52 protein-coding genes are annotated in these 57,093 nt (G+C 70.1%); 11 read left to right on the forward strand and 41 right to left on the reverse strand.

Annotated features, from left to right (window positions below; genetic code table 11):
* Positions 1-59: 59 nt before the first annotated feature.
* The 18 genes from AB3M90_RS09820 to solA (AB3M90_RS09905) form a co-directional block, all read right to left on the reverse strand.
* On the reverse strand, positions 60-902 hold the full coding sequence (locus AB3M90_RS09820) for a sugar phosphate isomerase/epimerase family protein (RefSeq protein WP_412951772.1): 843 nt from the start codon (positions 900-902) through the stop codon (positions 60-62).
* A 29-nt stretch (positions 903-931) separates the two neighbouring features.
* Entirely contained in the window at positions 932-2,137 is a 1,206-nt protein-coding gene (locus AB3M90_RS09825; protein WP_412951773.1) for an ABC transporter ATP-binding protein, read from the reverse strand.
* Positions 2,134-2,919, reverse strand: coding sequence for an ABC transporter permease (locus tag AB3M90_RS09830; RefSeq protein ID WP_412951774.1), 786 nt, complete (start codon positions 2,917-2,919; stop codon positions 2,134-2,136). Before AB3M90_RS09830 ends, AB3M90_RS09825 begins: the two co-directional genes overlap by 4 nt.
* Entirely contained in the window at positions 2,916-3,836 is a 921-nt protein-coding gene (locus AB3M90_RS09835; protein WP_412951775.1) for an ABC transporter permease, read from the reverse strand. The genes AB3M90_RS09830 and AB3M90_RS09835 overlap by 4 nt, the downstream gene beginning before the upstream one ends.
* Before the next feature lie 5 nt (positions 3,837-3,841).
* Positions 3,842-4,957, reverse strand: a complete 1,116-nt coding sequence (locus tag AB3M90_RS09840; protein WP_412951776.1) for an extracellular solute-binding protein — start codon at positions 4,955-4,957, stop codon at positions 3,842-3,844.
* Positions 4,958-5,078: 121 nt separating this feature from the next.
* Positions 5,079-5,927 (reverse strand): PfkB family carbohydrate kinase, encoded by an 849-nt coding sequence (locus tag AB3M90_RS09845; protein WP_412951777.1) that lies wholly within the window; start codon positions 5,925-5,927, stop codon positions 5,079-5,081.
* 3 nt (positions 5,928-5,930) lie between these two features.
* Positions 5,931-6,962 carry an SIS domain-containing protein gene (locus AB3M90_RS09850; RefSeq protein WP_412951778.1) on the reverse strand — a complete coding sequence of 344 codons (1,032 nt, stop codon included), beginning with the start codon at positions 6,960-6,962 and terminating at the stop codon, positions 5,931-5,933.
* A gap of 140 nt (positions 6,963-7,102) precedes the next feature.
* On the reverse strand, positions 7,103-8,188 hold the full coding sequence (locus AB3M90_RS09855; protein WP_412951779.1) for a LacI family DNA-binding transcriptional regulator: 1,086 nt from the start codon (positions 8,186-8,188) through the stop codon (positions 7,103-7,105).
* A gap of 53 nt (positions 8,189-8,241) precedes the next feature.
* Positions 8,242-9,474 (reverse strand): flavin monoamine oxidase family protein, encoded by a 1,233-nt coding sequence (locus tag AB3M90_RS09860; RefSeq protein WP_412951780.1) that lies wholly within the window; start codon positions 9,472-9,474, stop codon positions 8,242-8,244.
* 10 nt (positions 9,475-9,484) lie between these two features.
* A complete protein-coding gene (gene solA / locus AB3M90_RS09865) occupies positions 9,485-10,648 on the reverse strand; it encodes an N-methyl-L-tryptophan oxidase (RefSeq protein WP_412951781.1) in 1,164 nt (387 codons plus the stop codon).
* An 82-nt stretch (positions 10,649-10,730) separates the two neighbouring features.
* Positions 10,731-11,747: an aldo/keto reductase gene (locus AB3M90_RS09870; protein ID WP_412951782.1), complete on the reverse strand. Its 1,017-nt coding sequence runs from the start codon at positions 11,745-11,747 to the stop codon at positions 10,731-10,733.
* 20 nt (positions 11,748-11,767) lie between these two features.
* Complete coding sequence (locus tag AB3M90_RS09875) at positions 11,768-12,610, reverse strand: class II fructose-bisphosphate aldolase (RefSeq protein ID WP_412951783.1); 843 nt, start codon at positions 12,608-12,610, stop codon at positions 11,768-11,770.
* Complete coding sequence (locus AB3M90_RS09880; RefSeq protein ID WP_412951784.1) at positions 12,607-13,806, reverse strand: FGGY family carbohydrate kinase; 1,200 nt, start codon at positions 13,804-13,806, stop codon at positions 12,607-12,609. Before AB3M90_RS09880 ends, AB3M90_RS09875 begins: the two co-directional genes overlap by 4 nt.
* A complete protein-coding gene (locus tag AB3M90_RS09885; RefSeq protein WP_412951785.1) occupies positions 13,803-14,843 on the reverse strand; it encodes a 1-phosphofructokinase family hexose kinase in 1,041 nt (346 codons plus the stop codon). The genes AB3M90_RS09880 and AB3M90_RS09885 overlap by 4 nt, the downstream gene beginning before the upstream one ends.
* Positions 14,843-15,574: an amino acid ABC transporter ATP-binding protein gene (locus tag AB3M90_RS09890; RefSeq protein WP_412951786.1), complete on the reverse strand. Its 732-nt coding sequence runs from the start codon at positions 15,572-15,574 to the stop codon at positions 14,843-14,845. The genes AB3M90_RS09885 and AB3M90_RS09890 overlap by 1 nt, the downstream gene beginning before the upstream one ends.
* Entirely contained in the window at positions 15,571-16,329 is a 759-nt protein-coding gene (locus tag AB3M90_RS09895) for an amino acid ABC transporter permease (RefSeq protein ID WP_412951787.1), read from the reverse strand. The genes AB3M90_RS09890 and AB3M90_RS09895 overlap by 4 nt, the downstream gene beginning before the upstream one ends.
* Before the next feature lie 60 nt (positions 16,330-16,389).
* Positions 16,390-17,271 (reverse strand): substrate-binding periplasmic protein, encoded by an 882-nt coding sequence (locus tag AB3M90_RS09900; protein ID WP_412951788.1) that lies wholly within the window; start codon positions 17,269-17,271, stop codon positions 16,390-16,392.
* Positions 17,268-18,425, reverse strand: a complete 1,158-nt coding sequence (gene solA / locus AB3M90_RS09905) for an N-methyl-L-tryptophan oxidase (protein ID WP_412951789.1) — start codon at positions 18,423-18,425, stop codon at positions 17,268-17,270. Before solA (AB3M90_RS09905) ends, AB3M90_RS09900 begins: the two co-directional genes overlap by 4 nt.
* A gap of 116 nt (positions 18,426-18,541) precedes the next feature.
* Here solA (AB3M90_RS09905) and AB3M90_RS09910 point away from each other — a divergent pair, with 116 nt between their 5' ends.
* Positions 18,542-19,327 (forward strand): DeoR/GlpR family DNA-binding transcription regulator, encoded by a 786-nt coding sequence (locus tag AB3M90_RS09910; protein WP_412951790.1) that lies wholly within the window; start codon positions 18,542-18,544, stop codon positions 19,325-19,327.
* Positions 19,328-19,634: 307 nt separating this feature from the next.
* Here AB3M90_RS09910 and AB3M90_RS09915 read toward each other — a convergent pair whose 3' ends face one another.
* From AB3M90_RS09915 to AB3M90_RS09960, 10 genes are all read right to left on the reverse strand, one after another.
* The gene (locus AB3M90_RS09915; protein WP_412951791.1) at positions 19,635-20,633 is read right to left on the reverse strand and encodes an aldo/keto reductase; all 999 of its coding nucleotides are present in this window, start codon (positions 20,631-20,633) and stop codon (positions 19,635-19,637) included.
* Positions 20,634-20,657: 24 nt separating this feature from the next.
* Positions 20,658-21,824: a MalY/PatB family protein gene (locus AB3M90_RS09920; RefSeq protein ID WP_412951792.1), complete on the reverse strand. Its 1,167-nt coding sequence runs from the start codon at positions 21,822-21,824 to the stop codon at positions 20,658-20,660.
* A 55-nt stretch (positions 21,825-21,879) separates the two neighbouring features.
* A complete protein-coding gene (locus AB3M90_RS09925; RefSeq protein WP_412951793.1) occupies positions 21,880-22,701 on the reverse strand; it encodes a sugar nucleotide-binding protein in 822 nt (273 codons plus the stop codon).
* A gap of 105 nt (positions 22,702-22,806) precedes the next feature.
* On the reverse strand, positions 22,807-25,059 hold the full coding sequence (locus AB3M90_RS09930) for a heavy metal translocating P-type ATPase (RefSeq protein ID WP_412951794.1): 2,253 nt from the start codon (positions 25,057-25,059) through the stop codon (positions 22,807-22,809).
* Positions 25,056-25,268 (reverse strand): heavy-metal-associated domain-containing protein, encoded by a 213-nt coding sequence (locus AB3M90_RS09935; RefSeq protein WP_412951795.1) that lies wholly within the window; start codon positions 25,266-25,268, stop codon positions 25,056-25,058. Before AB3M90_RS09935 ends, AB3M90_RS09930 begins: the two co-directional genes overlap by 4 nt.
* 105 nt (positions 25,269-25,373) lie before the next feature.
* Positions 25,374-25,859 carry a hypothetical protein gene (locus tag AB3M90_RS09940; RefSeq protein WP_412951796.1) on the reverse strand — a complete coding sequence of 162 codons (486 nt, stop codon included), beginning with the start codon at positions 25,857-25,859 and terminating at the stop codon, positions 25,374-25,376.
* Positions 25,847-27,223, reverse strand: a complete 1,377-nt coding sequence (locus tag AB3M90_RS09945) for an aldehyde dehydrogenase family protein (RefSeq protein ID WP_412951797.1) — start codon at positions 27,221-27,223, stop codon at positions 25,847-25,849. Before AB3M90_RS09945 ends, AB3M90_RS09940 begins: the two co-directional genes overlap by 13 nt.
* Before the next feature lie 32 nt (positions 27,224-27,255).
* The gene (locus tag AB3M90_RS09950; protein ID WP_412951798.1) at positions 27,256-28,167 is read right to left on the reverse strand and encodes a carbohydrate ABC transporter permease; all 912 of its coding nucleotides are present in this window, start codon (positions 28,165-28,167) and stop codon (positions 27,256-27,258) included.
* An 8-nt stretch (positions 28,168-28,175) separates the two neighbouring features.
* Positions 28,176-29,060 carry a carbohydrate ABC transporter permease gene (locus AB3M90_RS09955; RefSeq protein WP_412951799.1) on the reverse strand — a complete coding sequence of 295 codons (885 nt, stop codon included), beginning with the start codon at positions 29,058-29,060 and terminating at the stop codon, positions 28,176-28,178.
* Positions 29,061-29,123: 63 nt separating this feature from the next.
* Positions 29,124-30,398, reverse strand: a complete 1,275-nt coding sequence (locus tag AB3M90_RS09960; protein ID WP_412951800.1) for an ABC transporter substrate-binding protein — start codon at positions 30,396-30,398, stop codon at positions 29,124-29,126.
* A 173-nt stretch (positions 30,399-30,571) separates the two neighbouring features.
* On the opposite strand from AB3M90_RS09960, the gene AB3M90_RS09965 reads away from it, so the two are divergent.
* From AB3M90_RS09965 to AB3M90_RS09980, 4 genes are read left to right on the forward strand one after another with little or no spacing between them, the layout of a single operon-like run.
* The gene (locus AB3M90_RS09965; protein WP_412951801.1) at positions 30,572-31,609 is read left to right on the forward strand and encodes a Gfo/Idh/MocA family protein; all 1,038 of its coding nucleotides are present in this window, start codon (positions 30,572-30,574) and stop codon (positions 31,607-31,609) included.
* Positions 31,610-31,643: 34 nt separating this feature from the next.
* The gene (locus tag AB3M90_RS09970) at positions 31,644-33,587 is read left to right on the forward strand and encodes a primary-amine oxidase (RefSeq protein ID WP_412951802.1); all 1,944 of its coding nucleotides are present in this window, start codon (positions 31,644-31,646) and stop codon (positions 33,585-33,587) included.
* Between the two features lie 22 nt (positions 33,588-33,609).
* A complete protein-coding gene (locus tag AB3M90_RS09975) occupies positions 33,610-34,638 on the forward strand; it encodes an SIS domain-containing protein (protein WP_412951803.1) in 1,029 nt (342 codons plus the stop codon).
* Positions 34,639-34,664: 26 nt separating this feature from the next.
* Positions 34,665-35,555, forward strand: coding sequence for an N-acetylglucosamine kinase (locus tag AB3M90_RS09980; protein ID WP_412951804.1), 891 nt, complete (start codon positions 34,665-34,667; stop codon positions 35,553-35,555).
* Positions 35,556-35,561: 6 nt separating this feature from the next.
* Here the strand turns inward: AB3M90_RS09980 and AB3M90_RS09985 are convergent, their stop codons facing one another.
* From AB3M90_RS09985 to AB3M90_RS10035, 11 genes are all read right to left on the reverse strand, one after another.
* Positions 35,562-36,326: a GntR family transcriptional regulator gene (locus AB3M90_RS09985; RefSeq protein ID WP_412951805.1), complete on the reverse strand. Its 765-nt coding sequence runs from the start codon at positions 36,324-36,326 to the stop codon at positions 35,562-35,564.
* 130 nt (positions 36,327-36,456) lie between these two features.
* Positions 36,457-37,575 (reverse strand): Gfo/Idh/MocA family protein, encoded by a 1,119-nt coding sequence (locus AB3M90_RS09990; RefSeq protein ID WP_412951806.1) that lies wholly within the window; start codon positions 37,573-37,575, stop codon positions 36,457-36,459.
* Entirely contained in the window at positions 37,572-38,306 is a 735-nt protein-coding gene (locus tag AB3M90_RS09995; RefSeq protein WP_412951807.1) for a TIM barrel protein, read from the reverse strand. The genes AB3M90_RS09990 and AB3M90_RS09995 overlap by 4 nt, the downstream gene beginning before the upstream one ends.
* A gap of 1 nt (position 38,307) precedes the next feature.
* Complete coding sequence (locus tag AB3M90_RS10000; RefSeq protein WP_412951808.1) at positions 38,308-39,291, reverse strand: NAD-dependent epimerase/dehydratase family protein; 984 nt, start codon at positions 39,289-39,291, stop codon at positions 38,308-38,310.
* The gene (locus tag AB3M90_RS10005; RefSeq protein WP_412951809.1) at positions 39,288-40,058 is read right to left on the reverse strand and encodes a sugar phosphate isomerase/epimerase family protein; all 771 of its coding nucleotides are present in this window, start codon (positions 40,056-40,058) and stop codon (positions 39,288-39,290) included. The genes AB3M90_RS10000 and AB3M90_RS10005 overlap by 4 nt, the downstream gene beginning before the upstream one ends.
* Positions 40,055-40,702, reverse strand: a complete 648-nt coding sequence (locus tag AB3M90_RS10010; protein ID WP_412951810.1) for a ThuA domain-containing protein — start codon at positions 40,700-40,702, stop codon at positions 40,055-40,057. The genes AB3M90_RS10005 and AB3M90_RS10010 overlap by 4 nt, the downstream gene beginning before the upstream one ends.
* Before the next feature lie 218 nt (positions 40,703-40,920).
* Positions 40,921-42,564 (reverse strand): ABC transporter substrate-binding protein, encoded by a 1,644-nt coding sequence (locus tag AB3M90_RS10015; RefSeq protein ID WP_412951811.1) that lies wholly within the window; start codon positions 42,562-42,564, stop codon positions 40,921-40,923.
* Between the two features lie 56 nt (positions 42,565-42,620).
* A complete protein-coding gene (locus AB3M90_RS10020; protein ID WP_412951812.1) occupies positions 42,621-43,604 on the reverse strand; it encodes an ABC transporter ATP-binding protein in 984 nt (327 codons plus the stop codon).
* On the reverse strand, positions 43,601-45,484 hold the full coding sequence (locus AB3M90_RS10025) for a dipeptide/oligopeptide/nickel ABC transporter permease/ATP-binding protein (RefSeq protein ID WP_412951813.1): 1,884 nt from the start codon (positions 45,482-45,484) through the stop codon (positions 43,601-43,603). Before AB3M90_RS10025 ends, AB3M90_RS10020 begins: the two co-directional genes overlap by 4 nt.
* The gene (locus AB3M90_RS10030) at positions 45,481-46,464 is read right to left on the reverse strand and encodes an ABC transporter permease (RefSeq protein WP_412951814.1); all 984 of its coding nucleotides are present in this window, start codon (positions 46,462-46,464) and stop codon (positions 45,481-45,483) included. Before AB3M90_RS10030 ends, AB3M90_RS10025 begins: the two co-directional genes overlap by 4 nt.
* 34 nt (positions 46,465-46,498) lie before the next feature.
* Positions 46,499-47,572 carry a Gfo/Idh/MocA family protein gene (locus AB3M90_RS10035; RefSeq protein WP_412951815.1) on the reverse strand — a complete coding sequence of 358 codons (1,074 nt, stop codon included), beginning with the start codon at positions 47,570-47,572 and terminating at the stop codon, positions 46,499-46,501.
* 176 nt (positions 47,573-47,748) lie between these two features.
* Between AB3M90_RS10035 and AB3M90_RS10040 the strand changes: the two genes are divergently transcribed.
* The 5 genes from AB3M90_RS10040 to AB3M90_RS10060 are packed head-to-tail and all read left to right on the forward strand — an operon-like array spanning position 47,749 to position 53,744.
* Positions 47,749-48,723, forward strand: coding sequence for a zinc-binding dehydrogenase (locus tag AB3M90_RS10040; protein WP_412951816.1), 975 nt, complete (start codon positions 47,749-47,751; stop codon positions 48,721-48,723).
* A 48-nt stretch (positions 48,724-48,771) separates the two neighbouring features.
* Complete coding sequence (locus AB3M90_RS10045; RefSeq protein ID WP_412952684.1) at positions 48,772-50,100, forward strand: ABC transporter substrate-binding protein; 1,329 nt, start codon at positions 48,772-48,774, stop codon at positions 50,098-50,100.
* 57 nt (positions 50,101-50,157) lie between these two features.
* Positions 50,158-51,072, forward strand: a complete 915-nt coding sequence (locus AB3M90_RS10050; protein ID WP_412951817.1) for a carbohydrate ABC transporter permease — start codon at positions 50,158-50,160, stop codon at positions 51,070-51,072.
* A 10-nt stretch (positions 51,073-51,082) separates the two neighbouring features.
* Positions 51,083-52,003: a carbohydrate ABC transporter permease gene (locus AB3M90_RS10055; RefSeq protein ID WP_412951818.1), complete on the forward strand. Its 921-nt coding sequence runs from the start codon at positions 51,083-51,085 to the stop codon at positions 52,001-52,003.
* 4 nt (positions 52,004-52,007) lie between these two features.
* Positions 52,008-53,744 (forward strand): glycoside hydrolase family 9 protein, encoded by a 1,737-nt coding sequence (locus AB3M90_RS10060; RefSeq protein ID WP_412951819.1) that lies wholly within the window; start codon positions 52,008-52,010, stop codon positions 53,742-53,744.
* A gap of 450 nt (positions 53,745-54,194) precedes the next feature.
* On the opposite strand, the gene AB3M90_RS10065 is transcribed toward AB3M90_RS10060, so the two are convergent.
* Positions 54,195-55,391 carry an MFS transporter gene (locus AB3M90_RS10065; RefSeq protein WP_412951820.1) on the reverse strand — a complete coding sequence of 399 codons (1,197 nt, stop codon included), beginning with the start codon at positions 55,389-55,391 and terminating at the stop codon, positions 54,195-54,197.
* Between the two features lie 111 nt (positions 55,392-55,502).
* Between AB3M90_RS10065 and AB3M90_RS10070 the strand changes: the two genes are divergently transcribed.
* Positions 55,503-55,961, forward strand: coding sequence for a MarR family winged helix-turn-helix transcriptional regulator (locus tag AB3M90_RS10070; protein ID WP_412951821.1), 459 nt, complete (start codon positions 55,503-55,505; stop codon positions 55,959-55,961).
* Positions 55,962-56,086: 125 nt separating this feature from the next.
* On the opposite strand, the gene AB3M90_RS10075 is transcribed toward AB3M90_RS10070, so the two are convergent.
* A complete protein-coding gene (locus tag AB3M90_RS10075; RefSeq protein ID WP_412951822.1) occupies positions 56,087-56,926 on the reverse strand; it encodes an endonuclease domain-containing protein in 840 nt (279 codons plus the stop codon).
* Between the last annotated feature and the right edge of the window lie 167 nt (positions 56,927-57,093).

Raw genomic sequence — 57,093 nt, forward strand, 5'->3', positions numbered from 1 at the left:
CCGCGCCCGGCGTGTTCCTCCCTTGAGCGGTGGCGGCCGCCGCCCCCGCCGCGGGCCGGTCAGGCGCGGAGGGAGGCGAGCGCGTCGATCACGGCATCCTGGCACTGGCGATGGGCCCGCAGCGGGTCGCGCGCATAGGCGGCGCCGAAGATCTCGAACGTCATCATGCCGGAGAACGCGTGCTCGTCGAGAACCCGCAGGTAGTCGGCCAGCGGCAGTTCACCGTCGCCCCATGCGCGATGCCCCGAGGGCGCCCCGTCGACCAGGTGCACGTGCGTGATGCGGTCGCCGAACGCCTCGTAGTAGTCGTCGACCGTGTCGCCCGCGGTGGCCATCGCCACGGTGTCGAGCGCGATCGTCAGATTCGGGTGGGCGACGTCGCGGTCGAGGCGCGCGAGCGAGTCGAGATCGAACACGAGGTTGGACTCGCTGCGCTGCAGCGCCTCGACCACGCACCGCACCCCCTGCGTCGACGCGTACTCGGCGACCTGCTGGAGGCCATCGACCGCCCGCTTCCACGCCTCGCTCGTGTCTTCGTCCTCACGTCCGCGGCCCGGGGTGAGGAAGAGCACCTCTCCCCCGAGCTCTGCGGTGACGTCGGCCGCGCGACGGAACATCGCCAGGCTCGACTCGCGCAGCCACTCGATGTCGGAACCCAGGTTCACCGGGTACATCACCTGCTCGGGCGTGAGGCAGTAGAGGCTCTGCCCGCGCGCGGCGAGCTGCGCCCCGAGGCGGCGCACGTCGTCGTCGGTCGCGATCGGCACGTGGAAGTGCTGCGCGATGCCCCACAGCTCGATCCGCTGCCGGCCGAGCTCGACCATGTCGTCGAGGAACCGCTCGAAAGAGAAGTTCTGGTAGACGAAGTTGGTGCCGGTGATCTGGCTGGCCTCGAGGCCCATGGCGTGGTCTCCTTCTGATCGATCGGATGTCAGTCGACGGGCAGCAGCACGGCGTTCGCCGTGTCCCATTCGAGCCAGGCGGCGTCGCCGACCTCGAGCGCCTCGCTCGCGCGCGGGCCGCGCACGAGACCCGTGGTGCCGTCGGGCAGGCGCACCGTGTGCCGCCACGCCGACCCCAGGTACGTCGCCGACAGCACGGTGACGGCGACGCCGTCTCCGGTCGCCGCGGCGTCTCCGGTCGCAGCGGCGGCACGGTCGGGTGCAGCCGGGAGCAGCCGCAGATTCTCGGGCCGGACGAGGATCGCCGCCTCGTCTCCGGCGACCGCTCCGTGGGCGCGAAGGCGCGCTCCGCCCGACTCGATGTCGACCCGGTCGCCCTCGCGGGAGACGACCGTGCCGCGGAACACCGTCGACTCGCCCAGGAAGGTGCCCACGAACAGGGTCTGCGGGCGCTCGTACAGCTCCTCGCCGGTGCCGACCTGCTCGATCATGCCGTTGTTGAACACCGCGATGCGGTCGGACAGCGACAGCGCCTCCTCCTGATCATGGGTGACGTACACGAAGGTCGAGCCCACCTCCTGGTGGATGCGCTTGATCTCGGACTGCAGCCAGTCGCGCAGCTTCTTGTCGAGCGCGCCGAGCGGCTCGTCCATCAGCAGCACCTGCGGCTGGTACACGAGCGCGCGGGCGAGGGCGATGCGCTGCTGCTGACCGCCCGACAGCTCCGACGGGAGCCGATCGGCGTACTCCGTCATCCGCACCATCTCGAGGGCGTCGTGCACCATCGACGCCCTCTTCGCCTTGGCGATGCGCCGACGACGCAGCGGGAACTCGATGTTCGCCGACACGCTCATGTGCGGGAAGAGCGCGTAGCTCTGGAACACCATGCCGATGTCGCGCTTGTGCGGCGGCACGTTCGCCACCGACCGTCCGTCGATCTCGAGCCGGCCGCTCGTCGACGACGTGAAGCCCGCGATCATGTTGAGCGTGGTCGTCTTGCCCGAGCCGCTCGGACCGAGGAAGGTCATGAACTCGCCGGGGCGGATGTCGAGGTCGATCGCCTTGACGACCGCCGTCGAGCCGTACTTCTTCTCCAGCCCGAGCAGCGTGATGCCCTTGCTGACGCCGGAGACGCCGGTGACGCCCGTGACGCCCGAGACAGGAGCGGCGCCCGAGACGGGAGCGGCGCCGTCGCCGCCGTCGGCAGCGGATGCGGTGACCGAGGTGTTGCTCATGAGCGAGCCTTTCTCTTGCGTGCGGTCAGAGACTGCGCGACGCCGATGATGACGACGGAGAGCACCGTGACGAGCACGGCGACCGCCGCCACGGTCGGATCGGTGTCCTGCGTGACGCTGCGGTAGATCTTCACGGGGAGCGTCTGCAGGCCCGGAGACTGGATGAACAGGGAGACGATGACCTCGTCGAACGAGGTCACGAACGCGAAGATCGCACCGGCGACGACGCCGGGGGCGATGAGCGGGAGGGTCACGCGGAAGAAGGTGGTGACCCGGTTCGCCCCCAGGCTGGCGGCGGCGAGCTCGAGTCGCGAGTCGAGACCCTGGATGCTGGTGCCCACGTTGAGGATCACGAGCGGGAGCGCCAGGGCGGTGTGCGCGAAGACGAAGCCGGCGAAGGTGCCCAGGAGTCCGTACTGGAGGAACACCGAGTAGAGGCCGATCGCGAGCACGACGCCCGGCACCATCATCGGCGTCAGCAGGTAGTTCTCGACGAGTGAGCGGCCGCGGAACCGCAGCTTCGACAGACCGAACGCCGCGAGCGTGCCCGCCACGACCGAGATGGCGGTGACGGTGAGGCCGATCTGCAGCGAGAGCACCGTCGAGCGCACCCAGGAGCGGTCGGCGAAGAAGTTCTCGTACCACTGCAGCGAGAAGCCCTGCGAGGGGAAGTTGAACGACGCCTTCTCGCTGAACGAGATCGGCACGAGCACCAGGGTCGGCAGGATCAGCCAGGCCACCAGGATGACGGCGAAGACGGAGAGGACGATCTTGAGCTTCATCGGTTCTGCGCTCCCGGGATCGTGAAGCCGCTCTTGGTCAGCTTCGTCACGAGGAACAGCGCGAGCAGCGCTGCCGCCAGCAGGCACACGCCGAGGGCGGTGCCGCGGCCCCACTGCAGGAATCCACTGACCTGCAGCTGGATGAGCGAGGGGAACATCGGGTCCTTCGGCGATCCGAGCAGCGACGGGATGATGTAGAACCCGAGCGCCAGGATGAAGACGGTGATCGAGCCCGAGAAGATTCCGGGCTTCGACAGCGGCAGGAACACCTTGAAGAAGGCGACGACCGGCTTCGCACCGAGGCTCTGCGCTGCCGGGACCAGCCGGGGCTCGATCCGCGAGAGCGAGGAGTACAGGGGCATCACCATGAAGGGCATGAGCACCTGGGCCATGCCGATGGCGACGCCGAGCGGGGTGCGGATCAGCTGCACGTGCCCGATCCCGACCGACTCGAAGAACGCGTTGATCGGGCCGGAGTCCTGCAGGAGCACCACCCACGCGAGGGTGCGGACGAGGATGCTGGTCCACAGCGGCACCATCACCAGCATCGTCATCACGCCGCGCGTGCGGTCGGAGACGATCGTCATCAGATAGGCGTAGGGGTAGGCCAGCAGCAGGCAGATGAGCGTGACGCTCAGGGAGATGACGAGCGTCGTCACGGCCGAGCTCAGAGCGAGGGGCGAGGTGAACACCCAGGCGTAGTTCTGGAACCCGACCTCGGGGTCGGTCACGCTCACGACCATCACCACGATGATCGGGAAGATGAAGAACAGCGTGATCAGCAGGAACGCCGGCGCGGTCAGGAGGAGGTGGCGCGCCCCATCGCGCCACCCCTCCCGCGCCCGCGGCGCGCTGGAACCCGCGTGAGATCCGAGCTGGATGCGCTCGGTCTCGGTCTGGCTCGCCGTGACGTTCACGTGTGTCAGCTCCCGGCGACCCAGTCGGTCCACTCGGCGGAGAACTCGTCCCAGTTCTCGACCCAGTAGTCGATCGAGACGGTGTGTCCCGTGTCGAGGTGGTCGGAGACCAGCCAGTCCGTCAGCGGCTCGGAGACGGCGGGCTTCGCGTCGACGTTCACGGGAGCGTACGACGTCAGCTCGCTGGAGGCCGCCTGCTGGTCGGCGCCGAGCATGTAGTTGATGGCGGCGAACGACGCGTCGAGGTTCGCCGAGCCCTTCGGGATGGCGATGCCGTCGACCGCGACGACCCAGTCGCCCCACATCGGCACGATCGGCGCGCCGGCGTTGGCGGCGCCGTAGCCCCGGCCGCTCCAGACGAGGGCCATGTCGACCTCGCCGCTCTCGAGCTGCTGCTGCGACTGCGCCCCCGTGGTCCACGGCACCAGGTCGGAGCCGAGCGAACTGTACGCCTCGAGCCCGGCGGTGAAGTCCTCCGGGGTGAGGGCGTCGAAGTCGGCGCCGTTCGCGACCATCGCGAATTCGACCGCGGGCGACTCCATCCACGGCGTCACGGGAACGCCGCGCTTGCCGGGGAACTTCTCGGTGTCGAAGAAGTCGGCAGCGGTCTGCGGGGCGTTGTCGCCGTAGACGTCGGCGTTGTAGGCGACGACGTAGCCGTAGAAGATGTTCGGCACCATGCAGTCGCCGGCGAGGGTGCCGTCCGGCACCTTCGACAGGTCGACCTTCTCGGTGTCGATCTCCTCGTAGAGCTCGCCGCAGTAGCGCTCGACCTCGATCGAGGAGGAGACGACCATGTTCCAGTCGACGTTGCCCGAGTCGACCATGGCGCGCAGCTTGGTCAGCTCGAACGCGTCCTGTTCGACGATGGCGCCCGACTCCTCGGAGAACGGCTGCCAGATGGCCTCGTCCTGACCCTCTTGCGTGATGCCGCCGTTGCCGGCGTAGACGAGCGTGATGCCGTCGAGCGCCCCCGCCTCGATCTCTCCGGCGACCGCCGGAGCGAGGTCGAGCTCCTGGTCCCCCGCGGCGTCGCCGCCCGCCGAGCATCCGGCGACGGCCACGGCGGTGACCAGCGTCAGGGCGGTGGCCGCGAGTGCCTTGTTCATTCGTGATCTCATCGTCTTTCCTCACTGCTCGTCGCGCGGCCGGCGGGTTCCGGCTTCGCGGGTTCATGGTCGGCGCCTCTCTGCGCCAGTCAAACAAAGCTAAACAAAGCTATGCACAGGTAAACATGCGTTCTCACTGCATGTCAACCACCGCCTCCTCCATGGTCGTCTCGAAGTCGGCGAGGGAGCGCTGATGACCGAAGGAGCCGCGATATCCGCAGGTCGCGGCCGCGAACGCGCTCGCCGCTGCGAGGGCGTCCTCGAGGCTCCGCCCTCGTGCGAGCTCGGTCATCAGGCAGGTCTGGAACGCATCGCCGGCCCCGATCGTGTCGATCACGGTCGCGGCCTGCGCCGGCTGCTCGAGGACTCGGCCGTCCGACAGCGCGACGGCGCCCGCCGCCCCGCGCGTGACCAGAGCCTGTCGGGCGCCGAGGGCGACGGCCGCGTGCAGCAGCTCCACGCTCTCATCGATCGTCAGCTCGTCCCGCGAGAAGGTGGCGACCGCGACCGAGGGCAGCAGCGGCGCCGCGTAATCGAGATCGCGCTTCGAGAAGTCGAAGGAGATCGGCGCCGCGCGCGCCATCCGGTCGAGCTCGTGCTCGACGTAGCTGCTGTGCCCGGTGTGTATCCAGTCGACGCCGTCGAGGAACGCGAGGTCGTCGTCGCTCAGCCGCAGCGTCATCTCGGGCGGCGTGTGGGCGGTGAATCGACGATTGCCGTCGGGATCGACCACCACGTCCGTGCTCGGATTGGGTGCGTCCTGCCTCTTCACGCGGCCGGCGTCCACCCCCTCCGACGCGAGGCACTCCTCGATGAAGGCCGCGCTCGCGTCGGAGCCGACGATGCCGATGTAGGCGGCCGACACCCCCAGGCGACTCGCGAACACGGCCGCATTCGTCGCGCTGCCGCCGGGGAACGCGAGCCCTTCCTGGGGATAGCGATCGAGGACGTTGTCGCCGATCGCGCACATCGAGAGCGTCATCGGTCAGTACGCGACCCGGTGCATGTAGCGGCGCTCGTCGAGGTCGTGGCCGGTGACCTGTTCGAAGTGGTCGGCGAGGCGCATCGTGATCGACGCCATCGGAATGTGCTGGATGAGCGCACGGCTCGTGTCGGCGATGCCGGGCAGCTCGAAGTCGGCGACGTCGAGCACGCGGTAGTTCGCGTCGTACGTGTCGAGGAACGCGATCGCGCGGTCGGCGTGAGATCGCGTCGCGTCCTGCCCCGAGAAGAGGATGTACGGCTGGCTGTTCTGGGCCAGCTCGAACGGACCGTGGAAGAAGTCGCCGGTGGTGAAGTGGGTCGACTTCTTCCACTGCATCTCGACGAGGTAGCACACCGACAGCAGGTACGCGAGGCCGGTCAGGTTGCCCGATGCGAGGACGAACACGTTGTCGGCGAAGCCGTAGGCCGACGCGATCTCGGCGAGGTGCTCCTCGTAGGCCTCGGTGGCCGTGAGGGTCGCGGCAGGGACCGCATCGAGGGCGGCGCGCCCGGCTTCGACGTCGTCCGAGACGCCGGCGGCGTCGAGGAGCGAGTAGGCGAGCTCGGTCAGGAGCACGTACTTCGCGCTCGTGATGCTGCGGTCGCTGCCGTACGTGAGCGAGTGATCGGCCGCCGCGGCGAGGTCGTTGTCGGCGCCGATGGCGAGCGAGACGACCAGTGCGCCGCGCTCCTTCGCCGACTGGGCGGCGAGCACGGTCTCCGGCGTTCCCCCGGAGTGCGACGCGGCGACGACGAGGTCGTTCGGGCCGACGCCGTCGATGTGCAGGGCGTTGAACTCGGCAGCGTTGAGGTTGAAGGTCGGGATCGGCAGGCGCGAGAGCTGCAGCTGCAGCGCGACCGGAACCGACGAGGCCCACGACCCGCCCATGCCCACGAACAGGATGCGGGTGATGTCGCGACCCTGCACGTCGGCGGCGATCCGCTGGGTCAGCCCGCGCTGGGAGACCGCGCCTTCGAGCGTCGGGACGAGGTCGGACTCGATCGGGCGGAGCGGGCGGAGGACCTTGGTCATTGCGAGCCTTTCAGGTGATGCATTTTGCGATAACGTTCTCACTTTTCATGAAAGCATACAGAGCTTCGCAGCGCAGTCAAGAACGAGTCAGGTCACGGCTCGATAACCATCGCCGACCTGCGGCCGTGCGGGCGCCCCGCTCAGGAGCGCGGGCCGACCGAGCCGCGCTCGATGAACGTGGCGGGCTCGGTGATGATGCGCGCCGGATCGCTCATCCCGTCGATGCGCTCGAGCAGCATGCGGGCGGCCTCCTGGCCCATCACGTAGGAGGGTTGGTCGATCACCGAGATGCCCGGCTCGGCGAACTCGGTCCATTCCTGGTTGTCGAAGCCGATGAACGACAGATCCTGCGGAACGCGCAGTCCCGATGCCCGCACGGCTCGGAAGGCGCCCAGCGACATCGAGTTGTCCGTCGTGATGATCGCCGTCGGGGTGACGGGCTGGCGCAGCACCGCGGCGGTCGCCTCCTGCGCGGCGTCGACCGAGTAGGCGCCGCTGCGCACGATGAGCGAAGCGTCCAGCGGGATGCCGCGCCGGCGGTGCGCGCGCACGTAGCCGTGGAGACGGGTGATGCTCGGCGAGAAGTCGAAGGCGTCGACCCCGTCGCCGCCGTCGCGCACAGTCGCGAAGAACCGCTCCACCTCGGCCGGCGGTGCGAACTCGCCCACGATGGCGATGCGCTCATGGCCGAGGTCGAAGAGCCGGGTGACGGCAGCCTCGATCGCCGTCGGCCCGTCGATGACCACAGCATCCGTCGTCAGTCGGGCGCTCGCGCGATCGACCAGCACGAGGGGCCGACCGCCGTCGCTCCACGAGCGCAGATGGTCGACGCGGTTCGGGTCGCTCGGCGACACGATGATCCCGTCGACGCGGCTGCTCTGAAGGATGCCGAGGGACTCGACCTCGGTCCCCCAGTCCTCGTCGCTGTTGGTGATGAGCACGGTGTAGCCGCGCCCGCGGGCGACGTCGGTGATCCCGCGGACCACGCCGGCGAAGAACGGGATGTGCACGTCGCCGCAGATGACGCCGATCGACCGCGTGCGTCCGGTGATCATGCTGCGAGCGAGCTCGTTGGGGCGGTAGTTCAGCTCTTCGGCGACGCGCTTGACCGCCTCGCGCGTCGACTCCTTCACGCGCCCGTAGTTGCCGAGCGCCCGCGCCGCCGTCGCCGTCGAGACGCCCGCTGCACGAGCGACCTCCACGAGGGTGGGGGCTTGGCGGGGCACGTTCCGTAGGCTACCAAACCGCGAGCGGGCGTCATCCTCGCGGTCTGCCGCCGCTACGATCGCTCCCCCGCCCCGTGCGCGCGCAGCAGCCGGTCGGCGGCGGCGACGCCCGAGGATGCCGCGCCGTCGAGGCTCGCGGCCATCGAGATGTACTCCCCGGCGAAGGCGATCCGGCCGCCCACCAGCTCGTCGAACGCGGCGACGTCGCGCGGGTCCCACCCCGGCAGAGGATGGCTGTAGGCGCCGCGCGCCCACGGGTCGTCGCGCCACGGCGTGACCAGGACCTCGCCCGCGGCATCCACCCTCCCGCCGCGCAGCGCGCGGACGTCGTCGAGCCACACGCGTCCGCCGTCGGGCACGGCGTAGCGCGCCGCCGACGCGCCGCCGGTGAAACCCGTCAGCGCGGGCACGCGGGCGGCACCCGACGTGTCCTGCGACTGCCAGCTCCACGAGAACTCCTCGCCCGACTGCACGGCGACATCGTCGACGTCGCTCGTCAGCGCGACGGAGCACTTCGTCGCATCGCCCGTCGCCCGCGCCGCCAGAGCCGCGGTGATCGCGGGGGGAAGCGCCACGTCGAGGCCGAGGCTCTCGATGAGCGGCAGCGGCACCGCGATGACGAGCTCGTCGGCCTCCCACCGCTCTCCCGTCGCCGTGATCGCCGTCACCGCCGACGACGACACGTCGACACCGACGACAGCCGACGACAGCCGCACGGCTTCGCCGAGGGAGGCCGCCATCGCCAGAGCGAGCGACTGGTTGCCGCCGCGCAGGCGCCCGCCGTCGTCGATGAGGTCGTGCGGATCGCCGTGCAGCAGCGCGTGCGCACCGACCTCGGCCGGACTCGCCGCGACCGACGTCGCGAAGCGTCGGAAATACGGGTTCTGCTCGAACCCGGGGCCGAGGGCCGACGCGAACGCGTCGTGCGCCGACGCCGTGGGATTCGCCGCGAGCAGGGTGCGCGCCGCGTCGTGCACGCGTTCCTCGGCCGCGAGCAGGGCATCCCAGCCGATGCGGTGGCCGTCGAGCGTCCGCCGCTCGTAGGTCACCGCGTGCGAGACGATCGGGATGCGGTACTCCGCGGCCAGCGCCCGCACCGCGTGCTCGACGGGGAAGATGTACTCCGCCCCGCGTTCGACGGTGACCCCGTTGTCGAGGGTCTGCGACCATGCCCGCCCGCCGACGCGGTCTCGTGCTTCGAGCACCGTGACGGCGCGGCCGGCCGCGGCGAGGCGCGTGGCGGCCGCGAGGCCCGCGTAGCCCGCACCGACGACGATCGTTCTCACGACGGCATCCTCATCCGATCCGCGGAGTTCCGACCGGCTCCGCATCGGTGAAGCGGGTGAGGTCGAACGCCGAGATGTCGGCGAACGGCTCCTCGCCCAGGGCGAGCTGCGCGGCGAGCTCGCCGGATGCCGGTGCGTACTTGAAGCCGTGGCCCGAGCACGCCGACATGACGACCACGTTCTCCCACCCCGCGGGCGAGCCGATCGCGAAGGTCTCGTCGGGCGCCCAGGTGACCATGCACGGCACGGCCGTCGACGGCGTGGGGACGAGGGCGGGGAATCCCGCACGCACGAAGTCGGCGATCGCGGCGACCTCGTCGGGCGCGACCGGGCGGTCGTTGGCCGTCGCGTCGATCACCGGGGTGCCGTAGCGCCCGTGCAGACCGATCTTCACGCCGCGCTCGCTCACCTGCGGGAAGCCCCAGCCGATCCGCCCGTCGGCGAGCTCGCGCATGAACACCGGGAAGTGCTCGGCGTCGAGCGGCGCGCGCTCGTCGTTCGGGGAGAACCAGGTGGCGTTGATGCGCACGGGCGCGACGGGGGCGGCATCCGGCATCTCCTGCGGGATCCAGGCGCCGGCGCTGAGGACGACCCGGCGGAAGCGACGCTCCTGCCCGTCGACAACGACGACGACCCCCGCGTCGCCTTCGTCGCGGACGAGGGTTGCGACCGTGTCGAAGTGCGTCTCGGCGCCGAGCGCCTTTGCGCGCAGCAGAGCGGCACGGATGCCGTCTTCCGACCGCAGGTACCCGGCGTGCGGGTCGACGAGCGCGACATCACCGTCGTCGACCGCATGCACCGGGTAGCGGCGACGGATCTCGGCGGCGTCGATCTCCTCGTAGGGCATCTCCTGGGCGTCGGCGAGCCGACGGGCGCGGGTGACGTACGGACCGTCCTTCGGGCCGATGACCAGGCCGCCGCTCTCGACGGCGAGCTGTCGGCCGCTCTCCTCCTCGAGCCTCTTCCACAGCTCGTCGGCGCGCCGGGCGAGCGGCTTGTACGGCGCCGGCTGGTCGCCGATGATCTTGTTCATCCGCGTCTCGCCATGCGATGAGCCGCGGCTGTGAGCGGCTCCGAACCGTTCGAATCCGACGACGCGAACGCCGCGCGACGCAAGACGCCAGAGGGCCATGCTGCCGACCGCGCCCAGGCCGATGACGGCCACTTCTTCCATGTGCTGTTCGTCCTTCGTTCGAGGCCTTCAGCCTAAAGCAAGCAATATGCAGAAGACCAAAGGCAAACCAAAACGGATGCAGTCAGCGCGACGCGACCGGCCCCGAGCCCGCGCCCGATTCGTCGATGGCCCGAGCGACCAGCGCGACGTCGTCGGAGGTCAGCTGGATCGAGCCCGCGCCGACCCAGCCCTCGATCTGCTCGGGGGTGCGCGCTCCGACGATGGCGCCGCTCACACCGCGGAAGCCGAGCGCCCACGCGATGGCCGCCGCACCGGTCGAGATGCCGTGACGCTCGGCCACCTGCGCCAGGGCCGCGGTCACCTGCAGGTTGCGCCGGAGCCGGTCGCCCGAGAACTCGGGGTGACGCGAGCGCCAGTCGTCGGCGGGCAGCTGCTGCACGCGCTCCTCGGTGATCCGCCCGGTCAGCAGGCCCGACTGCATGGGGCTGTAGATGATCGCGCCGGTGCCGTGGTCGGCGCACCAGGGCAGCACGTCGGCCGCGGCATCCCGATAGATCGCCGAGAACGGAGGCTGCAGGGTGTCGACGTGACCGATGGCCTCGGCGCGCTCCAGCTGCTCGACCGAGTGGTTGGACAGCCCGATGGCGCGCAGCGTCCCCTGGGCGCGCAGGTCGACGAGCGCGCCCCAGTAGTCCTCGACCTCGGCGCCGTCCTCGGCCGGCCAGTGCATCTGGTACAGGTCGATCTGCTCCACCTGGAGACGGCGCAGCGAGTCCTCGACCTCGCGACGGAGCGACGCCGGGTCGCCGACCTTCCGCTCGCCGGTCTCGAGGGCGTCGTCGTCGGACCAGACCAGACCGCCCTTGGTGAAGACCCACGGCCGCTCGGCCTCGGGGATGTCGCGCAGCGCGCGGCCGACGACGATCTCCGAGTGGCCGCGTCCGTAGACCGCCGCCGTGTCGATCCAGTTGATGCCGCGCGACACCGCGGCGCGGATGGTGCGGATCGAGTCGTCGTCGTCCTGCGCGCCCCAGCCGTACGACCAGGCAGGGCCGCCGATGGCGAACGCGCCGAGGCCGACGCGGGTGATCTCCATTCCGGTCGTGCCGAGGGGAACGGTGGGAAGTGACGAGGTCATGGGTTTCCTTTCGAGGTCGTTCACGCCGGCGAACCGGCCGTCAGCAGACCGAGCACGAGCTCGACCTGCCGGGCGACGGCCGCGCGGCCGGCGCCGATGTACACGCGCGGATCGACGACCCGCGGCTGCTCCTGGATCACGTCGGCGACGGCCCGCGTGAAGGCCACGTTCAGCTGGGTGCCGACGTTGACCTTGCGGATGCCGCGCCGCGTCGCCGCGGCGAGGTCGGCGTCGCGCACGCCCGACGAGCCGTGCAGGACCAGCGGCACCTGCACCGCCGCCGCGATGGCGTCGAGCAGATCGAGGTCGAGCGTCGCCGTCTTCTCGCTCATGGCGTGCGACGAGCCGATGGCGATGGCCAGTCCGTGGATGCCGGTGGCCTCGACGAACGCCGACGCCTCGGCCGGCACGGTGCGGGCGCCGGTCTGGTGAGCGCCCTTGCCGCCCACCTCGCCCAGCTCCGACTCGACCCAGAGCCGGTCGACCGCCGCCCGCGCGACCGTGCGCGCGGTCACCTCGACGTTCTCCTCGTACGGCAGAGCCGCCGCGTCGATCATGAACGACGAGAACCCGAGATCGGCCGTGCGGGCGCACAGGTCGACGCGGGTGAGGTGGTCGAGGTGCAGGGCGACCGGAACGGCGGCTCCCTCGGCGATCGCGCGCATGCCGGCGGCGATCGCCCGCGGGCCGCCGTGATAGTCGATCGTGTTCTCGCTGAGCTGCAGGATCACCGGCGCGCCGGAGCGCTCGGCCCCCTCGACGATGCCCTGGGCGTGTTCGAGCTGCACGACGTTGAAGGCGGCGATGGCCCGATCGTCGGCATCCGCCCGGGCGATCATCGCACGCGTGGTCTGCAGGGTCATCGGGCGTCCTCCTCGGGTGCGGCGGCGAGCAGGGCGGCGCCCATGCCGGCGAGCTCGGGCTCGCGCACGAACTCCGCATGGCCGGCGAGCGCCTCGGCGCGCACCGCGCGCCAGTGCGGCGAGTCGGCCGGGACCCCGCCGATCACGATGCGTCGTGCATCCCGTCCCGACGTCGACGTCAGCGCGCGGATCAGCTGCGCCGAGTCGCGCGCCTGCCGACGCAGCTCGGCGTCGAAGGCCGCGGCCGCGGCAGACGGCGCACGGTCGGAATCGGCGATCTCGGCGTACAGGTCGTCGATCGAGGGCGAACCGTGGGCCTGCAGCAGGGCGGCGATGTCGCGGCCGGACGGCTGCGAGCGGTGCAGGTAGCCCAGGCCGCCGCGCACGAAGAAGCCGTGCTCTCCGGGATCGGGGATCTCGGCCAACCGGCCGCGGTCGATGAGCTGCACGACCGACTCCGACGTCCCGACCGAGACGAACACGTCGCCGGGCCGATCGATGCCGGCGGCGAGCGCGCCGCAGAAGTGGTCGTGTCCCCCGGCGTGCACCCGCACGTCGGCGGGCAGGCCCCAGGCGCGGGCGACGGCGGGCGAGACGGTGCCGATCCGCGCACCCGATTCGACCAGGCGCGGGAGCGCTGTGACCAGGTCGGCGCCGCACGCCGCGACGGCTGCGGCATCCCACTCGCCGCCCACCGAGAGCAGCCCGGTTCGCGACGCGTGCGAGAGGTCGAGGAAGGCGTCGGATGCCGGAAGGCCGGCGATGCGCATCGTGACCCAGCTGCCCAGGTCGGTGAACGATGCCGCCGAGGTGAGCGCCGCGGGCTCGTCGGCCCGCAGGTCGTCGAACAGCTGCCAGCTCAGGATGGCGGTGTGCGCAGCGCCGGAGGCTCGACGGGGAGCGAGGGTGTACCAGCACGGGGTCGGGCCGCCCGACGAGCCGTCCGGCCGCAGCAGGACGACCTCCTCGCCGACCGAGGCCACGGCGACACCGCTCACCTGCGCGCGCAGCGCCGGCGGGAGCTCGGCGACCAGATCGGAGAGCGTGCGCCACACGGCGTCGTGATCGCGCCGGTCGGGCTCTCCTCGCAGAACGGGCGTCGGGGCGGAGGCGCGGGCGACGATGCCGTCGCGCGCGTCGCGGATGATGGCCTTCGTGCGCGTCGAGCCGATGTCGAGACCGAGGAGCATGCTCATGCGCCGGGCGCCCCGGCGACGGAGAGGGCGCGCTGGTCGACCGGCGTGAAGCGCACCTGGGCGGCCAGCGGTCCGAGCTCGGCGCCGGGCACCAGACCGGGCTCGAGGTGCGCGGCGTTGAAGGCCCCCGCGGCGGCGGCCGCGCACAGCGCGTCGGCGAACGAGGCGCCGAGCTTCACCTGCGCGATGAAGGCGGCGAGGAACGTGTCACCCGAACCGGTCGCGTTGACCGTCGGGACGACGGGCACCGAGACGCTCCATACGCCGTCGGCCGTCGCGACCCAGAAGCTCTGCGCGCCCATCGTGACGATGACGATGCCCGTGCCGCCGTCGACGAGCTGCCGCATCCGGTCGCGGATCGCCTCGTCGTCCGAACGGGAGTCGTCGGGCGTGGCGTCGCGGTCGAGCACGCCCTCGAACTCGCTGCGGTTGCACTTCACCAGCCACGGATGCGACGACAGGGTGCTGCGCAGCACCTTGCCGCTCGCGTCGACGGCCGAGAACGCCCCGCGACCGTTGGCGAGCGAGACGATGCGGGCGTAGGTGTCGGAGCCGAGGTCGGGCGGCAGGCTGCCGGTGCAGACCGTGATGCGGTCGGCAGCGACGGCGTCGTCGATCGCGGCCCAGAACCGCTCCTGCTCCTGTGCCGCCAGCGCCGGGCCGGGCTCGTTGAACACGGTGCTGCGACCGGTCTTGGCCTCGACGATCACGGGGGTGATGCGCGTGTCGGCCGCGATCGAGGTGTGGCGGTCGCCCATGCCGAGCGTCGCGCACTCCTCGCGTGCGAGCTGACCGGCCGCCCCGCCGAGGAAGCCGAAGATCTCCACCTCGGGACCGAGGGCGCGGATGCTGCGCGCGACGATGAACGACTTGCCCCCGGCGCGTGCGGCGACCGTGCGCACCCGGTGCACGCCGCCGGGTTCGAGAGTGCCGATCACCTGGAGACGGTCCATCGCCGGATTCGGCCCGACCACCATCAGCGGCTGAGGCGACGGAGCCGGCCACCAGGCGGGATTCGGCGGAGCGGTGCGGGGCATCACAGCACCTCGGAGAGGAAGCGCTGCAGTCGCTCCGATCGCGGGTTGCCGAAGAGCTCGTCGGGGGCGTTCTCCTCGACGACGACACCGCCGTCCATGAAGACGACGCGGTCGGCCACCTGACGGGCGAAGCCCATCTCGTGCGTGACCACGACCATCGTCATGCCGTCGGCGGCCAGCGACGACATGATGTTCAGCACGCCCTTGACCAGCTCGGGGTCGAGCGCCGAGGTCACCTCGTCGAAGAGCATCAACTCGGGTTCCATCGCGAGAGCACGGGCGATCGCCACGCGCTGCTGCTGCCCGCCCGAGAGGCTGATCGGGCGGCTCTTCGCCTTCATCGACAGCCCCACGTCGGCCAGTCTCTCCTCGGCGATCCTGGTCGCCTCGGCCGCCGACAGCCCGCGCACCTTGCGGAGCGACACCGTGATGTTCTCGAGCACCGTCATGTGCGGGAACAGGTTGAAGCTCTGGAACACCATGCCCACGCGCGCCCGCACGGCGTTGATGTCGACCTTCGGGTCGGTGATCACCGCGTCGCCGACCGTGATCGTCCCCTCCGACGGCACCTCCAGCAGGTTGATGCTGCGCAGGAGCGTGGACTTGCCCGAGCCCGAGGGCCCGATGATGCAGACGACCTCGCCCTGGCCGATCGTCAGATCGATGCCCTTGAGCACGGTGTGCGAGCCGAACGACTTGACCAGGCCGTCGATGCGGACGAGAGGGTTCATGCGGTGACCGCCTTCGTGGGGACGTCTCCGGGCACTGCGGGCTCCTCGGCGACCACCGGGATCTTACCCGTGCGGAGTCGGCGATCCAGCCAGTTGACGTAGTGCGTGAGCGGGATGGTGATGATGAGGTAGACGATGCCGGCGGCCACCAGGGGCGAGAGGTTGCCGACCCGCTGGGACATGTCCTGCCCGATGCGGTAGAGCTCGCGCTCGCCGAGCGCGAGTCCGAGCACGTAGACGAGGCTGGTGTCCTTGATGATGCTGATGAACTGGTTCGTCAGCGCGGGGAACACGTTGCGCACGCCCTGGGGCACGACGATCATGCGCATGGCGAGGCCGTAGGGCATGCCCATCGCGCGGGCCGCCTCGAGCTGGCCGTGATGGATGCTCTGGATGCCGGAGCGGAAGATCTCGGCCATGTACGCCGAGGCGATGAGTCCCAGCGCCGCGATCCCGTACGGGTAGGCGCTGGTGCCGAGGAATGTGAACCCCATGTACGGCAGCCCCTGGCCGATGAGGAAGATCGTGAGGATCGTCGGCAGCCCGCGCAGCAGGTCGATGTACGCCTGCGCCGGCCACCGCAGCCACCGATGCCGGGAGATGAGCGCCATCGCGACCAGCATCCCGATCACCAGGGAGATCGCGGTGGCGGCGAGCGCGAGGATCAGGGTGTTGAGGAGACCGACCCCGATGAGGTCGGGCAGCACCGCGAGCATGTACTCGAGGTTGAAGAACATGGTGAAGAAATCGGTCATGATTCATCCCGTCTCGGCGAGGGAGGGTACGCGCACCGGCGCGTCCCCTCCCTCGAGGACTCAGTTCGGATAGGTGTCTTCGGGATGCTCGGCGTAGTAGCCGGTGAGGAAGTCGAGCTGGCGCTCGACGGGCTCGGTGGTCACCCAGGTGGTGAAGATCTCCTCGTACGTCCCGTCGTCGAGGATCTCCCGCAGCGCGCCGTTGATGGCCGCGCGCAGTTCGTCGGCCTCCTGGCGCAGCACGATCGCCGCGCCGATGTTGTCGTCGTTGACCGCCGAGAAGGCGATCTTCACGTCGTACTGGTTCACGTACTTGTCGGCCGCCTGACCGTCGAAGAAGGCGGCGTCGATGCTGCCCGCCTGCAGCGCGTTGAACATGGGCGCCTCGGCCGGGAAGTAGATGAGCTCCGACTCGGTGAAGTACTGCTCGGCGTACTCGGCGTTGCGGCTCGCCGACTTCACGCCGATCTTCATGCCGGCGAGGTCGTCGGCCTCCTCGATGTCGGAGTCGCCCGGAACCGTGATCGACATGACTCCCGTGTAGGTCGGCAGCGAGAAGGTCACCGTCTGGCGACGCTCCTCGGTGTCGGCGATGGACGATGCCGCGGCATCCGCCTGTCCGATCGCGACCGTCGGGAGGATCGTGTCGAACTCCTGCGTGCGGATCTCGAGGTCGACGCCGATGCGGTCGGCGACCTCGGTGAGCAGCGCGACGTCGAATCCTTCGAACTCGTCGTCGTCGCCGACCGAGGCGAACGGAGCCGCATCGCTGTTGACGAGCAGCTGGATGACGCCCGGCCGCACGGTCTCGTACTCGGCGGATGCCGCATCGGTCTCGGTGCCGCCGCCCTCGGGGCTCGCGGAGCTCTGGCCGGCGCAGCCGGCGACGAGCGACACGGTGAACAGCACGGCCATCGTGCTGAACAGCTTCTTACCTCTCATTGAACTGCCTCTCTCTGGTGGGTGTAACGGGTGGGATCGAAGGGCGCGGGGTCGATGAGCGGCTGCTCGTCGAGGGCGATCTGGACGCCCAGCTCGCCGACGGCGGCGGAGTGCTTGAAGCCGTGACCCGAGCAGGCGGCCAGGGTGACGACCCGGGATGCGTCGTCGAGACGCCCGATGGCGAAGCGCTCGTCGGGCGTGAGGGTGATCATGCAGCCGCGCGGATGCTGCGCGACGGGCTCGAGGTCGGCGAACTGCGCGGCGCAGAAGGCCTCGACCCGCTCGAGCTCCCACGGCGCGACGCGGGGATCGTTCGCCGCCGGGTCGTCGATCTCGTACCCGGCCTGGTCGTGCAGCCCGATCTTCACCCCGTACTCGTCGATGATCGGCGCACCCCAGCCGGTGACGTCGCCGCTCTCGCGGGTGAAGACGGGGAAGGCCTCGGGGGTGAAACGGTCGGCGGTGCCCGGACGCGGGCGGAACCAGCTGAGCACGGCGCGACGGACGGTCAGCGGGATCGGGTAGCCGGGCAGCAGCTGCGCGGTCCAGGCGCCGGCCGCGACGACGACCTGTGCGGCGGACACGGTGGATCCGTCGCTCAGCTGCACGTCGACCCCGCCGGCGCGCTCGACGATGCGGGTCGCGCTCACGCCGGCGCGGACCTCCGCGCCGTCGGCCCGAGCGGCGTCCACGCTCAGCCGGATGGCGAGTTCGGGCCGCACCACGCCGGTGCCCGGGTCGAAGACGCCGACGTCGCCGTCGCCGATGCGGTGCTGCGGGAAGCGCCGACGCAGAGCCGCGGCGTCGAGCACCTCGTAGGGCAGGGCGCGGGCGTCCATCGCCCGGCGGACGTCGGTGAGGAGCGGGGAATCTGCGGCCGCGATGCTGAGCCCGCCGACGACGGTGACGATCTCTTCGTCGGTCTGCTGCTCGAGCTCGCTCCAGAGCTCGCGGGAGCGGGCGGCGAGGTCGACGTATTCGGCGCCCTCCGACGTTCCGCTGCGGAACAGGCGGGAGCGGCCGTGCGAGGAGCCGCGGTCGTGCGCGATGTCGAACTGCTCGATGCCGAGACAGTCGACGCCGCGTCGCGCGGCGGCCCGCAGCGCGGCCGAGCCCGCGGCACCGAGCCCGATCACGATGACGTCTTTGTTCACCTGTAGTTCCTTCCGAATTGAAGTAGAACAAAGCAAAGCACAAGCAAACAAAGACTGTCAACACCTTCGTTGGGCTGCGCGGTGCCCTATCGTGGAGAGTCGGCACGGAGCAAGGGATGCGCATGGACGTCGAGGACAAGCTGTACGCGGAGGAGCGCCGGCATCTGATCGTGCGGCTCGTCCGCGAGGCCGGGCGGGTGGAGGTCGCGCGGCTGGCCGAGCGCTTCGGCGTCACCCCCGAGACGGTGCGGCAGGATCTCAACGCGCTGCAGCGATCAGGCCTGCTCAAGCGCATGCACGGCGGGGCGGTGCCGGTCGAGCGCTCGCTCTACGAGGCGCGGATCTCGGAACGACGCGAGTTCTCCGCCGAGAAGGAGAGCATCGCCGAGGCGGCTCTGCCGCTGCTGCCGGTCACCGGGTCGGTCTTCCTCGAGTCGGGAACGACCGCGACCTTCCTCGCCGAGCGCATCCCCCCCTCGCGCGACCTGACGGTGTTCACGAACTCGCTGCCGATCGCGCTGCTGCTCGCCCCGCGCACCGACCTCACCGTCATCACGCTCGGCGGGCGGGTGCGGGCCGTCACGCTCGGCGAGGTCGACAGCTTCGCGATCCGCAGCCTGCGCGACATCCACGTCGACGTGGCGTTCCTCGGCACGAACGGCTTCTCGGTGGCGCACGGCCTCACCACCCCCGACCAGTCCGAGGCCGAGTTCAAGCGCGAGACGCTGCGCGTCGGTGAGACGACCGTGCTCCTCGCCGACCGCACGAAGCTCGGACAGGCCAGCGTCTGGCGCTACGGCGAGCTCGACGCGATCGACGTGCTCGTCACGAGCCCCCACGCCGACGAGCAGCTGCTCGCCGCGGCCCGCGACCACGTCGGCCGCGTCGTCCTCGCCCAGTAGGCGTCCGCCCCGCCGCGTCCCGCCCCGCCGCGTCCCGCCCCCCCCCCCCCCCGCGCGCTGAAGGGAGGAACACGCCGGTAGGCACGCCCGGCCCCCGGCGTGTTCCTCCCCCCAGCGCACACCCCGTGGACACGGCACCGGCTCCCGCCGCCGCCCCCCGCTCAAAGGAGGAACACGCCGGTCAAAGCGCGCCGCTACCGGCGTGTTCCTCCTTTGAGCGAGCGCGCGAGCCGCGAGCGCGCGAGCCGCGAGCGCGCGAGCCGCGAGCGCGCGAGCCGCGAGCGGCACGGGCGCCCGCCCGTGCGGGTCAGGGCTTCGCGGCGAGCGGCTCGAGCCGGGCGAGCTCGTCGTCGGTGAACGGGGCGCCCTCGAGCGCCCGCAGCGTGTCTTCGAGCTGCTCCACGCTCGAGGCGCCGATGAGGGCACTCGTCACCCCGGGCTCGCGCAGCACCCATTGGATGGCGAGCTGGGCCAGCGTCTGGCCACGACCGCGGGCGAACTCGTCGAGCGCTCGAGCGCGGTCGAGGTAGGCCTCGGTGATGTTCGATTCGCTCATCCACCGGCCGGTCGCCGCGCGCGAGTCGCTCGGAATACCCCGGAGGTACCTGTCGGTGAGCAGCCCCTGATCGAGCGGCGAGAAGGCGATGGCGCCCGAGCCCAGCTCGCGCAGGGTGTCGAGCAGACCCGACTCCTCGATGCGGCGATCGAACATGTTGTAACGCGGCTGATGGATCGTGAGCGGAACCCCCTCGGCGCGCAGAGCGGCCGCGGCCGCGCGCGTCTCTTCGGGGGTGTAGTAGTTCGAGATGCCGACGTAGAGCGCCTTGCCCTGCCGCACGGCCGCGGCCAGCGCTCCCATCGTCTCTTCGATCGGGGTCTCGGGGTCGGGCCGGTGCGAGTAGTAGACGTCGACGTAGTCGAGTCCGAGACGCTGCAGAGACTGATCCAGCGACGCGACCATCGACTTGCGCGAGCCCCACTCGCCGAACGGGCCGTCCCACATGCGGTAGCCGGCCTTCGTCGAGATGACGAGCTCGTCGCGGTAGGGGCGGAAGTCGAGCTGATGGATGCGCCCGTAGTTGCGCTCCGCGCTTCCGGCGGGCGGGCCGTAGTTGTTCGCGAGGTCGAAGTGGAAGACCCCGAGATCGAACGCGCGACGAAGGATCGCGCGCTGCGACTCGAGGGTGCGGTCCTCGCCGAAGTTGTTCCAGAGGCCCAACGACACCCGCGGCAGGATGAGACCGCTCCGGCCGGATCGGGCCGTCTGGAGGGAGTTGTATCGGGTGGGTTCAGCGGTGTACGTCATCGTCCTTCTTCCTCGGTGTGGATCTCAGCGCCGGGCCAGCGCTTGGGCCATGCGATCGACGGCCTGCTCGATGATCGGTCGTGGCGTCGCGAAGACGAACCGCAGGAACCCGATCCCCGCCGTGCCCGTGGCCGAGCCGTCGGTGAGGGCGACGCCCGCCTTCGCGCGGAAGAACTCGGCGGGCCGGGGGCCGAGATCGAGCGAACGCGCGTCGAGCCAGCCGATGTAGGTGCCCTCCGGCTCGCGGTAGACGATCTCGGGTATGCGCGCCGCCAGCGCCTCACCGAGAAACCGGCGATTGCCGTCGAGATACGCCGTCACCTCGGCCAGCCATCCGCGGTCGTCGCGATAGGCGGCCGTGTTGGCGATGACGCCGAGGTTGCTGGCGCCGTGCGAGGCCATCATGCCGATCGGCTCCCAGGTCGCCCGGTCGGCGTCGTTGCTCAGGATGATCTGCGCCGTCTTCAGACCGGGCAGGTTCCAGGCCTTCGACGCCGACGTCGCCGTGACGGTGTGCGCCGCCGCGGCATCCGATATCGAGGCGTACGGAACGTGCCGGGCCGGCGCGTAGACGAGAGGCGCGTGGATCTCGTCGGAGAACACGCGTCCGCCGTGTCGTTCGACGACCTCGCTCACGGCGACGAGCTCGTCGCGTGAGAAGACCCGACCGACCGGGTTGTACGGGTTGCAGAGGATCAGCAGGTTCGCCCCGGCGCGGAACGCGGCGTCGATGCCGTCGAGGTCGAGGGAGTACCGCCCGTCCGACACGGTCATCGGCACCTGGATGACATCGCGTCCCGCCATCGGCGGCACCGAGAGGAACGGCATGTAGGCCGGCGTCGGCACGATCACGGGCGTGCCCGGTGCGGAGAAGTGCTCCATCGCGAGCTCGAGACCCTGGATGACGTCGGCGATCGGATGCACGTCGGATGCCGGCACGTCCCAGTCGTACACGTCACGCAGCCAGTCGGCCGTCGCGGCCGACATGTCGTCGGCCAGGGCCGTCGGGAGGTATCCGAAGAGACCCTGATCGACCGCCTCGTGCAGCGCCCGGGCGATGCCGGGAGCCACCCCGAAGTCCATCTCGGCCACGAAGGCGCCCATCGCGTCGGGGAACGTCGACCACTTCAGGCCGCCGATCCGACGGAGGTGCTCCACCTCGATGGTGTCGAAGGCTGCGGCGGATGTCATGCGGGCTCCCGGGGGTCGTTGAGGCGTCTCTCCATCATGCTCGGGTTCGCGGACATCACGGGCCGCGGTCGATCATGTCGGCGTAGCCCTCCGCATAGGTCGGGTAGTCGAGCTCGCCCAGAAGCGACAGGAGCAGCGCGCCGTCGTGCACGAGACCGGTCGGCTCCCCGGCCGGATCGTCGGGCGGAAGCTCGACGCCGAGAAGCGCGGCGATGTGCGTCACCACCTCGCCCAGCGGGACCGGCGCCTGATCGACGGCGTGCACGAGCGCCGGCGGGTCGGGCGTCCGCAGCAGCAGGTCGAGCGCGCGCACCAGGTCGACCTCGTGGACGCGATTCGTGCGCCGGCGGTGGTTCACGACCGCGTGCTCGCGCACCTTCCGCTGCAGGAATCCTCGGCCGGGTCCGTAGATCCCGGCCGGTCGCACGATCACCGCGGAGAACAGCTCGATCGCGGCACGTTCGCCGTCGTACAGCTCGCGAGAGCGATCGGATGCCGGTGCGGGCTCGTCGCGCTCGGTGATCGGCGCGCCCGATGCCGAGCCTTCGAAGACGCCGGTCGACGAGACGAACACGGTGCGTTCGGGCACGGCGGGCAGGGCCGCCGCGAGGTGCGCCAGAGCGGCGCGGTAGCCGCCGACGCCCCCGGCCGGCGGCAGCGTGATGAGCATCGCGTCGACCTCCGGCATCCGCTGGTCGAGGGGCGCCGCGAGATCCGCGCGTATGCCGACGACGCCGTCGGGGAGCCCGCCGTCGCCGCGGCGCAGGGCGAACACCTCGCCGCCGTCGGCGAGCAGCCTCGGAGCGAGTCGCGATCCGAGCTTGCCGAAGCCGACGAGCAGAGTGCGGCGCGGGGGCGCGAGGTCGGCAGAGGTCACGGGTTCAATCTCTCACACCGCCGAGACCCCCGGCATTCGTCGAGACCCCGGCGTGCTGACGCCCGCAGGGCGGGGTCTCGGCGACAAGCCGGGGTCTCGGCGGGCTCACCGCCGCACGACGCTGCGGAAGGCCCGCAGCCGCAGGCTGTTCGCGACCACGAACACGCTCGAGAGCGCCATCGCCGCGCCCGCGAGCATGGGGTTCAGCATGCCGAGCGCGGCGACGGGGATCGCCGCGACGTTGTAGGCGAACGCCCAGAACAGGTTGGTCTTGATCGTGCCGAGCGTCTTGCGCGACAGCCGGATCGCGTCGACGGCGCTGCGCAGATCGCCGCGCACGAGGGTGATGTCGGATGCTTCGATCGCGACATCCGCTCCCGTTCCCATCGCGAGTCCGAGATCGGCCTGCGCGAGCGCCGGGGCGTCGTTGACGCCGTCGCCGATCATCGCGACGACCTTGCCCTCGCCCTGCAGGCGGCGGACGACGTCGACCTTGTCGGCCGGGAGAACGTCGGCGATGACCTCGTCGATCCCGACCTCGGCGGCGATCCGCCGCGCGACCGTGTCGTTGTCGCCGGTGAGGAGGACCGGCGTGAGGCCGAGAGCCTCGAGCTGCGCGACCGCTTCCGCGCTGGTCGGCTTGACCTGGTCGGCGACGATGAGGATGCCGCGGGCGCGGCCGTCCCAGCCGACGGCGACGACGGTCTTGCCCTGCCCCTCGGCATCCGTCTTGGCCTTCGCCATCTCGGGGCTCAGATGCTGCGACCACTCCGCCAGCAGCGACTCGCGGCCGACGAGCACGGCGTGCCCGTCGACGACTCCCTGCACGCCCGTGCCCTCGATGTTCGCGAAGTCCTCGGGCGCCGGAAGCGCCCCGGTCTCCTGCGTCGCCGCCGTCGCGATCGCCCGAGCGATCGGATGCTCCGACGCGTCTTCGAGCGCTCCGGCCAGCCGCAGCAGCTCGGCGCGATCGACACCGGGCTCGGCGATCGCGTCGATCAGCGTCATCCGCCCCGAGGTGACCGTGCCGGTCTTGTCGAGCACGACCGTGTCGACGGACCGCGTGGACTCGAGCACCTCCGGACCCTTGAGGAGAATGCCCATCTGCGCGCCGCGACCGGTGCCGACGAGCAACGCGGTCGGAGTCGCGAGACCGAGAGCGCAGGGGCAGGCGATCACGAGCACCGCCACGGCCGCGGTGAATGCGGCGGCGACCGGGAAGCCCGCCCCCAGCCATGCCCCGAGGGTGACGACCGCGATGACGATGACGATCGGCACGAAGACGCCCGAGATCCGGTCGGCGAGACGCTGCACCTCGGCTTTGCCGGTCTGCGCCTCTTCGACGAGGCGGGCCATCTGCGCGAGCTGCGTGTCGGACCCGACGCGCGTCGCGCGAACGATCAGCCGGCCGCCGACGTTCGTGGTCGCTCCGGTGACCGCGTCGCCCTCGGCGACCTCGACGGGAAGGGACTCCCCGGTCAGCATCGAGGCGTCGACCGCCGAGGTGCCCGAGACGACGACGCCGTCGGTCGCGATCTTCTCCCCCGGCCGCACGATGAATCGGTCGCCGACGCGCAGTGCGTCGACGGGGATCGTGCCCTCGACGCCGTCACGCACCACCGACACGTCTTTCGCGCCGAGTTCGAGCAGGGCCCGCAGTGCGGCACCGGCCTGCTTCTTCGACCGCTTCTCGAAGTAGCGGCCGGCGAGGAGGAACATCGTCACGCCCGCGCCCACCTCGAGGTAGATGTTCGCCGCGCCGTCGGACGGCGCGAGCGAGAACTCGAACGGATGCGTCATCCCGGGGGTTCCCGCCGTTCCGAAGAACAGCGCGTACAGCGACCAGAGGAACGCGGCCGAGGTGCCCAGCGAGATGAGCGTGTCCATGGTGGCCGCACCGTGCCGCAGGTTCATCCACGCGGCCCGGTGGAACGGCCACCCCGCCCAGACGATCACGGGTGCGGCGAGCGCGAGCGACGCCCACTGCCAGTACGTGAACTGCAGCGCCGGGATCATGGCCATCGCGATCACCGGGATCGTGAGCACGATCGAGCCGATCAGGCGGTTGCGAAGCGAGCGCAGTTCAGGATCGACATCCTCATCGACGGATGCTGCCGCCTTCGGCGCCGGCAACGACGCGGTGTAGCCCGTCTTCTCGACCTCGGCTATCAGCGCGGCGGGGTCGTACCCCTCGGGCACGGTGACCTTCGCCTTCTCGGTCGCGTAGTTCACGGTCGCCGTGACGCCGTCGAGCTTGTTGAGCTTCTTCTCGATGCGCATGGCGCAGGAGGCGCAGGTCATGCCGCCGATCTCGAGCTCGACGCCCGATCCGGCGGCCTGAGGGGCGGCGGTGCTCATGACGCCCGGACGGCCGAGTAGCCGGCCTCTTCGACGGCGGCGAGGATCTGCGCGTCGTCGATGTCGGCGGCCGCGGTCACCGAGAGCCGACCCGTCTGAGCGCTCACCTCGATGTCTTCGACACCGTCCACCCGGCCGACCTCTTCACGAACCGACATCTCGCAGTGCCCGCAGGTCATGCCCGTCACCTGGTACTCGTTCGTGGTCATGTCGTCTCCTCGATCCTTGATACCCCTCCCGGGTATCCGAGACAACTGTAACCCCAGCCCGGATATTCCCGGAAGCCGTCGTAAGCGACCCGACTCGGCCCGCACTCATCCGGGTGAGACGCTCATCACCGCCAGCATCCCCAGCATCATCAGCAGGCACGACCAGAAGGCCAGCCGCCCCGCGAAGTCCGCTCGTGCGGCGCGGGCGCGCAGCGCCGTCCATCCGACGACCACGCTCAGCGCGAGCAGCATCGTGGCGCACGGTCCGTTCGATCCGCTCACCGCGCCATGGGCGTGCCCGCCGAGTCCGAGTGCGAGATACGGCGCCGCCATCAGCAGCCCCATGGCGAACGGATCGCCGACGGCGCCAGTCGCGAGCACCCGACCCCGGCCCCACCGCGCCGCCACCGCCGCCCACGCGAAGAACGCGAACGTCGCCGCGATGCCCGCCAGCGAAGCATGACCGAGAAGCATCGCCGGCACCATGAGCGCCAGCATTCCCGCCGCCGCCACCACATGAACGCCGACGCCCGTCCGTGAGGGCGAACCTCCGCGAACGGGCGCCGCCGCGACCGCCGTCAGGCCGTCCACACCGTCTTCGCGTTCACGAACTCGCGGATGCCGAACGATCCGAGCTCGCGCCCGTAGCCGGAGTCCTTCACGCCACCGAAAGGCAGCCCGAAGAACGAGGCCGAGTTCCCGTTCGCGAACACGCTGCCGAACTCGAGCTCCCGCTGCAGCCGCGCGATCTCGTCGGCATCCGTCGTCCACACCCCCGCGGCCAGTCCGAAGTCGGAGTCGTTCGCCGCAGCGATCGCCTCGTCGATCGACGCGACCTTGTAGACGCAGGCGACCGGGCCGAAGCACTCCTCACGGAAGATCCGCATCTCGGGCGTCACCCCGGTGAGCACCGTCGCCGGGTAGAACCACCCAGGGCCGTCGGGCAGCTCTCCGCCCGTGTGAACGGTCACGCCCTTCGCGACGGCATCCGCCACCAGCTCGTGCGCGTCAGCCCGCACCTGCGCGGTCGCCATCGGGCCGAAACCGGTGCCCTCCGCACGCGGGTCACCGGCGGTGGTCGCGCTCATGTGTCCCACGAACGCCTCGAGCCACTCGTCGTAGACGTCGGCGTGCACGAAGAAGCGCTTGGCGCAGATGCACGACTGGCCGCTGTTCTGCGTACGCGACGCCGCCCCCATCTGCGCCGAGCGGGCCACGTCGGCCGACGGCAACACGATGAACGCGTCGGTGCCGCCGAGCTCCAGCACGCTCTTCTTGATGTTCCGTCCCGCTGCCGCCGCCACCGCGGCCCCCGCGCCGACCGACCCCGTGAGCGTCACGGCACGGATGCGACGGTCGTCGATGAGGGCCGACGCCGCGGCACCCTCGATCAGCAGCGTCTGGAACGCACCCGTCGGGAACCCGGCCCGCTCGAACAGCTCGCCGAGGTACAGCGCGGTCTGCGGCACGCTCGACGCGTGCTTGAGCAGCCCGGTGTTCCCGGCCATGAGGGCGGGGGCGGCGAAGCGGATGACCTGCCAGAACGGATAGTTCCACGGCATCACCGCGAGCACGGTTCCCAGCGGCTGGAACTCGACGCGCGCCGCCGACGCCCCGACGGATGCCGCCGGCACGGGCTCCTCCGCCGCCAGATACTCCTCGGCGTGGTCGGCGTACCAGCGCATGCCGTTCGCCGACTTCGTCACCTCGTACTTCGCGGTGCCGAGCGTCTTCCCCATCTCGAGCACGGCGAGACCGGCGGCATGCTCGAGATCGGCGTCGAGCAGATCAGCCGCCCGCCGCATCCACTCCGCCCGCTCGGCGAACGTCGACCGGGCCATGAGCGCGTTCGCGGCATCCGCCCGCGCCAGGATCTGCTCGACCTGGTCGGCGGTGTGAGCCGGGAACTCCCGTACCAGCTCGCCGGTGCTCGGATCGATGGTCGCGATGGTCATGGTGACTCCTTCGGATCGGTGCGGGGCGCGGCCTACTTGCCGTAGCCCTTGGTGAGTCCGGCGATGTACTGCCGGGAGAAGACGGCGAACAGGATGACGAGGGGCACGGCGCCGAGCGTCAGCGAGGCGAGCAGCGCGGGATAGTCGTTCTGGAACTGCCCGACGAACTGCTGCACCCCGAGCGTCACGGTCTGGTTCTCCTTGCTCGGCGCGAGGATGAGCGGGAACCAGAGGTCGTTCCACACCGGCAGCATCGTGATCGAGGCCACGGCGGCGATGCCGACGCGCACGATCGGCAGGGTGATGCCGAGCGTGCGCCACTCGCCCGCGCCGTCGATGCGCGCGGCCTCCTTGAGCTCGGTCGGCACGGCGCGGAAGTACGTGGTCATGAGCGCGATCGCGAGCGGGAGCTGCATCGCCGTGTACACGAGGATCAGCGCCGTGAGCGTGTCCATCAGCGCCCACGTCGTCATGATCTTGATCAGCGGCACCGTGCCCAGACGGATCGGGAGCATGATGCCGACCACGAAGAAGCCGGCCAGCACGGGGGTGATCGGCACCTTGTACTCCACGAGCGCCCACGCGGCGAGCGTGCCCAGCACGATGGTGAGCACGATGGTCGCGATCGTGACGATCAGGCTGTTCTGGTAGTTGAGCAGGAAGTTGCCCCGCGTGAAGACGTTGATGTAGCCCTGCAGGTTGAACGTCTCGGCATCCGGCAGCGCGAAGGGCGAGCCGAAGATGCCCTGCGTCGTCTTGAACGAGTTCATCAGGACGATGAGGATCGGCACGATCGAGAAGATCGCCATGACGATGAGCGTCAGGTGCACGCCGCCTCCGGCGAGCACGTCGCGCAGGCGGCGCGGGCGACGACGAGGCGCCGGCACGGGGAGCGTCGGCGCCTGGGGCGAGGATGCCGGAGCGGGTCGGGTGTCGATGGCCATGAGGGCTCCTAGAGCTCGTAGGTCTTCAGTCGGCGCTGCACGGCCCAGAAGTAGACGGCCGTCGTCACGAGGATGAGCAGGAAGATCACCGACGCCACGGTGGCCCCGAGGTCGAGGTCGGCGACCTGTCCGCTCGATCCGAAGAACGAGCGGTAGAAGAACGTGCCGAGGATGTCGGTCGAGTAGTTCGGGCCGGGGGCCGAGCCGTTGAGCGCGTAGACGATGTCGAAGCCGTTGAAGGTCCAGATGTAGGTGAGGATGACGATGAGGCCGAACTGTGGCGCGATGAGGGGGAACTTGATCCGCCAGAACGTCGTCCACGAGTTCGCGCCGTCGATGCGCGACGCCTCGATCACGTCGTCGGGAATCGCCAGCAGAGCCGTGTAGAGGAAGATCATCGGGATGCCGATGTACTGCCAGACCGACATGAGCGAGATGGTCGGAAGCGCGGTGGCCTCGGTGCCGAGGAGGGGGAACTCGACCAGGCCCCAGAGCGGGTTGATGATGAGGCGCCAGATGAAGCCGACGATCACGACCGACAGGGTCGCGGGCACGAACAGCAGCGTGCGGTAGACGCCCACCGAACGGCGGATCCGGCCCGAGGTGAGCAGAGCGGCCATCAGCAGTCCGACCGGCAGTTCGACGAGCAGGTGGATGAGGAAGAACTCGACGTTGTTGCCGAGCGCGTTCCAGAACCGGGCGCTGGTGCTGGGGTTGGTGAACAGGTCGACGTAGTTCGCCAGGCCCACGAAGGAACTCGCCCGGCCGGTGGACTCGAAGAAGCTGAGCACGACCGAGCTGAGCAGCGGGTAGACCGCGAAGGCCACATAGACCACCAGCGCGGGCAGGGCGAACATCGCCAGCAGGCGGTAACGGGCGGGAGTGCGGATCATGTGGAGGCCTTCGCTCGAGGATCGGAGGATGCCGGGGGCGGGTGCGCCGCCCCCGGCTGTGCGTCACGGCGTGGGCGTGTACCAGGAGTCGAGTCCCGCCTGCAGCTCAGCGGTCGCCTCCTCTGGCGAGAGCCCGCTGTTGTACATCAGCTGGGCCACGCGCCAGATCTCGTCGTCGAGCGGCGGCTGACCGGCGCTGAGGCGGTCGAGCGCCAGACGAGAGGTGAGCTCCGCGCCCTCCTTCAGATAGGCGAACTCCTGAGCGAGGGGGTTGTCGTACTGCACCGACTCGGAGCCCATGGAGAAGAAGCCCGGGAGCTTGTTGACGTAGAGCTGCTGGAAGTCGCTCGTGCCCAGCCATTCGAGGAACTCCGTCGCGGCCTCCTTCTGCGTGCTCTCGGCATTGAGGCCGAAGGCCATGTCGGCCATCTCCTGCTGATATCGCTGGTCACCCTCGGCCGCCGGCGGCGCCCCGAAGACGCCGACGTCGAGGCCGGTCGAGGTCACCTGTGTGATCTGCCACGAGCCGTCGGGGAGGATCGCCGCCTTCCCGAGGGTGAAGAGCTGAGTCATGTCCTCATAGGAGATCGACTCGTAGCCGCTCGGCAGGTAGTCCTTGAAGGAGTCGAAGATGCGGAACCCCTCGACGAAGTCGGGGTCGGTGAGCTTCTGGCTGCCGTCGATGAGACCGAGGCGCCCCTCCTCGCCCTTCCAGGCGTTCGGGCCGACCTGGTAGAGCATGTTGTAGGCCAGCTGCCAGCCGTCGGCGCTGCCCAGGGCGAGCGGCGCGTAGGTGCCGTCCTCCTTGATCGCGTCGAGCACGTCGATGAACTCGTCCTGCGTCTTCGGAACCTCGAGGCCGAGCTCGTCGAAGATCGCGGTGTTGTAGTAGAAGCCGGCGAGGACCGAGGCCACCGGCACGCAGTACGGCGTGCCGTCGTCGCCCTCCCAGGCGGCGAGCGCCGACTCGGGGAACGAGCCGATCGCGTCGAGCCCGTCGAGCGCATCGAAGTAGCCCTTGTCGATCCACGAGCGGTTCACGTCGAAGGGCCGGCACATGATGACGTCGGGTCCGGTGCCGCCGTCGATCTGCGACTGGATCGCGGCGTTGTAGTCGTTGGTGTCGATCGGTGCGTACTCGACGGTGATGCCGGGATGGCTCTCCTCGAACGCGGGGATGATGTCGTTCTCCCACATCGTGGCGTCTTCGGTGCGCCAGGTTCCGAGGGTGATCGTGACGGAGTCGTCGTCGTCACCCGACGCGGTCGCACAGCCGGCGAGGCCGAGGACCAGCGTGGTGACAGCGAGGGCGGCGAGCGGTGCAGTGGCGGAGCGCATCTTGACCTTCTCTCTGAAGTGACGCGCGGTCCTCGGACCTGCCACACCATTGCGGCGGCGCGTGGTGCTGGTCAGCATATATAGGTCCTAATGCGGTAGCAAGAGGTATTCGAAAAAGGTAGACAGGATTGAGACAAGTGGTATGTTGTGGACAACAACGTGAGGAGACAACCGTGATTCGTGTCGGCATCCTCGGCTCCGGGTTCATCGCAGACTCGTACGCCGACTCCCTGCTCGACGTGCGCGATGCCGTTCTGGCCGCCAACTTCTCGCGCGATCCGCAGCGCGCGGCCGACTTCGCCGCCCGATGGGACAGCCCGTCGACCTACACCGACATCGCCGACCTGTGCGCCGACCCCGAGATCGACATCGTGGTAGTCGCCCTGCCCAACGAGGTCCACGTGGAGGCGGTGCGGATCGCCGCTGCCGCGGGCAAGGGCATCATCTGCACCAAACCGCTGGCGCGCAGCGGCGCCGAGGCGGCCGAGATCCTGCGCATCGTCGACGACGCCGGCGTCTGGCACGGTTACGCCGAGAGCTCGGTCTTCTCGCCCAACGTGCAGAAGGCGCACGAGATGGCTCAGGCGGGCGGCATCGGCCGGCTGCTCACGATGCGCGCCCGCGAGGCCCACTCCGGTCCGCACGCCCCGCACTTCTGGAACGCCGAGACCGCCGGCGGCGGGGCTCTGCTCGACATGGGCTGCCACACGGTCGAGTCGGCCCGGCACTTCTTCGGCAAGGACAATCCGGTGACCGAGGCCTTCGCCTGGGGATCGACGATGGTCCACTCCGACAAGACAACCGGTGAGGACACCGCGGTCGCCCTGCTCAAGTTCGCTGGCGGCCAGCTGGCCATCATCGAGTCGTCGTGGACGGAGAAGGGCGGGATGCAGCTTCGGCACGAGTTCAGCGGCTCGGACGGGCGCCTGGTGACCGACACGTCGGTCACCCCCGTCTGGGGCTTCATCGGCAACCCCGTCGGATATCTGGTGGAGAAGGCGGATGCCGAGACCGGCTGGGTGCATCCGGTTCCCGAAGAGACCCGTGCCTACGGGTTCTCCCAGCAGATGCGCCACTTCGTCGACCACTACGCGGCGGGGACCCGGCCCTCGGAGACCTTCGAGGACGGCTGGATCGTCAACTGCATCCTCGACGCCTGCTACCGCGCCATGCGCTCGGGAACGTGGGAACCCGTGCGTCTCGAGCGATGACGCTCGCGACCCCACCGACAAGGAGAGATCCGCAATGACGACCATCCTGCCCGCGGGCGCGAACGCGCTCCTCGCCACGCTCGCCGCCGAGGAGATCGCCGCCAACCGCGCGACCCTCGAGGCCGCCGGCATCGCGACCGCCCAGACGCACTACTCCTACGTCGGCCTCGCCGCACCCGACAAGAGACGGCTCATCGCCGGCGAGGAGCTGCCGCGGCTGGTTCGCAGCTTCCTCATCGACATGACCACGGGCATCTCGCACGACGTCGTCGTCGACCCCGCCGCCCGGTCGGTGATCTCGTCGCGAGAGCTCGACCCCCATGTCGACGGGGCCGTGCCCGTGGTGCTGCGCGAGTTCGGGTTCGTCGAGGAGGTCGTCCATCAGGACGAGCGCTGGATCGCCGCGATGGCGAAGCGCGGCCTCACCGATCTCAGCCAGCTGCGCGTCAACCCCCTCTCGGCGGGCGTGCTCGCCGACGACGAGCGGGGGCGGCGCATCCAGCGCTGCTTCACCTTCGTGCAGCGCACCCCCGACGACCTGGGCTGGGCGCATCCCGTCGACGGCGTCACCGTGATGGTCGACGTCGTCACCGGCGAGGTGCTCGACGTGATCGACCACGTCGACCTCCCGGTGCCGCAGGAGGACGGCAACTACCACCTGCCTTCCTGGCGGGGCCCCGACCGCACGGGCCTGAAGCCCATCGAGATCAGCCAGCCCGAAGGGCCGAGCTTCTCGATCGACGAGCACGGCGTGCTCGACTGGGCGGGATGGCGTCTGCAGGTCGGCTTCGACCAGCGCGAAGGTCTCGTGCTGCACGACGTGTCGATCGCCGACGGCGGCGAGCAGCGCTCGGTGCTCTACCGAGCCTCGATCGCCGAGATGGTCGTGCCGTACGGCGACCCCAGTCCGCAGCGCTGGTTCCAGAACTTCTTCGACGGCGGCGAGTACCTGTTCGGCGGATTCGCGAACTCGCTCGAACTCGGCTGCGACTGCGTGGGCGACATCACCTACCTCGACGCCGTGGTCGCCGGCAACGACGGCGCCCCGCGCGTGGTGCGACAGGCCATCTGCATCCACGAGGAAGACGCCGGCATCCTGTGGAAGCACTCCGACAACTGGAACGGATCGTCCGAGACCCGCCGCAACCGCCGCCTCGTGGTCAGCTTCTTCATGACCGTCGGCAACTACGACTACGGCTTCTACTGGTACTTCGGCCTCGACGGCACGATCGAGTTCGAGGTCAAGGCGACCGGCATCGTCTTCACCTCCGCCCACCCCGGCAAGGGCTACCCGTTCGCGACCGAGGTCGCCCCGGGCCTCGGCGCCCCGAATCACCAGCACCTCTTCAGCGCCCGCCTCGACGTCGCCGTCGACGGACTGGCCAATGCGGTCGACGAGCTCGAGGCCGTGGCCGTGCCGCGCGGACCGCAGAATCCGCACGGCACCGGGTTCACGCAGAGCGTCACGCGCCTGCGCACCGAGTCCGAGGCGCAGCGCATCGCCTCCAACCTCACCGGCCGCACCTGGTTCGTCGGCAGCACCGAGGTGCAGAACCGTCTCGGCGAGCCGGTCGGATGGATGCTGTACCCCGAGGGCAAGCCGCTGCTCCTCGCCGACAGCGAGTCCGACATCCACAAGCGCGCCACGTTCACCACCAAGCATCTGTGGGTCACGCCGTACCAGCCCGATGAGCTGTATCCGGCGGGCGACTTCGTCAACCTGCACCCCGGCGGTGCGGGCCTGCCGCAGTGGGTCTCCGCCGACCGCTCGGTCGACGGCACCGACATCGTGCTGTGGCACACCTTCGGCCTCACCCACTTCCCGCGCGTCGAGGACTGGCCGATCATGCCCGTCGACACCTGCGGTTTCGTGCTCAAGCCGCACGGCTTCTTCGGGCGCAACCCCTCCCTCGACATCCCGGCATCCGACGCCCACTGCGCCGCGCCGGATCACCACGACCACCACGCCGGGCACTGACCGGTCGAGCACAAGGAACGACATGGACGGTTACATCAGCTACGCCGAGGCCACCGCGGGGCAGGCCGACGCTCTCGCCTCGGCGATCCCCCGGATCGAGACGCAGGTCGGCGCCCTGACCGCCGGCGGTGCCCTCGACGGCGTCGGCCCGCTCTTCCTCGGCATCGGCGCCAGTCTCGCCGCCACCGCCCCCGCCGTGTGGCACCTGCGCGAGCGCGGCATCACCGCCTGGCGCCTCGACGCGGGCGACACCCCGCTGCCGCTCACGACCGGTCGGCACCCCGTGGTCGGTGTCTCGCAGAGCGGGCGCAGCAGCGAGACCATCGCGGCACTCGAGACCATTCCCGCCTCGTCGCGCTACGGCGTCGTGAACACCGTGCCCTCACCGCTGGCCGAGCTCGCCACGCACCTCGTCGGGCTGGGCTCGATCCCCGACAGCTACGCCTCGACCATCGGCTACACCGCCACCGTCGTCGCCGTGAGCATGCTGGCCGAGGCGTGGGCGGGGGGTGTCGTCGACCCCGCATGGCATGACTTCGCCGCGATGTTCCGCGAGACTGAGACGGTGCTCGCTCCCTCCGTCGGCCGCGCCGCGGCACTGATCGCCTCGGCGCCCAGCCTCGACTTCGTCGGCGCAGGCCCGTCGACCGGCTCCGCCGAGGCGGGTGCGCTGCTCTTCCGCGAGGTCGCGCGCATCCCGGCGAGCGCGATGGGCACGCGGCAGTACCTGCACGGCTCGATGGAGTCCGCCGGTGAAGGGGCGCACGTGCTGTTCGGCAGCGACCGCGAGCACCGGGTGGCGCAGACGCTGAGTTCGGCCGGGCACCGTGTGGTGCTCATCACCACCGATGACGTCGCGGCCGACGCGCACCTCGAAGTCGTGCGGCTGCCGGAGACGTCGTCGAACGCCCGCGCCGTGCTCGAGGCCCTGGTCCTGCAGGGGCTCGTGGCTCGAGTCGCCGACCTGCGGGGCGTCGACATCGAGGAGTTCGTCTTCCACAACGACGACACCAAGGTCGACACCGGTCTGCAGGCCGGAGCCGCGCAGTGACACGACCGCCCGAAACCGCTGCGCCCATGATCGACCTGATCGTCGGCATGGACGTCGGCGGGACCAAGGCGGCCGTGCGCGCCACGACCCGTGAAGGTGCGCCGGTGGCCGATGCGGTGGCGAGCTCGGCGGAATGGGATGCCGAGCCTGCCGACGCGGCGGCGGACTGGCTGCTCGAGATCCTCAGCCGCGTCCTCCCCGACGGCGCGGCGATCGGCGCCCTCGCGATCGGCGCACAGGGACTCGACAACGACGAGGTCGCCCGCGACCTCGAGGCGGCGCTCCGGCGTCGCGGCGTCGAACGGGTGCGCTGCGTCAACGACGCCGCGCTGCTCGTCCCGGCGGCCGGCATCGACGCCGGCATCGGACTGATCGCGGGAACCGGTGCGATCGGCGTCGGCGCCGACCGCCGCGGGGCCGCCCTCGTGACGGGCGGCTGGGGCTGGGTCATCGGCGACGAGGCGGGTGCGGCGGGACTGGTGCGCGAGGCGACCCGCGCCGCGCTGCTCGCACACGACGACGGCGACCCCGACGACGGCCTCCTCTCCGCGCTGCTCGCCGACTTCGGGGCGGCGGATGCCGAGCGTCTGGCGCGACTCGTCAACGACGAGCCGACCATGGCCAACTGGGGTCCGCGCGCGCCCGCGGTCTTCCGCGCGGCCGACGCCGGGTCGTCTCTCGCCGCCGAGGTCGTCCGGGCCGGTGCCGCGCACCTCGTGAGGCTCGTCGATCAGCTGCGTCGTCGGGGCGCCGTCGGCGACGCGGTCGTCGCGGCGGGTGGCGTGATCACGGCGCAGCCGCGTCTCGCGGATGCCGTGCGCGAGCTGCTCGCGCGGCAGCATCCGGAGCTGCGTCTCGTGCTGCTGGACGAGCCGCCCGTCGCCGGCGCGTGGTTCCTCGCGAACCGGCTCGTCTGACCGCGCTCAGCGCGTCGGACCGGCGCCGCGGGTGAAGACCGTGCGCAGCCGGTACCGCTCGCCCACGTAGCGGATGGTCGAGAGCGAGACGACGCGACCGTCCGATCCGTGAGCGACCTGGCGCATCACCAGCAGGGGGCTGCCCTCGGTCACGTGCAGGGCCTCGGCCGACTGCGCATCGGCCTCACGCGCCTCGACGGTGCTGTCGGCGCGCTGCGGGCCCGATCCGGCGGCGTCGAGGAGGTCGTACAGCGACTCGGCCGAGAAGTCGGTGTCGGTCACGTCGGGCAGAAGCGCGGCGGGGACCACCGAGGCGTCGAGGGCGATGGGCACCCCGTCGAGCAGACGGATGCGGTCGAGCCGGAAGACGGGGGTGCCCGGCGCGACGCCGATCGCCTCGGCCTCGTCGAGGCTCGCGTAGCCCATCTCGGCGCGCAGCACGACCGAGGTCGACTCCAGCCCCATGCGGCGCGCGGTCTCGCTGAACGACTCGAGGCTGTTGGGCCACTCCTTCGCGACCGGGGCCGAGGCGACGTACCATCCGCGGCCGTGGGAGGAGCTCAGCACGCCCTCGTCGACGAGCTGCAGCAGCGCCTTGCGCAGCGTCACACGGCTGATGCCGAGCTGCGTGCAGAGCTCGCGCTCCGGCGGAAGCCGCATGCCCTCGCTCAGCCGGCCCGAGTCGATCTCGACCTTGATGAGATTCACCGCCTGGATCCACAGCGGCTCCGGGTAGTCCGCGCGGATCGGCGATTCACTGATGCTCGTCATCGTTGACCCCCTGGGCTGTAGATTTCGATTCGATTCCGGACAGCTCCGTGCGGAACGGTGCGCCTGAGCACCATACCAGTAACGACCACTTGCCAGTCCTCCACGACACCGCTTCCGTCGCCTCCGGTCATCAGGGGGAAGCCTCGTCGGGCCAGGCCGGCTCGTCAGGCCAGGCTGGCGCGACCGCGGGGAGGGGCTCGAAATCACCGTCGACGGCGACGGGGCGGCCGGCTTCGATCGATTCCTCGATCGCCAGCATCGTGTCGAGCACGTGGAACGCGAGCGCGCCGCTGGCCCGCGGTTCGCGGTCGGCACGGATGGCTTCCGCCATCTCGATCACCCCCACGCCCCGCCGTCGCTCGACGCCCGGTGGCGCGAGCTCGATCGGCTGCGGTTGCGGCTGACCCGACGGCACGAACGTGCTGGCGCCGTCGAACCCGCTCACCGGCACGGTCAGTGTGCCGCCCGAACCCGTGACCTCGAACAACTGCCGACGCACAGGCGAGTCGAAGCTGTAGATCGAGGTGCCGACCACGCCCGATCGGAAGCGCGTGAGAACGCTGACGTGCGTCCAGACCTCGACGGGGATGCGGTCGCCCGCGCGCTCGCCGTACGGCACGGTACGCACGTCGAAGGCACGGTGACCCCGCGCCTGCACCGTGTCGACCGGGCCGAACAGCAGGGCCAGGGTCGTGAGGTAGTACGGGCCGATGTCGAACAGCGGGCCCGCACCGCGGGCGAACAGGAACTCGGGGCGCGGATGCCACGCGTCGGGCCCCGGCCCCTGCATGAGGGTGAGCACGGTCTGCGGCGTGCCGATCCGCCCGTCGGCGATCAGCTGCTGCGAGTACTGGATGCCGCGGCCGAGCACCGTGTCGGGGGCGTTGCCCACGCGCACCCCCGCCGCCGTGGCCGCATCGAGCACTGCTCGAGCCGACGCGCGATCGAGCGCGAGGGGCTTCTCGCCCCAGACGTGCTTCCCGGCGGCGATCGCCTCGAGCGCGACCTGGGCGTGCACGGCCGGGATCGTGAGGTTCACGACCAGCTCGAGCCCGGGCAGGGCGAGGAGGCCGGCGGTGTCGCCGGAGAAGGGCACGCCATAGGTGGCCGCCTGCGCGGCCGCCCGGGAACGGTCGAGGTCGGCGATCCCGATGACGTCGATCCCCGGAGCCGCGCAGAGGGTCGTGAGGTACTCGTCCGAGATGTTGCCCGCCCCGACGACACCGACGCGCACGGGTCCGCCGCTCACGAGAGGGCCTCTTGGAAGAACCGGGTGTTGCGCTCGATCGCGGGCATCGGATCGCCGTCGACGACGACCTCGACCACGACGAGCTCCGCCGTGCGCGCGGCCAGCGCCGTGACCTCGCGCATCCGCCCCACGACGGGCACGCCGAGCGTGGGCGGATCATCGGGCTCGGGCTCCTCGTCGTTGACGTGCACGAAACGGATGCGGGAGCCCCGTCGCGGCAGCAGCTCGAAGACGTCGGCTCCGCCGACGCTCGCCCAGAAGGTGTCGACCTCGAGCACGACCCGCTCGTCGAGCAAGTCCACGAGCAGCTCCCAGGCGGCGCGCCCGTCGATCAGCGTCGAGAACTCGAAGTCGTGGTTGTGGTATCCGACGCGCAGCCCGTCGGCGGCGGCGCGCTCCGCGGCGGCGTTGATGCGCGCAGCGAGCGACTCCACGCCCGCGCGGTCGGCGAAGAGCGCAGGGTCGGCCCACGGCACGATCAGCGTCTCGACGCCCACCGCCTTCGCCGCGGCCAGGACCTCGTCGATCGGCGCGTCGAGAAGCTTGACGTGCGCGGTCGGCGCCGCGAGGCCGGCGGCCGCGAGCTCGTCGGCCAGCCGCTGCGGATCGCGGAGGATGTCGTAGGGCTCGACCCGGGCGTAGCCGAGGTCGGCGAGGCGCTGCAGGGTCTCGGGCCGCTTCTCGCCGAGCTCGGTGCGGACGCTGTACAGCTGGAGGGAGAGGTCGGTCATGTCATCCGTTCGCGATCAGGCGGTCGAAGGCCGCCGACAGGTCGTCGTCGAACGCGCGGCGGGACGCGTCCTCCTCGTGCCAGGCGATGATGCGGCGCGCCCCCTCCGAGAACGAGATCCGCGGGTGGTAGCCGGGCACCAGCCGCCGCAGCTTCGTCGTGTCGAAGAGGATCGAGTGGCGGAAGTCCTCCTGCAGCACCTCGGCCCACCCGGGGACCGCACGTCCGATCGCCTCGCTCGAGAAGTGCGCGAGTCGTGGATCGCGGATGCCGGCGGCCGTGGCCAGCGTCGTGTGGATCTGGTCCCACGTGAGGATGTCGCCGCCGACGAGGTTGACGCTCTCGCCGATCGCGTGCGTGTTGCCCAGCAGCGGGATCAGCGCCCGTGCCACGTCGCTCGAGTGGGTCAGCGTCCACAGCGATGTGCCGTCGCCGTGGACGACGGAGGGCAGACCGCGCCGCATCCTCTCGATCGCCGTCCACGTCACCGGGAAGATCATGGTCGTCTCGTCGTACGTGTGCATCGGCCGCACGATCGTGAGCGGCAGCCCCCGTTCGCGGTACGCCTCTTCGAGCACCAGCTCGGCCGCGAGCTTCTCGCGAGCGTACCCGAAGACCGGATGCCGGCGCGGGCTCGACTCGGTGATCGGCAGCTGGGGCACGGGGCGGCCGAAGACCGAGCAGGTGCTGACGAACACGTACTGGCCCGTGCGTCCGGCGAAGCGCTCCACGTCGGGACGCACGTCGTTCGGGGAGAACCCGACCCAGTTCACCACGACGTCGTACTCAGCGCCGTCGAGCGCGTCGTCGAGCGCCGCCCGATCGCGGACGTCGGCGCGGATGCCGCGCACCTCGGCCGGCAGCCGGCGCCGATGCTCGCCACGGGTCACGACCGTGAGGTCGATCCCCTGCTCCACCGCCTCGCGCGCGACCGCCGAGCCGATCATGCCCGCACCGCCCAGGAAGAGCACCCGCAGCGCGCTCATCGCGCACCCGCCGTCACGCCGTGCTCGGTGAGGTAGCGGTACGACTCGGCGAGCGCGTCGAACGGGTCGACGTCGAGCTTCTCCAGCTCGACGATGTGCCACTCGAGCGTCGACGGCTCGCGCAGCGCGCCCAGAACGTCGACCGTCCCCTGCCCGATCGGCACGAGCGTGTCGCCGCCGTAGGTGAGCGCCGGGCCGTCCTTCACGTGCAGGTAGCGCAGACGCGAGCCGATCGACCGCACGACCGCGGCGGGAGACGCGCCGCCCACCGCCGCCCAGTACATGTCGAACTCGACGCGGGCGTCGGGATGCAGGCGCTCGAGCAGCTGGTCGTAGGCGCTCCGGCCGTCGATGACGTTCCGGAACTCCGCGTGGTGGTTGTGATACGCCACGGTCATGCCGTAGGCCTTCGCCGCCTCGACCCCTCCGTTCACGCGCTCGAGCCCCCGCTCGATCGCGTCGAGCGAGTCGAACTCCTCCGCCTCCATGCTCCAGGCGAGGTTGGGGGCGCCGAGCTCGGCGTACTCGTCGAGGATGCGCGCGGCATCCGGCCCGAAGGGGAACGGTGCATGCGAGCTCACGAGGGTCAGGCCCGTGCGCTGCAGCATCCGCTTCACGTCGGCCGCGGAGCGGCCATGCAGGCCGTAGGTCTCGACGCCCTGATAGCCGAGGACGGCGATGCGCTCGAGCGTACCCTCGAAATCGTCGTCGAGCAGCGCGTCGACCGTGTAGAGCATGACGGCCGCGCCGGGCAGCGCGGCGCTCATGCGCGACCCGCCCAGCGGATCGCCTGGGCGACGAGCCGCCGGAAGGACGGCTCGCCCCACGAGCGCATGTCGTGCCCGAGGGCGAGGTAGACGACCCGGCCCTCGCCGACCTCGCGCGCGTACAGCACGGGGATGCGCACGCCGTCGTCTCGCGTGCGCTCGGCGAGCACGAGGTGGTCGTCGTCGGCGAAGGCGAACTCGTAGTACTCGTCGAAGAGCTCGAAGCCCGAGACGCCGTCGGTGATCGGATGCTGCGCCATGACGTCGATGCGATGACGGCCCTCGTGATGCCCGGGGCCGTGCGAGAGGTAGTGGTTGCCGAGCAGGTCGAAGAACGCCCGGTCGGCGCCCTCGGGGTCGCTCATCACGTTCGACATGTGCAGCGCGACGAGACCCTTGCCGGCCGCGACCGACGCGGCGAGCGCGGCCTGCTGCTCCGCGGGGAACGAGGCGCCGGAGGTGTAGAGCACGAAGACGTCGGCATCCGCCGTCTCGGGCCGTGCGTTCACGAAGCGCTGCAGGCCGACCGCGGGAGCCGTGGCGAATCCCGCTCCGGCGCCGATGCGGGTGAGGACGTCGGCGGCGCCCAGGAGGTCGTGATGGGTGTCATCGCCGCCGACGACGACGAGGGCGCGGGTGGACATGTGTGTCTCCTCGGGGTTTGCGTTGAGGGCCCTTCGACAGGCTCAGGGACCCAGGTGGTTCCGACAGGCTCAGGGACCCAGGTGGTTCCGACGAGCTCAGGGTCCCAGGGATCGACAGGCTCAGGGACGATGGGTCTCAGGGATCGACAGGCTCAGGGACGATGGGTCCCAGGGTTCGACAGGCTCAGGGACGATGGGTCCCTGAGCCTGTCGAAGGGTCACTTCGGCTGGAGCTCCAGCGCGACGACCGGGTTGACGAAGGCGCCCCAGTACGGGTCGGCCTCCTCGGGCCAGCCGGTGGCCTTCTTCTCGCTCCACCCGGCGTACGCCTGGTAGTACGAGAGCACGAGCCACGGCATCTCCTCGATGAACTGCTCCTCGAGACCCGTGACGGCGGCGGTGCGCTCCTCGTCGGTGGTCGCGGCGAAGTAGTCGGCGAAGTACTGCGCGATCTCCGGGTCCTCGGTGCGCTGGATGTTCTGGTACGTCGGGATCGCCTCGCCGATCGGCAGCGAGTAGGCGGCGTTCATCCACGAGTCGTACAGGTTCACCGCGAGGATCTGGGTGGCGATCGGGTAGCCGATCGTCGCCTGGAACTCTCCCTTGCTGGTGATGCCGTTGATCGCCTCGACGGCGACGCCGTTGACGTCGACCTTGAAGCCGGCCTCCTTGAGGTTCGACTGGATGATCTGCGCGGCGGCGACCTGCTCGGTGAACGCCTGCGGGATCGTGATCTCGAAGGCCAGCTGCTGGCCGTCGCGCTCGTAGTACCCGTCGGAGCCCATCGTGAATCCGATCCCCTCGAGGATCTTCTTCGCGCCGTCGAGGTCGAACTCGTACACCTCGTCTTCGAGACCGGGGGCGATCGCGTCTTCGAACACCGGCAGCGGCAGGCCGCCCTTCCAGGTCGCGGCCGGCCGGTTGGCGACGTCGGCGACCTGCTGACGGTCGATCGCGAGGCTGGCGGCCTCGCGGATCTCGCGCTCGTTGAAGGGGAAGTTCTGATTGTTGGTGATGAGGCCGTCCGCACCGACGACGGACCACAGGATGTGGAAGTCGTCGCTCTTGGAGAGGAAGGTCTCCTCGACGTTCGCCATGTAGCAGCTGCACCAGTCGACGTCACCCTGCACCATCGCCTGCGACACCGCCGTGTTGTCCTTGTACGGGACGAAGCGCAGCCCGTCGATCGCCGGCTTGCCCTTCTGCCAGTAGTCCGGGTTCTTCAGCAGGGTGTAGCTCTCGGGCGTGAAGGTGTCGAGCACGAAGGGCCCGGTGCCGACCGGCTTCTCGTCGGGGTAGCCGGCGACGTCGTCGATCTTGCCGTACACGTGCTCCGGCACGATGCTCAGGTAGATGATCTTGTCGAAGAAGTTCTCCGACGGGGTGGCGAAGGTGAGGACGACCGAGTGCTCGTCCGGGGCCGTGATCGTGTCGAACTGGATGCCGGTGAGGTTCAGCTCGGGGTGGTCCTTGATGAGCTGGTAGCTGTACACGACATCGTCGCTGGTGAAGGCCTCGCCGTCGGTCCAAGAGACGCCGTCGCGCAGCTGGAGCGTGAGCTGGGTGCCCTCGGGGTTCCACTCCCACTCGGTCGCGAGCCACGGCTTGAAGTCGCCGGCCTTGGTGGTGTTCACCTGCACGAGCGGCTCGTAGATCATGCCCTCGGAGCCGAGCTGGTAGGCGGTGGTGGGGAGGTAGGGGTTGAAGACCTTCTGGACGGAGGCGGACGAGCGGCCGACCGTGAGGATCGTGTCGCCTCCTCCGGAGTTCGCTGCGCTCGGGGCACAGGCGACGAGGCCGGTGATCAGGGCGGCGACGGCCATCGTGGCGATCGCTGCGCGCTTCGACGTGCGCATGGGCATGCCGACTTCCTTTCGTTGTGACGGGGAGAACACTTCGGTTGTTGCGGTACTGCGTGTCATACGGACTGCGGATGCGCCGGCCCGGGGGCGCCTGTTCCCTCCTTCCCGTCGATGCGGTTCTCGGCGAGCAGGCGGGCCACGCTCTCGTCGTCGTCCCACTCCCGGGCCCAGTGCAGGCCCTCGTCGGCTCCCGAGGCGGTCGGGTCGGTGTCGGAGACGAGGACTTCCGGATGCCGCATCCGCCGGCTCACGTCGACGACGAACGGCTCCGATCGAGGGTCGGGTGCGGCACGGACGAGGAGCTGGGTGTACGGATGGACCGGCACCGAGATGACGTCGTCGCTCGGACCGCGCTCGACCACGCGCCCGTTGCGCATCACGACGATCCGGCTCGAGAAGTGACGGGCGGTCGCGAGGTCGTGGGTGATGTAGAGCACCGCGAGATTGCGCTCGAGCTTGAGCGCGTCGAGCAGTTCGAGGATCTCCATGCGGATCGACACGTCGAGCATCGACACCGGCTCGTCGGCGATCAGCACCTCGGGTCGAGGCGCGAGCGCCCGGGCGATCGCCACGCGCTGCCGCTGCCCGCCCGAGAGCTCGTGGGGGAACTTGTCGAGGTACTCCGCCGAGAGGTTCACCGAGTCGAGCAGACGCTCGAGCTCGGCCTGCTCTTCTCTCGGCCCGCGGACGATGCGATGCACGCGCAGCGGACGCCGCAGGTGATGGCGGACGGTGCGCAGGGGGTTGAGCGATGCGAAGGGGTCTTGGAACACCATCTGCACGCGCGAGCGGTAGGCGCGGATGCCGTTCTGACCGCGCGGCACGACCTCGTCGTCGAGACGGAGCTCGCCCGAGGTCGGGTCGGTGATCCGGAGGATCATCTTGGCCATGGTCGACTTGCCGCTGCCCGACTCGCCCACCAGCGCCACGGTCTCGCCGGGACGCACCGTGAGCGAGACGCCGTCGACGGCGCGCAGCGTCGCGCCGCGGCGGCCCAGGTGGTAGTCCTTGGTCAGGTCGACCGCGTGCAGAGTGGTCATCGTGCTCCCACCTCCTCGGAGGCGGACGGGCCGTCCTCCGCGATGTATCGCCCGCCGCCGGCGACCGGTCCGTCGCCGCGCAGGCTCGGGAACGATCGCAGCAGGTGACGGGTGTAGTCGTGCTGGGCGTCGTCGAGCAGCGCCGCCGGGGTGTCGAGCTCGACGAGTCGGCCCTTGCGCATCACGCCGACGCGGTCGCTGATCTCGAGCAGCAGCCCCAGGTCGTGCGTGATGAACATCACCGCGAACCCGAAGTCGTGGCGCAGGCGGGCGATCTCGTCGATGATGCTGCGCTGCACGATCACGTCGAGCGCCGTGGTGGGCTCGTCCATGATGATGACCCGAGGCTTGAGCGACAGCGCCATCGCGATCATGACGCGCTGCCGCATCCCGCCGCTGAGCTGATGCGGGTAGCTGGCCAGACGGATCGGGTCGATGCCGACCGTGCGCAGCAGCTCGGCCGCGCGTCGCCGGCGCTCGTCCTTGCTCAGGCGCAGATCGTGATCGATGAAGATGTCCTCGATCTGATCGCCGATCGTGATCACCGGGTTGAGCGCGTTCATCGCCGACTGCAGCACCATCGCGATCTCCGACCAGCGGAACGCCTTCAGCTCGCGGTCGTCGAGTGCCAGGACGTCGATCTGCTCGCCGTCGCGTCCGGTGTAGACGATCCGCCCGCCGACGATCACCGCCGGCGGCCGCAGCAGTCGCGTCACCGCATAGGCCAGCGTGGTCTTGCCCGATCCCGACTCGCCGGCGAGCCCGACGATCTCGCCGCGGTGGAGAGTGAGGCTGACGTCGTCGACCGCGCGGAAGGCGCCGTCGTGCGTCTGGTAGTCGACCGAGAGGTTCGAGATCTCCAGCACGGCCTCGCCGGCGACGAAGGCGGTCTCCTCGTCGAGGTCGCGACGCGGCCGGCGCAGGTTCAGCAGCGGCTGGCGCGGGCGCGAGAACTGCGTCTTGGTGCCGGCCTTGGTGCCGAGCCCGGCAGCGCGCAGTCGCGGGTTGACGAACTCGTCGATGCCGAAGTTGACCAGCGCCAGGGCTGTGCCGACGACGGCGATGGCGAGCCCCGGTGGCACGAACCACCACCACGCCCCGAACAGCAGGGCCGAGCTGTTCTGCGCCCAGTAGAGGATGCCGCCCCACGACCACTCGGTGACGTCGGTCATGCCGAGGAACGCGAGGCCGGCCTGGGTGAGGATGCCGCCGGTCACCGTCGCCAGGAACGACGACGCCACGATCGCGAGCATGTTCGGCAGGATCTCGCTCCAGATGATGCGGAACGTGCGGTCTCCGGCGACGCGGGCCGCCTCGACGAAGTCGCGGTTCCGCAGCGACAGCGTCTGCGCACGCAGCACCCGCGCGCCCCAGGCCCAGCCCGTGATGGAGATGACGATGATGATGCCGATGGAGCCGGTGCTCGGGAGATAGCCCGCGAGGATCACGACCAGCGGCAGCCCCGGGATCACCAGGAAGATGTTCGAGAGCACCGAGAGCAGCTCGTCGCCGATGCCCCCGACGTAGCCGGCGGTGAGGCCGACGATGAGCGAGAGAGCCGTGGCGAAGAACGCCGAGACGACGCCGACGAACATCGAGATGCGTGTTCCGTAGACCATCTGGGCGAACAGATCCTGCCCCGTGTGCGTGGTTCCCAGCCAGTGCTCCGGCGACGGGGGCAGCAGCACCTCCGTGCTCACGGCGCTCGGGTCGGTCGTGACGAACATCGGGCCGAAGACGGCGATGAGCACGAACAGCAGGAACACCGATCCGCCGACGATGATCTTCCCGGAGCGCAGGCCGCGCAGCCAGTCGAGGTTCCGCCCCCTCGCGGCGGGGCGCTGCGGAGCGGCGAGGGTGGCGGTGAGGGGGGTCGTCATCGGCGTGCCTCCTGCCGGGTGCGGGGATCGAGCATCACGTAGGCGAAGTCCGCCACGAGGTTCGCGACGAGGACGGTGATGGTGATCACGAGGAAGATGCCCTGCATCAGCGGATAGTCCTGCTGCTGCACGGCCTGGAAGAGGGTGTAGCCGAGACCCGGGTAGTTGAAGACCACCTCGGTGACGATCGACCCGCCCACGAGGAAGCCCAGCGACATCGCGAAGCTCGCGAGCGACGGCAGCACGGCGTTGCGTCCGGCGTAGGTGCTCATCACCCGGCCGGTGCGCAGCCCCTTGGCCTGCGCGAGCAGCACGTAGTCCTCGCTCAGCGTGGTGACCATCATGTTGCGCATGCCGAGCAGCCAGCCGCCGATCGACGACACGATGATGGTGATGGCGGGCAGCATCCCGTACGAGATGACGCTGCCGATGAACTCGAGGGAGAAGCCCGGCGTGAGCCCGGGCTGATAGCCGCCCGACAGCGGGAACCATCGCAGCAGCACCGCGAAGACGTAGACCATGATCAGGCCGAACCAGAAGTACGGGATCGAGGAGATGAACGTCGTCGCCGGCACGAGCCCGTCGAGCCACGATCCGCGACGCCAGCCGACGAGCATCCCGAGCCCGACGCCGATGATGAAGCTCAGCACCGTGCAGATGCCGATCAGCGACAGTGTCCACGGCAGGCCCTGGAGGATCATGGTCGACACCGGTGAGGGGTAGGCGCTGATGGACACCCCGAGATCGCCGGTGAAGATGTCGCCCCAGTACTGCCAGTACTGGTTCCACAGGTTCGTGTCGCCCTGGCCGAACAGCTCGCGGAGCGCGTACACCGCCTCCGGGCTGAGCTTGCCCTGGAACCGGGTCAGCATCCGCTCGATCGGGTCACCCGGCATCATCCGGGGGAGGAAGAAGTTGATCGTGATCGCCGCGAAGGCGGTGATCAGGTAGAACAGTCCTCGCCGCAGGAGCACCCTCATGCCACGGCCTCTCTCATCGCATCCATCTCTCTCATCAGTAGGTCGAAACGATCTCGTACTCGGGCGCCCACAGACCCAGGTCGAGCCCCCGCTGCAGCGGGTTGTCGAACACGTCGAGCGGCAGCGGGACCAGACCGCGCCGGACGCTGGACTCGTACGCCGCGAAGATGATCTCGGCGGCGGCCAGGCCGTGCCGCGCGTCGAGCACCGGCTCGCCCGCCGTCTCGACGGCCCGCACGAGATCGGCGAGCGCGAGGGCGGTCTGCTCGACGATCGCCGGGTCGACCGGCGACCCGTCGAGGTGGAAGGCGGGATCGACCGACTCCCGCACCTCCACGGCCTCGCGCCCGTCGCCGTGCACGACGGCGCGGCCGCCGAAGATCTCGACGCGTCCGGCCGTGCCCTGCAGGACGATCCCGGTGTCGCCGCGCGCATGCAGGGGCTCCTGGTCGCGGCCGGTGACGATGATCGCCTCGACGGCGTCGCCGAAGCGCACGCGGACGACGGATGCCGTCTCGGTGAGCGCACCGTAGACGCGCTTACGAGCGGCGACATCGATCTGAGCGAGCACCGAGACCGCTTCGGGGTCGCCGAGGTGGAAGCGGAGGAGGTCGACGATGTGGGATCCCCAGTCGAACAGATTGGCGCAGTACCCCTGAGCGCCGACCGGATCTCCGATCGCGCCCGCGCGCACCAGCTCGCGCACGGCTCGATGCATGCGGTCGAATCGCCGCTGATGGTTGATCGTGAGCACAGCACCGGCCGCGGCCGACGCAGCGACCAGATGCCGTGCGTCGCCGAAGGTGAGCGCCATGGGCTTCTCGCAGTGGATGGCGCGCACACCGCGGGCGAGCGCGGCATCCACGATCGATCGGTGCGCGGCAGCCGGGGCGCAGATGCTCAGCAGGTCGATCGGCTCCGCGTCGAGCATCGTCTCGACGTCGGTGTGCGCGCGAGCGCCGTGCTCGAGGGCGAGCTCGCTCGCCGCGCGGCCGTCGATGTCGGCGACGCCGACGAGGCGCAGACCGGGGAGCAGGGCGATGCCGTGCGCGTGGACGCGCCCTTGGGCACCGGCCCCGACGACGGCCGCCGTGCGGACGTCCGTCATCGCCGACCGATATGCCGGTTTGATTGGTACACTATGGCCTCTCCGTCGAGCACAATTAGCAGTCCAGTGAAATACCACTGCGGGCCAAGCTAATACGGTTCTAGGATGAGTGCAACCATTCACTGCCCCGTGCCGTGCCGCGCGTCGCATCCCACCGTCCTTCCGGAGGAGGAGTCATGCTCGTCAGTCAGGTGATCGGTCCGCGCCGATCCGAGATCGTCACCGCTCCCGATCCGGAACCCACCAGCCGCCAGGTGGTGATCGACGTTCTCGCATGCGGCGTCTGCACCTCCGATCGCACGCCGTGGCGCGAGCAGGGCACGCCTGAGTCGCCGATCCGCCTCGGTCACGAGACGGTCGGGCGCATCTCCGCGCTCGGCGACCCCGACGGGCGATGGCGGCTGGGTGACATCGTGACCGGGCTCGGCGGCGACGGATTCGCTACGAAGGTGGCGCTCGACGCCGACTCGATCCTCCGCGTCCCCGCCGGCTTCGCGCCCGAGCATGTGATCGGCGAGCCGCTCGCCGATCTCGAGGAGGCGCTCTCGCGCTGTCCGATCATCCCCGGCGCACGGGTCGCCGTGGTCGGTCTGGGGTTCATGGGGTTGGGACTGGTGCAGCTGGCGGCGGTTCGCGCGCCGGGGCTCCTCGTGGCGATCGACCCCAATCCCGCGGCGCGCGCACGGGCGCTCGCCCTCGGCGCCCATGAGGCCCACCACCCCGATGACGTGCCCACGGAACTCGTCTCGGCTCAGGGCGCGCGCGAGGGGCGGATGGATGTGGTCGTCGAGGCGGCGGGCGTCACGTCGGCGCTGCGCACGGCGTCGTCGCTGGTCCGGCCGTACGGCACCGTCTGCGTCGTGGGCTACCACCACGCGGGGGACGCGCCCATGGACATGGAGCTCTGGTACAAGGGCGCCACCATCGTCAACGGCTTCTCGCCCGCCCGACCGCGGACCATGCGGGCGATGGCGGCCGGGCTGGACATGATCGCCGACGGGCGCTTCAGCTACCGACCGCTCATCACGCACCGCTTCTCCCTCGACGACATCGACCAGGCCTACGAGCTCATGGAGTCGCGGCCGGCGGATTTCGTGAAGGGTGTCGTCGTCATGTCGGACGCTTCAGCGGGCCCGACGGCGAATTCGTAAAGGGTCCGAAAATACCAGTATTGACCACTTGCAGTCCTGGTGAGTACCATGCAGGGAACCGCCGGTATCCGACCGGCCGATGAGGAGGTCGCCGTGCAGAAGCGCGTGTCCATCCCGCTGGCGTCCGCCAGCGCTCTCGTGCTCGCCGTGGGGCTCGGAGCCTGCGCCAGCAATCAGCCCGCCACCGATCCCGACCAGATCGTCGTGCAGACGAACTGGACGGCGAGTCAGGCGCAGAACAAGCCGCTGTTCGCCGCCTTCGAGGCCTTCACCGAAGAGACGGGGATCGATGTCAAGGTGCTCGAGTCCGGCGACAACCTCAACCAGGTCTACGAGACCTCGCTCCTCGCCGGCGAAGAGGCCGACGTGCTGCTCGTCGGCCTGCTCGAGAAGCAGCTCGACTGGGCGATCAACGGTGCCGTCACCCCCGTGAACGACTACATCGAGGAGTGGGGCATCGCCGACCGCATCCCCGACGACGCCCTCGTCGACTGGACAGACGCCGAAGGCAACGTGCGCGCCTTCCCCTACTCCGGCTTCACCTGGCCGTGGTGGTACAACACCGGTCTGCTGACGCAGGCCGGCGTCGACAAGGTGCCGACCACCACCGACGAGCTCATCGAGGCCGCGAAGAAGCTGCGCGCCGCCGGCATCGCACCCGTCGTGCTGGGCGGCATCGACTGGTCGGGTCAGAAGATCTTCCTGCAGTTCCTCGAGATGTTCATGTCGACCGACGAGGCCAAGAAGGTCTACGCCGAAGGAGGAACCTGCGACAACCCCGACGCCATGAAGGGCATCGAGCTCCTCGTCGAGCTGCGCGACGCCGGCGTCTTCGTCGACGGGGTCGAGGGCTACACGGCCGATCAGGCGCAGGCCGCCTACATCGACGGTCAGGCCGCGATCGCGCCGCTCGGCTCGTGGGCGTACCCCGCGGCATCCGACGAGCTCGCCGAAGCCACCGTGCTGGGCGGCCTCCCCGTCGCCGACGGAGCCCCCTTCGAGAAGCCCCTCGCCTATCGCGGATCGACCTCCGCCGGGTGGTGGATCAGCCCGAACGGCGAGGAGAAGATCGACGCCGTCGAGCAGCTGATCACCTACATGTACGACGACGACGTGCTCAAGGGCATCCTCGACGAGGGCGGCGTCATCCCGGTGGCCGACTTCGGCGGCGACACCTCGGGCGTCTCCGCTCCCCTGCTCGCCCAGTCGCTGACCGAACTGCCCGAGGCGGTCGACTTCCCGGTCATGCCCGACATCTACGTTCCGGCCGACGTGTCGAACCCGATGTATCGTGCGACCTCGGTCGCCTTCACGCCCGGCACCGACGCCGCGACGATCTGCAAGACCGTCGACGACATCTACGCCGCCGCGAAGTGACACCCGAGAGCGGTCCGGCGATCCGCCGGACCGCTCCCCCACTCCCCTGGAGACTTCATGACCGCGCTCTCTCCCGACCTGGTCGCCCGTCGACGCGCGTCCGCTCGACGACGCCGCGAGGTGCTGCAGCTCTCGGCCACCCTGCCGGCACTGCTCTGGTTCCTGGTGTTCACCATCGGCCCGCTCGTCAGCCTCTTCTACTTCTCCACGGTGAACTGGCGCGGGCTCATCGCTCCGCGCACTCCCGCCGGACTCGACAACTTCGTGCGCCTGGTCAACGATCCCGTCGTGTGGCTCGCGACCGGGAACACCGTCCTCCAGCTCGTCGTCACCCTCCCGATCGTCGTGATCGGGGCGTTCATGATCGCGTACTACCTGAACCTCAAGCCGCGCGGGCACCGTTTCGTCCGCGCCCTCATGTTCACTCCGGTGCTGCTCTCGGCATCGGCCCTCGCGATGGTGTTCGTGGGTGTGTTCGCGCCGCAGGGCATGATCAACGGCTTCCTCGACGCGATCGGCCTCGGCCAGCTGACCCGACCGTGGCTCGCGAACGGCGACAGCGCGATGTGGTCGATCATCATCGTCACCATCTGGTGCAGCATGTCGGTGTCGGCGATCATGCTCGCCGCCCGGCTCAACTCCATCGACCAGTCGGTCTTCGAGGCGGCCGAGATCGACGGATGCGGCCACTTCCGCCGCATGTGGAGCATCGCGTGGCCGATGTGCCGCGAGTTCGTCGGCGTCGTCACGATGCTGCAGTTCCTCTGGACGCTGTTCTCCTCCGCCGCCGTCGTGCTGCTGCTCACCAAGGGCGGGCCGGGCAACGCCACCGCCACGCTGTCGTTCCTGGTCTACGACTTCGCGTTCAACCAGTCGAAGGTCGGATACAGCCAGGCCGTCGCCGTCGTGCTGTTCGTCGTCGGCGTCGCCGGCATCCTCGTGATCCGCCGCACGTTCCGCCAGAAGTACTGAGGAGACCCGCATGACCACCCTGCTCGACGCCCCGGCTGCTCCCCCTGCCGAGCGGCCGGCTCCGCGCACGACTCCGCGACGAGCCTCCCGCGGCGGCGCCCTGGGCCGCACGGGACCCTCGAAGTACATCGCGCACGCCGGGGTCTGGCTCTACGTCATCCTCCTGGCCGCGCCCCTCTACTACCTGCTCATCTCGGCGTTCAAGCACAACACCGACATCTTCAACGAGCCCTTCTCGCCCTTCACCCCGCTCACGCTCGATAACTTCGGGCTGGCGTTCTCACAGGCCTCGCTGGGCACCGCCCTGCTCAACTCGGCCTACATCACCATCGGCGCCGAGGTGCTGACCCTGGTCCTCGCGGTGCCGGCGGCCTTCGCTCTCGCCCGCGCGAAGGGCGCGATCGGAGTGATGGTCGAGCGTGTCTTCGCCCTCGGTTTCCTCATCCCGGGCTTCGCGGCTCTCGTGCCCACGGTGCTGCTGTCGATCACGATGCATCTGTTCCACACCCGCGAGTTCCTGATCCTGTTCCTTCCGGCATCCGCCATGCCCTTGACGGTGATCCTGCTGACCCAGGCGATGCGCGCCGTGCCCGCCGAACTGGAGGAGTCGGCGCTGCTCGACGGTGCAGGACCCCTGCGCGTGCTCTGGTCGGTGTACGTGCCTCTGGCGGTGCCGACTCTCACGGTCGTCGCCATCCTGAACTTCCTGTCGTTCTGGAACGAGTACTTCTTCTCCCTCGTGATCATCGGACCGGAGGCGTCGCTGCGCACCGCGCAGGTGGCGCTGCCCACCCTTTCGATCGCGAACGCGGCGCAGTACGGCGTCCTCGCCGCCGGCATCCTGATCACGCTGATCCCGGCGTACCTCGTCTACGCCGTCTTCGCCGAGAAGATGGAGAACGCCGTCCTCGCCGGAGCACTCAAGGGCTGACCGCATGCGCATCCTCCACAACCACCTCGGATACGACACCGGGTCGGCCAAGTCCGCCCTCATCGAGACGGCGCAGCCGGGCCTCTCGCCGCACGTCGAGCTGCTCTCGCTCGACGACGGCTCCCGACGGCGTCTCGATGCACTCCCCTCCGTGTCGGTCGACGCCTGGCGAACCGGCGCCTACTCGCGCGTCGACTTCGACGACGTCGACGCGCCGGGGCGCTACGTTCTCGCCGCGGCGATCGACGACACGGTCGTCTCGTCCGAGCCGTTCGCGATCGGCGAGGAGCGGATCGCCGCCGGCACCCTCTCCGACGTGCTCTTCGCCTTCAAGGCGGGGCGGTCGAGCGGAGAGATCGATCGGAAGGATGCCGCGGCGACGCTGTTCGGCGACGATTCGGGCCGAACCGTCGACGCGCGCGGCGGCTGGCTCGACGCGAGCGGCGACACGAGCAAGTTCCTCAGTCACCTCACGTACTCGCCGACCATGAGTCCGCAGCAGATCCCGCTGTGCGCGTGGGCGTTCCTCGAGGCGCGCGACCTGCTGCGTCGGCGGCATCCGCGGTTCCATCGTGCCCTCGGCGCCCGCATGCGCGACGAGGCGCTGTTCGGGGCCGACTTCCTGGTGCGGTTCCGCACGCCGGAAGGGGCCTTCTACAGCGGCATCTTCGACGCTCTGACCAAGAAGCTCGACGAGCGGGTGATCAACGCCCCCCTTCCCGAGTGCGTGCGCACCGACCGGTACCGGGCCTCGTACCGCGGCGGCGGCGGCCTCGCGATCGCGGCACTCGCACGCGCGTCGCGTGAGGACGAGCACGGCGATTCGACCCAGGCGGAGTACCTCGCCGCCGCCGTCGACGCCTTCGACGACCTGGAGGCGCACAACGACGAGTACCTGTTCGGGCTCGACCTCGAGACCGGCGAGCTGACGGAGAGCTCGGAGTCGATCGTCGACGACTACTGCGCCCTGCTGGCCGCGACGGAGCTGGCGGCGGCCTCCGACGGTGCGGCGGGCGCGCGGTTCGCGGCCGCTGCCGATCGGCGCGCGCTGTCTCTGATCGAGCGTCACCGCTCCGCCGCCGACGGCTCGGCCGGCTGGCTCGAGGCCTGGACCGACGGCCGCCCGCACTTCTCGGCGGTCGAGTCGGGGCTTCCCGTCGTCGCGCTGCTGCGATACGCGCGCCTCCTCCCCGGGGGCGATCACGCCGCTCGGGCACGTGCCCTGGCCGTGCGCCTCGGAGAGGACCTCCTGTCGCGCACCCACGCGGTCGCCAATCCGTTCGGATACCCGCGCCAGCGCGTGCAGCCGCGCGGCGGGGCCCCGGAAGACGCGTTCTTCTTCCCGCACGAGAACGACACGGGCTACTGGTGGCAGGGGGAGAACGCGAACCTGGGCTCGTCGGCCTTCGCCGCCGCGAGCATCGCGGAGCTGCCGGAGTGCGACCCCGACCTCGGAGCGCGGCTGCGCCGCTTCGCGGCCGATCAGGTGCACTGGATGCTCGGCCGCAACCCGTTCGACGTGTGCATGCTCCAGGGGCGCGGCCGCAACAACGTCGAGTACACACCCGACTTCCCCAATCTGCCCGGCGGCATCGTGAACGGCATCACGAGCCATCCCGACGACGAGCACGGCATCGCGTTCCTCGCCCCCGACACGGCGGAGGGTCCGGACTCGTGGCGCTGGGCCGAGCAGTGGATCCCCCACTCCGCCTGGTTCCTGCTCGCCGTCAGTGCGGGATGACGCGCGGCCGATGCGCGCGCGAGCCGGTGCCTTGCGGTAGCGGGCGCCTCAGAAGGAGATGTGCGCTCTAACAGGACGAATGCCCCGCAAACGACCTTGCGGAGCGCACATCTCCTTCCCAAGCGCACGGGCGGATGCCGGGGTCCCGGGCTACGCACGGGCGGGCGGATGCCGAAAGCACGGGCGGACGCCGGCGGCACGGGCTACGCACGGGCGGGCGGATGCCGGACGCACGGGGCTGCGCACAGGCGAGAGCGACTGCGCCTCGCGCGGTAGCGGACGCTCCAGGAGGAGATGTGCGCTCCGGCAGGACGAATGCCACGCAAACGACCTTGCGGAGCGCACATCACCTTCCCAAGCGCACGGGACGGATGCCGGAGGCATGGGGTTGGGGGCGGGGGGCGGGGGCGCGCAGCGCGCAGCGCCCCGCGCAGCGCCCCGCGCAGCGCGTCAGCGCGGGGCGGCCGCGGCGGCCGGCATCCGCTCCTCGACGTCGGCGGCGGGCACGCGCATGCGGGCTGCGGCGACCACGATCACGACGAGGGCGGCGCCGGTGATCAGCGCGCCGATCCAGATCGGAGAGGTGTAGCCGAGTCCCGCCGAGATGCCGACCCCGCCGGCCCAGGCGCCTAGGGCGTTCCCGAGGTTGAAGGCGCCGATGTTGGCGCCGGAGGCGAGGGTCGGGGCCCCTCCGGCGAAGTGCATGACGCGGCTCTGCAGCGCGGGCACCGTGCCGAATCCGAACCCGCCCATGAGGAACAGGGCGACGACGGCGGCGACAGCCGACCCGGCCAGCAGCGCGAACAGGGCCAGGACGACCACCAGCGCGGCGATGAAGACGATGAGCGTGCGGTCGATGGCCCGGTCTGCGAGACGGCCGCCGACCGCGTTGCCGATCACGAGTCCGGCGCCGAAGAGCACCAGCAACCACGGCACCGCCGCGTCGGCGAAGCCGCTGACCTCGGTCAGCGTGTAGGCGATGTAGGTGAAGGCGCCGAACATGCCGCCGAAGGCGAGCACGGTCACGACCAGCGACAGCCACACCTGACCGGAGCGGAACGCGCGCAGCTCGCGGCGGAGGCTGATGCTGTCGTCGGGATCGGCGAGCGCGGGCACGAGGGCGGCGATGCCGATGAACGCCAGCACTCCGATCGCCGAGATGACCCAGAACGTCGAGCGCCAGCCGAACTGCTGACCGAGGAACGTGCCGAAGGGCACGCCGAAGACGTTCGCGGCGGTGAGGCCGGTGAACATGATGGCGATGGCGCCGGCTTTCTTCGCGGGGGCGACCAGACCGGCCGCGACCACCGAGCCGATGCCGAAGAAGGCGCCGTGGCACAGCGCGGCGATGATGCGTCCGACCATCGCGGTGCCGTAGTCGGGGGCGAGGGCGGTGAGCGCGTTGCCGACGATGAACAGCACGAGCAGTCCGAGCAGCACCGGCTTGCGGGGCAGGCGGGTGGTCGCCGCCGTCAGCACGAGGGCCCCGACGACCACGGCCAGCGCATACCCCGAGATGAGCCATCCGGCGGCGGATTCGCTGACTCCGTAGGATGCTGCGACCTCGGGCAGCAGCCCCATGATGACGAACTCGGTGAGTCCGATGCCGAAGGCCCCGATGGCGAGAGCGATCAATCCTGCGGGCATGACGATTTCTCCTGATAGAGTGAGGTGATTGCAGACGCGGCATATTGCGCGTCGAAACACAATGCTTGCACACGCAACTATAAAGCGCAAGCAACTACCTGGAGGTGTGCCGTGGGGATCGCCGACGACGCCGTCGAGGTGCGCGCACAGGGGTGGCGCACGCTCGCCGCGCTGCACGGACTGATCGAAGCCGAGCTCGAGCGCGGCCTGGCCGAGGCGGTCGGCCTCTCGGTCGTGGAGTACACGGTGCTCGACGCCCTCGAGCGCCAGGACGGCTGGCACATGCGCATGCAACAGCTGGCGCGTGCGACCGCGCTCAGCCCCAGTGCGACCACGCGACTGGTCAACCGGCTGGAGGAGCGCGGACTGCTGACCCGGGTGCTCTGCGCCGACGACCGGCGCGGCATCTACACCGAGCTGACCTCGGCCGGGCGCGACCTGTACGAGCGCGCGCGTCCCGTCCACGACGCGACGCTCGAGCGCGCACTCGACGCCGCAGCGGCACAGCCCGAGCTCGTGCCGCTCGTCGACGCGCTCCACGGAGTCGGCGTTCCCGCCCCCGCTCGCTGAGGCGCGGTTCCCGCCCCGCTCGTAGCGCCATCCGCCCGTGCGCTTCAGTAGGAGATGTGCGCTCCAGAAGGTCGTTTACGCGGCATCCGTCCTGCCAGAGCGCACATCTCCTTCTGAGGCGCCCGCTACCGGGCGCGATGTAGCCCCCGCGCCACCGCGCGCATGATCAGATCCTGCACCGACGGCCACTCGAACATGACCTGCGGGTAGGAGACGCGGATCACATGGAATCCCTGCAGGCGGAGTTCGGCATCGTGGCGGATGTCTTCGCTGCGCTGCGCACCCACGTGATGCGCGCCGTCGATCTGCACGACGAGGCGCTCGCCGATGAGCGTGTCGACGCGGTGTCCGGCGATCCAGATCTGCACACGGATCGGCTCCCGGAGCCAGCGCAGGCGAACCCGGAGGTACGTCTCGAGTCCGGCATCCGCAAAGGGGAGGGCGTGGTCGAGAACTCGGCGCGCGGCCGGCCGCCAGTCGTGGTTCCGCAGGGCCTCGACGGTGACGAGGGATCTGTTGAGAGCCGACTCCCACGTCGCGAGCGCCCGCTCGAACGGCTCGCATTCCGCGATGTGCGCGAGCACGTTCTCGATCGGGTCGACGAGAGCATCCGGATGCCGCGGCACCACGGCACTGCCCCAGTGCAGTCGAGCGGCGATCGGGAGGCGTCCCCTCGAATGAGGCGGCACCGCGAAATGCGGAGGTCCGGAGGGGTCGTGGACCCAGAGTCCGAGCAGGGCCGCCTGCGTCCTGCAGGTGAGGACCACCCCGAAACGTGCGGCCGCGAGGAGCGTGCGCTCGGCGTGAGGATCGGCGAGCCATCCGCGACGCGGCCTGATGACAGCACCCCGACGCACCGCATCGTCCACGCGACGACGGGAGAATCCCTGCTCCGTCACCCACGCCGTCCGCGCGACACCGCCCTTCCGGCCCAGCTCGGCGACCAGCTCTTCGACGCTTCTCATCCGCCGAGTCTGTCGCCGGTCCGCGACGAGCGACCTCACTCCGCGCGAACGATCCAGCGGATGTGAAGAACGCCCGATCTCCACCATCCGTGCAGGGCGAGTCATCCGTTCGCCTCCGCGAGAGATGTGCGCTTCGGAAGGATCGATCGGCCGGATCGGTCCTTCCG

This window comes from Microbacterium martis (assembly GCF_047246685.1).
In the GTDB taxonomy this organism is placed as follows: domain Bacteria; phylum Actinomycetota; class Actinomycetes; order Actinomycetales; family Microbacteriaceae; genus Microbacterium.

Bases quoted from the DNA above. Each gene is read 5' to 3' on its own strand.
- AB3M90_RS10015 (WP_412951811.1), bottom strand. From the start codon at position 42,564: ATGCCCATGCGCACGTCGAAGCGCGCAGCGATCGCCACGATGGCCGTC.
- AB3M90_RS09880 (WP_412951784.1), bottom strand. From the start codon at position 13,806: ATGAGCATGCTCCTCGGTCTCGACATCGGCTCGACGCGCACGAAGGCC.
- AB3M90_RS09915 (WP_412951791.1), bottom strand. From the start codon at position 20,633: ATGACGTACACCGCTGAACCCACCCGATACAACTCCCTCCAGACGGCC.
- AB3M90_RS09820 (WP_412951772.1), bottom strand. From the start codon at position 902: ATGGGCCTCGAGGCCAGCCAGATCACCGGCACCAACTTCGTCTACCAG.
- AB3M90_RS10045 (WP_412952684.1), top strand. From the start codon at position 48,772: ATGCAGGGAACCGCCGGTATCCGACCGGCCGATGAGGAGGTCGCCGTG.
- AB3M90_RS09895 (WP_412951787.1), bottom strand. From the start codon at position 16,329: ATGACCGATTTCTTCACCATGTTCTTCAACCTCGAGTACATGCTCGCG.
- AB3M90_RS10025 (WP_412951813.1), bottom strand. From the start codon at position 45,484: ATGACGACCCCCCTCACCGCCACCCTCGCCGCTCCGCAGCGCCCCGCC.
- AB3M90_RS10030 (WP_412951814.1), bottom strand. From the start codon at position 46,464: ATGAGGGTGCTCCTGCGGCGAGGACTGTTCTACCTGATCACCGCCTTC.
- AB3M90_RS09830 (WP_412951774.1), bottom strand. From the start codon at position 2,919: ATGAAGCTCAAGATCGTCCTCTCCGTCTTCGCCGTCATCCTGGTGGCC.
- AB3M90_RS09890 (WP_412951786.1), bottom strand. From the start codon at position 15,574: ATGAACCCTCTCGTCCGCATCGACGGCCTGGTCAAGTCGTTCGGCTCG.
- AB3M90_RS09945 (WP_412951797.1), bottom strand. From the start codon at position 27,223: ATGACCATCGCGACCATCGATCCGAGCACCGGCGAGCTGGTACGGGAG.
- AB3M90_RS10040 (WP_412951816.1), top strand. From the start codon at position 47,749: ATGCTCGTCAGTCAGGTGATCGGTCCGCGCCGATCCGAGATCGTCACC.
- AB3M90_RS09985 (WP_412951805.1), bottom strand. From the start codon at position 36,326: ATGACGAGCATCAGTGAATCGCCGATCCGCGCGGACTACCCGGAGCCG.
- solA (WP_412951781.1), bottom strand. From the start codon at position 10,648: ATGGAAGAAGTGGCCGTCATCGGCCTGGGCGCGGTCGGCAGCATGGCC.
- AB3M90_RS09920 (WP_412951792.1), bottom strand. From the start codon at position 21,824: ATGACATCCGCCGCAGCCTTCGACACCATCGAGGTGGAGCACCTCCGT.
- AB3M90_RS10060 (WP_412951819.1), top strand. From the start codon at position 52,008: ATGCGCATCCTCCACAACCACCTCGGATACGACACCGGGTCGGCCAAG.
- AB3M90_RS09995 (WP_412951807.1), bottom strand. From the start codon at position 38,306: ATGACCGACCTCTCCCTCCAGCTGTACAGCGTCCGCACCGAGCTCGGC.
- AB3M90_RS09950 (WP_412951798.1), bottom strand. From the start codon at position 28,167: ATGGCCATCGACACCCGACCCGCTCCGGCATCCTCGCCCCAGGCGCCG.
- AB3M90_RS10075 (WP_412951822.1), bottom strand. From the start codon at position 56,926: ATGAGAAGCGTCGAAGAGCTGGTCGCCGAGCTGGGCCGGAAGGGCGGT.
- AB3M90_RS10020 (WP_412951812.1), bottom strand. From the start codon at position 43,604: ATGACCACTCTGCACGCGGTCGACCTGACCAAGGACTACCACCTGGGC.
- AB3M90_RS09870 (WP_412951782.1), bottom strand. From the start codon at position 11,747: ATGACCTCGTCACTTCCCACCGTTCCCCTCGGCACGACCGGAATGGAG.
- AB3M90_RS09900 (WP_412951788.1), bottom strand. From the start codon at position 17,271: ATGAGAGGTAAGAAGCTGTTCAGCACGATGGCCGTGCTGTTCACCGTG.
- AB3M90_RS10065 (WP_412951820.1), bottom strand. From the start codon at position 55,391: ATGCCCGCAGGATTGATCGCTCTCGCCATCGGGGCCTTCGGCATCGGA.
- AB3M90_RS09980 (WP_412951804.1), top strand. From the start codon at position 34,665: ATGATCGACCTGATCGTCGGCATGGACGTCGGCGGGACCAAGGCGGCC.
- AB3M90_RS10005 (WP_412951809.1), bottom strand. From the start codon at position 40,058: ATGAGCGCCGCGCTGCCCGGCGCGGCCGTCATGCTCTACACGGTCGAC.
- AB3M90_RS10035 (WP_412951815.1), bottom strand. From the start codon at position 47,572: ATGACGGACGTCCGCACGGCGGCCGTCGTCGGGGCCGGTGCCCAAGGG.
- AB3M90_RS09930 (WP_412951794.1), bottom strand. From the start codon at position 25,059: ATGAGCACCGCCGCCCCTCAGGCCGCCGGATCGGGCGTCGAGCTCGAG.
- AB3M90_RS09935 (WP_412951795.1), bottom strand. From the start codon at position 25,268: ATGACCACGAACGAGTACCAGGTGACGGGCATGACCTGCGGGCACTGC.
- AB3M90_RS10010 (WP_412951810.1), bottom strand. From the start codon at position 40,702: ATGTCCACCCGCGCCCTCGTCGTCGTCGGCGGCGATGACACCCATCAC.
- AB3M90_RS10050 (WP_412951817.1), top strand. From the start codon at position 50,158: ATGACCGCGCTCTCTCCCGACCTGGTCGCCCGTCGACGCGCGTCCGCT.
- AB3M90_RS09875 (WP_412951783.1), bottom strand. From the start codon at position 12,610: ATGACCCTGCAGACCACGCGTGCGATGATCGCCCGGGCGGATGCCGAC.
- AB3M90_RS09960 (WP_412951800.1), bottom strand. From the start codon at position 30,398: ATGCGCTCCGCCACTGCACCGCTCGCCGCCCTCGCTGTCACCACGCTG.
- AB3M90_RS09910 (WP_412951790.1), top strand. From the start codon at position 18,542: ATGCGCATGGACGTCGAGGACAAGCTGTACGCGGAGGAGCGCCGGCAT.
- AB3M90_RS09955 (WP_412951799.1), bottom strand. From the start codon at position 29,060: ATGATCCGCACTCCCGCCCGTTACCGCCTGCTGGCGATGTTCGCCCTG.
- AB3M90_RS09840 (WP_412951776.1), bottom strand. From the start codon at position 4,957: ATGAGATCACGAATGAACAAGGCACTCGCGGCCACCGCCCTGACGCTG.
- AB3M90_RS10055 (WP_412951818.1), top strand. From the start codon at position 51,083: ATGACCACCCTGCTCGACGCCCCGGCTGCTCCCCCTGCCGAGCGGCCG.
- AB3M90_RS09975 (WP_412951803.1), top strand. From the start codon at position 33,610: ATGGACGGTTACATCAGCTACGCCGAGGCCACCGCGGGGCAGGCCGAC.
- AB3M90_RS09885 (WP_412951785.1), bottom strand. From the start codon at position 14,843: ATGCCCCGCACCGCTCCGCCGAATCCCGCCTGGTGGCCGGCTCCGTCG.
- AB3M90_RS10000 (WP_412951808.1), bottom strand. From the start codon at position 39,291: ATGAGCGCGCTGCGGGTGCTCTTCCTGGGCGGTGCGGGCATGATCGGC.
- AB3M90_RS09850 (WP_412951778.1), bottom strand. From the start codon at position 6,962: ATGACCAAGGTCCTCCGCCCGCTCCGCCCGATCGAGTCCGACCTCGTC.
- AB3M90_RS09825 (WP_412951773.1), bottom strand. From the start codon at position 2,137: ATGAGCAACACCTCGGTCACCGCATCCGCTGCCGACGGCGGCGACGGC.
- AB3M90_RS09970 (WP_412951802.1), top strand. From the start codon at position 31,644: ATGACGACCATCCTGCCCGCGGGCGCGAACGCGCTCCTCGCCACGCTC.
- AB3M90_RS09845 (WP_412951777.1), bottom strand. From the start codon at position 5,927: ATGACGCTCTCGATGTGCGCGATCGGCGACAACGTCCTCGATCGCTAT.